This is a genomic window from Paenibacillus sp. FSL W8-0187, from assembly GCF_037969755.1.
In the GTDB taxonomy this organism is placed as follows: domain Bacteria; phylum Bacillota; class Bacilli; order Paenibacillales; family Paenibacillaceae; genus Paenibacillus_AQ.
Window position 1 is genome coordinate 3,220,034 of the sequence record NZ_CP150206.1, and the last position, 57,671, is coordinate 3,277,704.

Consider the following 57,671-nt stretch of genomic DNA (forward strand, 5'->3'; position numbering starts at 1 on the left):
ATCAAGTATCCACTTATGCACGGGAAGACCTGAAGCTTGTCGTAAACCTTGGTTTAATGCAGGGAAGGGGAGAAGCTTTCCTTCCCCAGGGACAGACTACCCGTGCAGAGGCGGCACAGGTAATGCTGAATATGATCAATTTCCTGGGTATGGATAACCCATTAATAGAGGGCCGTTAGGCCCTCTTCTGTGGTAAAGGGCAAGCCATGCAAGATAAATGAAGACTTTGGTTTTGAAATATAGCTTCCCTTTTTGTTCATTTAGGTTTTTAATGTTTATATAGGTTCGAATTAGGTTTCTTTTGGTTCTTTTTTTATTCTGCATTATGTTGGAAAGCGGCTTTACCATCGGATTGGGAAAGGAGAACACATGAACGATTATAAAGAGAGAATGAACCGGATTGTTCGGAACGTTGCGGAACAAGCATGGAGGCGGCCTTTGCTATCCAGCGGGCTGTGGTTTCACAGAGATGTTCGTGATAACTTCTATTACGCTTCTTATCTGTTTGCAGCTTCGGTAGACATCGAGAATGATCCGCAGTTCAACCGGCAGGAAGGTAAACGGTTGGCAGAGGAGGTTCTGGGTCGTGTGCTGCGGCTGCAGAACCGGGATGCGAAGAATCCCATGCACGGGCACTGGCCGCTGAACCTGGGGACGAAGCCGGAAGAGGCGAGTCCGCATGCGCTGCCGGTGGAATTGATGGGAAGCTTGATGGTTTTTTTCCATCGTAAGTTTGAAAGCGAGATGAGCGAGGGCTTGGCCGCGGAGTTTGAAGCTGCGCTGGAACACATCTACCAAGGAGGCTTTTTTCGCAAGCCCCTTACCGTGTGCAATCATCATGAGGCTAAATATACGGCAGCCAAGTTAATATTCGGCCAGCGCTTCCGCGATAAGGAACTCCTGGAGGACGGAAAACAAAGTCTTCGGGATACCCTGAGTCTGCTCCGCCGGGAAGGTATGGCTGAGTACGGGTGCCTGCCGTGGTTCTGGCATTGGACACAGGCGTTCACCTGTGCACTGGAATTGACGGAGGAACCGGAATTAAAGCAGGAGCTGTATGAACTGTTAGATGAGCTGTGGAGCCTGCGCACGTCCTATTATTTGAAAGGGGCGTGGGTAGGAGCCCACTCCAGGGGATGGCCGCATGATGCGCCGAGGGATGCCAATGTGCTTCACGATTATGTCCAGTTCGGTGATTTCAGTCTCCCTGAGGATATGCCGCGCACGGAGTATGCCGGATTTCTGTTCCACAAAGCTCCGGAAGCTAAACGGCGTCTTGCCCTAAACCGCAGAGAACCGACGGAAGTGCGCAAGCTTTTGTTGAAATCGGTTGACGGCGAAATGAGGCAGCTGCACTCCTATGCTTATGTGACAGAACATTATGCGGCGGGCGGATTGTGGGAGCGGGTTCGTGAGTTCGACAACGAGCAGCTGCGCTGGATGTTCAGCCTCCCAATTCGCGACGGCGGCAAGGCCAATCAGCTGTATTTTTTTCACCCGGGAGAGGGATATGATCCTTCTGGTGGCGATCCCCGCCACCAAAGCGAGTGGATGGAGGTGCTGTATCACAAAAATGTGGTGCTGGCACTGTATCCGCTGCCGGAACCAGCGGGTACCGGCGGTGCGGAAATTGTCGGCGTTCTACCGGAAGGGGAATGGTTGTATGAGTCAGAAGCTTTGTACGGTAAAGTAGATGAGGTCTATTTTGCCGTACATTTGAGCCCAGGGACTACTTATGACATTAGGGAACAGTCCGGATATCATCAGGTCGTTTGCCATGGCGCTGGAATAGCTCTCACCGTAGAAGCGGTGTCCGTCCCGGAAGCGGAGAACAGGGGGATCGAACAACTGGTGGCGTTCGCACGGCGAATGTCCGAGCACAGGCCGGAATTCAAGACAGACGGCGAGTTTGAGGTTGCATATACAGGATGGACGACGGAAGATCGACTCATTCTGAAGCATATGACTTCAGGGAACTTGGCGAGAACGATAAACGGAGCGGAGTGTACGTTTGAATGGTACTCTGTGTAGTTACCGAATAGAAAAGAGGAGTTTTAAGATGAAGAAACTGCAGCTGATTCAAAAAATCACGGAAGAAGGCGTCGTCGCGGTCCTGCGCGGCGAAACGCCGGAGCAGGTTGTGGAGATGGCCGAACAGGCGATTGCCGGCGGCATCAAAGTGATTGAGGTGACGATGACCGTACCGTTTGCGCTCCGGGCTATTGAAACGTTGTCGCGCAAATATTCATGGAACGCCGAAGATCCATCTTCCTATGCCATCATCGGGGTAGGTACAGTGCTTGATTCGGAAACCGCGCGTGCTGCGATATTGAGCGGTGCCGAGTTTGTTGTTGGGCCGTGCCTGAGCAGAGACACCATGATGCTGTGCAATCGTTATCGGATTCCGGTCATGCCGGGGGTCATGACGATCAAGGAAATCCAGGAAGCACTGGAACTTGGGGCGGACATTATTAAGCTGTTCCCTGGCAACCTGTATGATCCGTCGATGATCAAGGCGATCAAGGGCCCGCTGCCGCAGGCGAATATTATGCCGACCGGTGGTGTCTCTCTTGATAACCTTGGCGAATGGATCAAAGCGGGGGCGATAGCCGTCGGTATTGGCTCGGATCTGACAAACGAAGCTTTGAAGCGTCAGGACTACAGCTTGATTGCCCAAAAAGCGGCCGCATACAAGCGAGCCTATCTGCAAGCTAAAGGTCTGACGCATTAACAATACTTTAAAGTGGTAGGAAATTTTGAGCAGATAACGCCTGTTGGGACTCCCTGAGTCTTCAAGAGGCGTTATTTGTTTTTCGATCGTTCATTCTGAATATCGAATGAATTTCAGTAGTCCGTATAAAAAGTATATTATATCCAACTGCGGGAACAGTAGAGGAAAAGATAAATGAAGGTCATTGAATTCCTTGTAAGGCAAAGCTGGCCATGAGGGAAAAACGAGGAGTCGTTTACATGACGAATAAAACCACACGCCATCATGTTTCACAAGAAAAATTGCCGGTTTCCATAACGCAATTTATCGAAAATATGAAGAGTCGATTCGGGCAGAGCGGAGATATCATCTACCGAGAGTTGACTTTGGGCGCTATACCTACGGTGATGGTCTATATTGAAGGGATGGGAGATCCCCGATTGCTAATCGAAGCGATTCATGCAGATTTACCTCTATTTATTGAATTTCCAAACCAGTCACCGGAAGTATGCATGAAAATGCTCAAAGAACTCACGATCACGATGGGAAAAGTGGGAGAAGCCAGCACTTTTCAAGAAGTTGAAGGGAAATTGTTGTCCGGGAATACGATCATCTTTATGGATGGGACATCAACCTCACTGTACGTTGGTACTGAAGCACTGAAGCAGCGCGGAGTTGAGGAAGCCAGCTCACAATCCGTAGTAAGAGGGCCGAGGGAAGGCTTTACCGAATCCCTTCGCGAGAATACGGCTCTAGTCCGGCGAAGAATTCAAAGTCCTAGGCTGCGTATTGAAGAAAGAACTGTAGGCGAGCACACCAATACGCTAGTGGCCGTGATGTACGTGGATGGATTATATGATATCGAAGTACTTGATGAGCTGCGCAGAAGATTGGATGAAATCAAGCTGGACAGCGTTCTTGAGAGCAATTATATCGAGGAAATGATTCAGGATCATCGGTACAGCCCTTTTCCGACGGTATATAATTCAGAGCGGCCTGACGTCATTGCATCCGCTTTACTGGAAGGACGAATTGCTATTTTTGTGGAAGGAACGCCCTTTGTGCTGGTGGTTCCGGCGTTGTTCGTTCAGCTGTTTCAATCGAGCGAGGACTATTATCAGCGATGGGATTTTGCCAGCCTTGTTCGGCTTCTTCGATATCTATGCTTTGGAATAGCGCTCCTTACCCCCTCACTATATATTGCGATCACCACATTTCATCAGGAAATGCTGCCGACCAACTTGCTGACAAGCTTAATCGGCCAGCGGGAAGGGGTGCCCTTCCCCGCATTTATCGAAGCGCTAATCATGGAGATCACGTTCGAGATCCTGCGCGAGGCCGGCATTCGATTACCTAAATCGATCGGCCAATCCGTCTCCATCGTTGGTACTTTGGTCATCGGACAGGCCGCTGTCGAAGCGGGTCTCGTATCGGCCGCGATGGTTATCGTTGTATCCATAACGGCGATTGCCAATTTTGCGCTACCCTCTTTCAATATTGGAATATCGGTGCGAATTTTGCGATTTGGGCTAATGGGAATAGCAGCGTCGTTTGGATTGTACGGGATGATTATCGGCATGATTATAATTGGCCTTCACCTGTGCAGCCTGCAGTCCATGGGGGTTCCTTATATGTCTTCTTTTGCGCCTATACGCTGGCGAAGTCAAAAGGATGCTTTGCTGCGAATGTCGCGTCACAGCATGAAGAAATATGTAACCAAATCCAAACCATGAGCCTTCTGTAAGTCATGACAGGGGTTCTTTATTTTAAGCAGAGGGGACAGATTATGTATGTTCAAAAGAAAAATACGATCAGTCCTGCTTATATTAAGTCTGGTGGTTTTCATATCTGGATGCTGGAGCAGAAAAGAACTGAATGAGCTTGCCGTCGTCATGGCACTTGGAATTGATACGCATGAGAATGGGTACGTCATTTCTGCTCAAGTGCTCAATTCCGCTGAGGTGGGCTCCAAAAAAGGCGGATCGACGGGGAGCCTTCCGGTCGTAACCTACAAGTCAGTCGGCAAAACCATCCCCGACGCCCTTCAGCGCACGTTAAGCATGGCACCTCGGATGCCGTATCTGTCCCATGTCCGCGTGTTGGTATTTGGAGAAGACATGGCCCGGTCAGGGGTCAGCGATGTGCTCGATTATATCTCCCGGAATCATCAGCTGCGATCGGATTTCTTCATGCTCGTTGCCAAGAACGGAAAGGCCTCAGAGATCCTGGAGGTCGTTACGCCATTCGAGTACGTTCCGGCGAATTCGCTCTATTCCTCAATTCTAATATCGGAAAAAAAATGGGCAGCAACGGGGAAAGTCACGATACAGCAGTTTGTGACGGAACTCAAACGCAACGGCTCAGACCCTGTATTATCCGGGGTCCAATTAAGCGGCAGTTTAGTCGAAGGACAGTCTATGGAGAATGTCAAGAAAATCAATCCTTCAACGCTTCTTCAACATACGGGACTCGGCGTGTTTAAAGGGGACCGGCTAGTAGGATGGCTGGGGGAACCGCCCAGCAAGACCGTCAATTATGTCCTCAATAAAGTCGACACTACAGCGGGATATATTTCATGTCCGGATAGCGGCATTGTCGGGTTCGCGGTGAACCGGGCAGACACAACGCTTGATGTTGCGCTCAATGCGGAGGGGATTCCCGAATTTTCAGCCGAATTGGAGATCGAGGCCGACGTGAATGCCGTTCAATGTCAGATTGATATCAGTCAACCAGCCGTCATCGACGAATTAGAGAAGGACATCGAGGATAAATATAACGCCAATCTCCGGAAGCACATCGAGGGGGTACAGCAGCGCTATGGGTCCGATGTTTTTGGATTCGGCGAGGTCTTGCACCGAAAATATCCGGACGTATGGAAAAAATACCGGGATCATTGGGGAAAAAGTTTTAAAACGATGAGCATCCGCGTGGATGCCGATGTCGCGATCCGGCGGATCGGATCCATCATACAACCCTTAAAACGGGAGGTCGATGAGCCGTGAATTGGCATTGGTTATTCATATTCTTCCTATCCATCGTGTTCGTTACGGAAACCCGGCATCTTCTGAAGCTGCGCTCCCTCAGGGACATGATCGTGTTCTATACAGTGTGGGGAGTAACCTTGCTGGCCTTGATCGGGGATATGATGGAGGTGCCTTATCTAAGGCCGCTGGACTGGATCGGCGCCTTGATGCAGCCGCTGAACAGGTTGATCTCATAATGAAGAAGGGTATGGTAACACGTGATCAAATATAAGGATATCGCCGCACGACAATTCTTTATACTGGCCTTCGGCTTGACCATCGGAACTTCAATCCTGGTTACCCCCTCCGGGTTAGCACATACTGCACGGGAAGATGCGTGGATGGCCTCCCTCTTAAGTATCTTCATTAATCTCCTTATGGTTGTGCTGTACATAGCCATCGCGCGTGTCTTTCCAGGTCAAACGATCTTCGAGATCCATGAGAAGGTTTTGGGGAAGCTGCTGGGAAAGATTCTCTCGCTGGTCTACCTTTTTTATTTTTTGATTCTTACAGGCACTTTGCTTGGCAACTTGGGTTTTTTCCTGAGCAGCGAAATGATGCCGGAGACGCCGATCGAAGCTATTCAAATCTTGTTCTTGATCGCGGCCGTCATGTGCGCCAGGATGGGCATCATAATCTTGGCCCGGGTCGGTGAATTGATGTTTCCGTGGATCATATTTCTGTTTATGGTCCTTGTCCTCTCACTCATTCCCCAGATCGATTGGAACCATATCAAGCCAATGCTTGAGGAAGGCTGGATACCTGTTGCCAAGGCCGGATTCCATGCTTCCATGTTTCAGGAACTGATTGTGCTGATGGTATTCCTGCCTCTGGTCAAGGGGGAGAAAAAAGGGGAGAGGGCACTGATGGGGGGAGCTGTCGCAGGCGGGTTCGTGCTGAGCATCATCGTCCTGCTCAGTGTGCTGATTCTGGGAATCGAACAGACGGAGAATAGCACGTTTCCGGCATTTGCCCTCGCGAAGACGATTAACCTAGGGAACTTCTTTCAACGTGTGGAAGGCATATTGATTACGCTTTGGATCCTTACTTTTTTTATCAAGATCTCTCTATTGTATCTTTCCATTCTTCAAGGAATGAAGACCGTGTTCCGACTGAAGCAACAAAATCCGTTAATCTATCCGTTGTCCGTGCTGTTTATCATCGTGGCCTGGAATACATACATCAACACCGTCTATGTTGCTGATATCATTCAGAATGTATGGTCGAGTTACGCCCTTCTCCACTTGTTGGTGATTCCCACGGGTCTTTATCTGATCGGGTTAACCAGAACGAAAATCTTCAAATGAAAGTGAATTTCAGTAAGTGCTTGAACAAGCCCGATAACTCGGGCTTTTTTTGTCGCCTGCTGCATCGAATTCACAATTGTACTAATATTTTTCGTGAAAAAGCTTGAAAGTGACGTAACGTCATCTTATATACTGGAGATATCAGAGAGAATTAAGAAAGCAGGTGATGAAGTCGATTCCCATTCAAGAATTGTCTAAACAGACGGGTATTACGGTAAGAACGCTGCGCTATTATGACCAGATTGGCCTTCTGATTCCTGCCGCCAAAACACCGGGCAAACATCGTATATACAGTGATGATGAATTAAAGAAGCTGCAGCAAATACAGTTTCTCAAAAGGCTGGGCTTCAGTTTGCAAGAAATATCGGATATGATTTCAAACCCGGAATGGAACTGGTCCACCGGTTTGATGAATCAGTTGGACTTCGTTATGAACGAACAAAAAAAGCTGGACCAGATGGAATCGGCGCTGCGAGCTGTGCTTCATAGCATTGCGGTGGAAGGTGAGACAAGCTGGGATGTCATTCAGAAATTAATTCACCTTTCCGGAAGAGACCCTTCGTTAAAACACTCGTTCCGGCAGCAAATGTTTGAGAAGCGTGAAGTGGAGTTGCTAAGTCTACTCCCTAATATGAACAGCACGGATCCCGACTCTCTCGAGTGGATTGCTTTGTTGGGGCAGCTCAAAAGGCGGATGCAGGACGGACCCGACTCACCGGGTGTACAACGAATTGTACGGCGGATGGATGAGAAACGACTGGAGGTTTTTGAAGATGAAGACCCCTTCGTAGATAAGCTGTGGGAGATTCGTAAATCTCCGGTACAGTCCGAGCAGATGGGGTTATATCCCATCGAGGATGAACTTCTTCAATTCATGGAACAGGCGTTTGAAATTTATGTATTACACAAGAACAAAGAACAAATTGGAGAGGGGGAGACATCTTGACGCTGGAACTGCTGCTCTCCATTGGAGCCTTATCACTCTTGGACACGCTGAGTCCAGCTACGCTTGGCGTAACGGTGTATCTGCTCTTGACCGAACGGGACCGGCTAATCCCACGTTTATTCATTTATTTATTCACAGTGGCGGGTTTCTACTTCCTGGTAGGAGCTGCACTTATGCTGGGCTTGGATGCTGTTCTGCAATCCGTAACCGGCATCTTTCAGAATCGAGCGGTCAGTTGGGTCATGGCCGTGGTAGGCGGAATCCTGTTTGTCGCCAGCTTCTTTATCCCTACGAAAAAAACGTCCGAGCCGCGCCGTCCAAGATCCAAAAGCTTCGGGGCTATGATCGGACTTGGGTTCACGACTGCCCTGCTGGAGGTAGCAACAGCCCTTCCGTATTTTGCGGCAATCGGACTCATGACAAAGGCGCAGTTAACTACGGCTCAATGGATGCCCATCCTGGCTGCATACAATATCGTGATGGTGCTGCCTCCACTCCTATTGCTCGGATTACACCTCGTATTAGGCCGGATGATGCAGCGTCCGCTGGAAAAGCTGCGCCTGAGAATCGCCAAGAGCTCCGGATCGATTCTGTCATGGGTGTTGTGTATTGCCGGGCTGATCCTGGTGCTGAACAGCATTGACAACTTGTAAAGATATCCGATTTAGAATTGAAAACTCGCCAGGTGTGAGGGGGCCGATAATCGTTGGCAACCTCTCCCGAAATCGGGAGGATTAGCCCATTAAGAGTCAGCTTGGAGCGATTTATGAACAGCTTCAATGGCATGTATGAAGGTTGTATCAAACAGAGGAACTTGGGAATCATCGGGTTTTATTAATAATCCGATCTCCGTACAGCCTAGAATAATTCCTTCAGCTCCATCTTGAATTAGCCGTTCAATGACTTCTTTATAATAAGCTTTTGAATCCGATTGGATGTTGCCAAGACATAATTCCTCATATATCACTTTATTTACGATCTCTCGATCTTGTTTATTGGGGATGAGCACTTTGATATGATTAGATTCTAATCTTTGCTTGTAAAAATGCTGCTCCATGGTATATTTGGTTCCAAGCAAACCTACTGTACGAATCCCATGTTCACGGATTTGAATAGCCGTGGCATCGGCAATGTGCAGCACAGGGATGCTTATTTTTTCTTCTATATCCTCTAGTACCACGTGCATCGTATTGGAACATATCAATACAAAATCGGCACCGCCTTTTTCTAAAGAAAGTGCAGCCTCACCCAATGTTTCACCGGCTTTTTTCCAATTTCCCTCGGATTGATAGCGTTCAATCTCTGCAAAGTTCACGCTGTACATCAGGCATTTGGCCGAGTGGAGGCCACCCAGGCGGCTTCTCACCTGCTCATTTATCATTCTGTAGTATTCAATGGAGGATTCCCAGCTCATTCCTCCGATAAGTCCAATCGTCTTCATAGATAAGCTCCTTTACAATCCTAAGTAATCCCATTATAGAGTATTATGAAAAAAACGTGTTAATCTCGCGTTTTTTTGTATTAGCGTATAACAAGATTACATCTACACCTTTCTTGCTATAGCCATAGGCTATAACTAGATATAGCTTATATGAGTTACACTATACCGATTAATACATGGTATCTTTCTTGTAACAATTTGTATAGGAGTGTTATATAGATGGCAAAAAGCAGTGTACTGGGATATCCGCGTATTGGCGCTGATCGGGAATGGAAAAAAGCCCTGGAAGCATTCTGGGCAGGCAAGCTTGATGAATCGGAGTTTCACCGGCAGCTGCAGGAGATTCGGTTGAATCATTTACGGAAGCAGCAGGAGAGCGGGATCGATCTTATTGCGGTGAATGATTTTAGTTATTACGATCATGTTCTGGATACGGCAACGATGTTTGGTATCGTACCGAAGCGCTTCTCTTATGAGGGCGGTGTTGTGCCATTGTCTGTATATTATGGTATTGCACGCGGAACGAAGGATGCTACAGCAAGTGAAATGACCAAGTGGTTTAACACCAATTATCATTATATCGTGCCTGAATTGGATGGGGCTTCACCAGTTCTTACGGAGAACAGACCGCTGGCAGCCTATCGGGAGGCTAAGGAGAAGCTCGGCATTGAAGGCAAGCCGGTTATTGTTGGTCCGCTAACCTTCTTGAAATTGTCCAAAGGGTACCAGCCGACGGAGACGGATGCCTGGCTGGAAAAATTGCTGCCGCTCTACGTACAGATTCTCCAGGAGCTTGCCCAAGAAGGCGTTCAATGGGTCCAGATTGATGAGCCGATCCTCGTAACGAAATTAAGCGATGCCGATCTTAAGCGGTTAACCAGCATTTATGAAACGTTTGCGGGTTCGGCACCCGGCCTAAACATCATGCTGCAAACCTATTTCGAATCGGTGGAAAACTACCAGGATATCATCCAGCTTCCGGTTAGCGGCATCGGACTTGACCTGGTCCACGGATACCAAGGCAATGTGCAAGCCATTAAACAATCAGGGTTTCCTGCGAATAAAGTGCTTGGCGCCGGCATGATTGACGGACGCGGCATTTGGAAGGCATCGCTTCGCGAGAAGCTGTCGCAATTGGAAGAGCTGACGAAATATGTAGCCACTGAACGGTTGATCGTTCAATCTTCGTGCAGCTTGCTGCATGTTCCGGTGACAGTGAGCAGCGAAACGAAACTGCAGCCTGAACTAAAAGGGGCGCTCGCCTTTGCAGATGAGAAGCTGAATGAGCTGGTTCTTTTGACGAAAGCAATCTCCACAGGCACAGCCCGGATTGCCAAGGAACTGGAAGAATGCGATGCTGCCCTTCAGGCGCTTAAACAATCCGAAGAGCGCAATCGACATGACATTCAGCAGGCAGTTGCCGAGATTAGTGTGCAGAATCCAGTTCGCAGTCTGCCGTTCGCGGAGCGTCATACCGCTCAACAGAATAAGTGGCAGCTGCCGATTTTTCCGACTACGACGATCGGCAGCTTCCCTCAGTCAGCCGAGGTGCGCAAGGCACGCCAGGCGTGGCGCAAGGGAGAATGGAATCATGAGCAGTATGAGCGCTTCATTCAGGAGCAAATCGATATTTGGATCAAGCTGCAGGAAGAGATCGGCCTGGATGTGCTTGTGCATGGAGAGTTCGAAAGAACGGATATGGTTGAATTTTTCGGTGAGAAGCTTGGTGGCTTTGCCTTCACTCAATATGGATGGGTTCAGTCCTACGGCTCACGCTGCGTGAAACCGCCTGTAATATTCGGGGATGTCGCATTCGAGAAACCGATGACGGTGGAGGAAACGAAATATGCACAGTCGAAGACTAACCGCCCCGTGAAAGGGATGCTAACTGGCCCGATCACAATCATGAACTGGTCGTTCGTCCGCGAAGACATCTCTCGGGAACAGATTGCCTATCAATTGGCTTATGCCCTAAGACAAGAAGTAGAGGCGCTGGAGCAGGCGGGCATCGGGATGATTCAGGTGGATGAGCCTGCGGTGCGCGAAGGGCTGCCGCTCAAGGAGGAAGATCAAGCGGAGTATCTCGCTTGGGCTGTTAAAGCCTTCCGTATGACCACATGCACGGTACAGCCGACCACGCAAATTCATACGCATATGTGTTATTGCGAGTTCCATGACATGATCGATTCGATTGAGGCGATGGATGCCGATGTCATCTCGATTGAAACTTCGCGCAGTCATGGCGAGCTGATTCACAGCTTCGAAGTCAATACCTACAGATTAGGGATTGGCCTTGGCGTGTATGACATCCACAGTCCGCGGGTACCTCGAGTGGAAGAGATGACAAGCATGATCGAGCGTGCACTGCGGGTCCTGGATCCGAAGCTGTTCTGGATCAACCCGGACTGCGGTCTCAAAACACGCGGTAAGGAAGAAACAGTAGCATCCCTCCGTAACATGGTTCAAGCTACGGAGATCGCCCGCTCGTCCTATTCGCTGAACGTGTAACCGTGAATCTGACTTGTTGTCAGAGTGGGCAGAGTTATGAATAGTTAAGATAGGAGCAGGCTGCGTCGGCAGCCTGCTCCTTTTTTTGTTACCCATGCCAGATATAATGGTGCGTACAGATGTAGAACGGAACTATATGAAAGATTTGGCTGTAAGGAGGACCGTAAGCATGCGATTGACGTCTATATGTCTATGAAAGCCTCCTGTCATTTACATAGAGTAGAGTTGGACACAAGTTGTTGACATCTTGGTAAAATCGTTATCACATCCGGCGATTATATTCTTCTTATGGAATCGTATCTAGCACGATCACCTAAGAAGGAGGAGCCATGATCTATCACAAAAAACGCAAGAAGTTTACCAGAGTCTTCTTTATTCTATTCATTGCAATCCTATTTATTGTCGGCTTCAAATTGGCATGGCACGTCGGTTCATCAACGGTGGAGTTGGTGCCGGCATCATCTGCTAGACTTGCAGAGACCTATAGGACGCTTCCTGCTGTGCCTAATCCAAATAAAACGTATCGGATCGTAATCGATCCCGGTCATGGGGGAAAAGATCCGGGAGCTACCGGAGTAAGCGGTGCATATGAGAAAGCGTTCAATCTATCTCTTGCCGGGCGGGTTGTTGACCTCCTGGAGGAGGACCCTTTGTTTGAACCTCTCTTGACACGTTCGGATGATCAATTCGTTGAATTGGATGAACGGGCAGCCAAGGCGAATGATTGGAATGCGGATGTGATGATTTCCATTCATGGCAATACCTATACGGACCCCATGACATCGGGCACGGAAACCATGTACCGACACGAGGACAGCATCCCCTTGGCCCAAACCCTTCAGGAGCATTTGGTGAAGGGAATTGGCCTTCGTGATCGCGGGATCAAGGAAGAACAGTTAAAAGTGCTATCTACGCCCACGATGCCGGCAGTGCTTATCGAAGTTGGATATCTCACCAATGCGGAGGATGAGCGTTTCCTGCTGAGCAATGAAGGCCAAGATCTTGCCGCACAAGCTATTGTTGATGGGCTCAAGGACTATTTTGCGGAATCGCAGGAACTCTCGCTTGGACACCAAGCAAACGGTGAATCAGTTGAAAGATCACCCGGCACTCCGCAAAGCGGGAATCAGTCTATGGAGAAAAAGGTGTATTTTAATGGATCAGCCCAGGACGGTAAACAGGTCGCACTTACATTCGATGATGGACCGGATGCCATGGTTACGCCCAAAATCCTTGATATCCTGAAGGAAAACGATATTAAAGCCACCTTTTTCATTCTGGGAAACCGGGCTGAAGCCCATCCTGAGACTGTGCGGAGGATTAAAGAGGAAGGTCATGCCATAGGAAATCATTCCTGGTCACATCCCAACTTTACTGAATTATCGATGGAGGAAGCGCTGAATCAGGTGAAGAATACGCAGGATGAACTGAACGACATTATCGGCTATCGTCCATCCTTGTTTCGGCCGCCTTATGGCGCTTTGGATGAGGACAAAGAGGAGGCCATACAAAATATGGATTTAGCGATCGTGAACTGGTCCGTGGACACGATGGATTGGTCAGGTCTGCCCGCACAGGAGATCATGGGAATCATCCACAAGCAGTTGAAGCCTGGAGGCATCATTCTTCAGCATACCGCAAACGGCAAGAACCATCTTGCCAACACGCTGGAGGCACTGGAGCTGTTAATACCGGATTTGAAAGATCAAGGCTACTCATTCGTCACGGTCCCGGAACTGCTGCATTTGCCTGAATCGCAGTCTTAGCAAGCCTGTAACGGATCAGACTTATCATTTGTCAACGGTATATGCTAAAATCGATTCATCAAATAGGCCTATGGAATAAGAATGGAGACTTCATGAAAAAAACAAAAATTCTCATAATCGAAGATGAGGGGCCGATTGCCGACTTGCTTGCCTATGGTCTCAACATGGAGGGGTTCGAAACCTGTATTGCGGCCAGCGGAGCTGCGGGCTTAAGGGAGCTTGAGTCATTTCATCCCGATCTGCTCCTTCTGGATTGGATGCTGCCCGATAAGAGCGGACTCGATATATGCAAAAAAGTAACCGCGAACTATAACCTTCCCATATTCATGATAACCGCTAAATCCGACATCACGGATAAAGTGCTCGGACTTGAATTTGGTGCCGATGACTATATCACAAAGCCGTTTGATTTACGGGAGGTTGTTGCCCGAATTCGTACGATTCTCCGGCGGCTGGACCAAGCGAATCACGGGGATAGGGAAGTGGCTCAGGAGGCCGTGATCCGTGTTAAAGGCATCGAGATCGTAACGGAGGAGCGACTGGTCAAGAAAGACGGAAGGCTGGTTGATCTAACACCGAAGGAATTTGACCTGCTCATGACCTTGTACGGTCACCGGGGGAAGATTTACACGCGTTCGGAACTGCTGGATTTGGTTTGGGGTTATGATTTTATTGGGGATACACGGACCGTGGATACGCATATTCAAAGGCTCCGTAAAAAGCTGGATGCCAGCGATTTGATCACAACTGTATTCGGCATCGGTTATAAATTCGAGAAGCAGGCGGAATAAGAGATGATCCGGACCATCAGAGCCAAGTTTATTGTTGGTTTTTTTCTGATCTTCTGCCTCTCGTTCCTCGTACTCAATCAGACCGTGAAGGAGATCATTCGGACAAGCAATCAAAAGATCGTAACGTCGGATCTGGTCGGACTCAAAAACAACAGCAATATATACGTAAGGCAAGCATTTCTTATCAACCATTTCACGAACAATAAGCTTTATTTCGGACAGATGGCCGAGGAAATGGTGAATGATTTGAATCATGCGACATCAAGCCATGTTAGTGCTTACACCGTAGATGGCAAGTTATTGTTCTCATCAGACCAGAGAGAGTTCTCTGGACAGTCGGACGAGGATCTCCGGCAAGCGATCGAGGGTAAAACGGCTTATACCATCACTTATGGCCGGAATAGCGGAACAGTTCTATATTCATACCCGGTTATCATCGATGGAGTGAAGGTGGGCATCTTGAGATTTACCAAAGATTTCACCCTGCTCTATGAACAAAGTGGGCGCATCATGGACATCATTTTCTACATCGCGCTCGCCATATTTGGAGCGGCATTCCTATTCTCCTATATGCTATCCCGGCATATCACCATTCCATTAGTGAAGTTGACCCGGGCTTCCACGGAAGTGAAGAACGGGAATCTCGATGTTCGAATCCCGTTCCGGCGAAGAGATGAAATTGGCGAGTTGGCTCTGAATTTCAATGACATGATTGACCAGATCGGAAGCCAGATTTCCACGATTGAGGGTGATCGGGATCGCCTTCAGGAGCTTAACGATCAGGAAAAACGTTTTTTCGACAATGTCACCCATGAGCTTAAGACGCCACTGACGTCCATTCTTGGTTATGCCGAGATTATTCGGGAGAAAGGGGATGACGACCGGGAGTTCTTCGATAAGGGCATGAATCACATTGTTGAAGAGAGCCGGCGGCTGCATAACATGGTGCTAAGGCTGCTGGAAGTATCCCGCAGAGCTTCGGACGACCGTGAATTCGAAAAGGTGGATGCGGGTCAAATTTTGCACGACGTTAGCGATTCCATGTCCTTCCGTGCCAAGCGTTATAAGAAGCGCATCATCTGCCAGACGGATGAACATTTGTATGTAAACGGACAACCGGACAGGCTGCGCCAGCTGTTCATCAACCTGCTGGACAATGCGATCAAATACAGCTCTCCCCAATCGGAGATTTCTGCTAAGGCCGAACTGGACTCCGGACTCGTTCGCTTTATTTTTGACAATCCGGGTGAACCGATCCCACCTGACCAGCTTGAGCACCTGTTTCAGCCTTTCTATTCGGCGGGCCATAAGTTCATGGAAGAAGGCAGTGTCGGTCTGGGTCTCAGTATCGCCAAATCGATCGTCGACGACCATGGAGGGACCATCCGCCTAGTCAGCCGGGACGGACAGATCATGGTTTACGTGGAACTACCTTACTTCAGGGAGGAGAGATCATGATGAAACGGAAACGATTTGCAGGTTTGTCCGTGCTGCTTGCAATCATCCTCCTCTTGTCCGGATGTGAGGGAGGTCTGCGGTCGGAGACCATCGTTATTCCGAGCTCGGAAGATGAGCAAGTTACCGATTCGGGCAGTGCCCCATTCCAAGTAAAAACGATATATCGTCTTCCGATTTCGGACACGAAGGACGATCAATTGCTTGGTTGGGAGGATTCAGGATCCGTTCTCGGTCTTTTTCAGGCCCCCGACTCAAAGATGCGCTTGTCGCAATATCTGCTGCAGCGGCTTTCACCGCCGTATGAAAAATTCGAGACGCTGCAAGGCGTGGACGCTGATCATTGGAATCTCGAACTGTCGCCAAACGGCAAATATATCGCCGGTATTAAGAAGACAAAGGACGGCAATGTATTGAAGTTGATATCGCTTTCTGATGGACGGGAAACCATCATGGCCACCATAAAGCCCCGTGATGATCTGCTCTTGACAGAGCTCACTTGGTCGGATAACAGCAGATACATCTCTTATCTCGTCACAGACGTCGCTGCAGATGTCGCTTCAGGCCCCGTCAGTGGACAAACCGATGTAGGTGTCGCCACAAACCCCGTTGTCAAAATGGCCGTGTATGACACAACCGCCCGGCAAGTCAAGGTCTATCCGCTGAAGGGCCTCCGAAACACAGGCAGCTTCTCCGAGGTGAAAATGTCGGACGATGGACAAAGCGCACTGATTGTGGTGCAAAATGAACGGACCATTAGTATCAGCATGGGGACGATAAACGGAAGCAGCTTTCATATCGAATACGAGCATCAGGCGGGCGGTGATCAGATGGCATGGCTTAATAAAGATCAGTTTGTCTTCCTTGGAACGGAAGGCGAGATCTATGAGTACGATCGACGAAACATGGCTCTCTCTGTCCTGCTGGAGAGGGTTCTTAGCTTTCAATTATCGCAAGACAGGAAGTATATTGCTTATTCCCAGAAAGACGACAACGATACAATCTCAATTTTTGCAGGAAAGCTTCAAGGAAACAACGTCCTGTACAAAGAATCGGTCTATCAGGGCGTCTTCCCGTCGGTAATGTATTGGAGTCCGCATAATGACAGTCTTCTGGTAAATGGGCGAAAAATATATTCCACTTCAAGACAACAAACGAATCCGGAGCCAAGTGTCGTCTCGTATAATCAACCGTTTATTATTAAGTTTCAATAGCTAACCTAACCCTTCAAAGTGGATAGTAACCTTATTTGCGGCAGACTGAACGAAATATCGTTCAGTCTGCCGTCTTTTTTTAAGATATTAGCATTTATATGTTTGTGGGGTTATTTCAGAGACAATTTGTTTACAAGTAGGTGAAGTTTCGGAGACATCTTTACTTTATATTTGGAAAAGTCAGCCAAGATAGTTTCAATTAAAGAAAGGTGAGTCATTGATGAAGAAAATAGGCTGGATATGGATTTGTCTAATCCTCTGTCTCTCCGCCTGCAGTGGGGCTCAGGGGAACAAAGGCGAAATGGCAATGAAAGGAGCGACAGCGGCGCAAGACGGAAATACGAAAGAAAGTGTGGATTCAAAAGGACATGTGAAGCTCGTGTTCTCGACTTTTTATCTGAGCAATTACATGCAGACGGCTGTGAAGAAGTATGAGAAACTGCATCCCAACATCGAGATTGAGCTGCAGGCTACACCTTCTGAGGGGAAGGATCTCGACGAGGTATCTGCAAATATTGAAAAATTCGTTACCTCCTCGAACACATCCATCTTGGCCGGCAAAGGTCCCGATCTGATTGAGCTTGATATGCTCCCGGCAGATAAATATGTAAGCCGTCATCTGCTTGTCAATCTAAGCGACATGATGGAGATGGATTCATCGCTTCAGACGAAAGATTATTTCACCAACATCTTGGACAACTCGAAGATTGACGGGGGACTTTACGGGATGCCGCTTTATTTCTCCCTTGCCGGTTTGATTGGCGATGAGGATGCCCTCGGAAAGAGCGGAGTCAAGATCGATGACAGCAGTTGGACATGGAGCGATTTTACGGATATTGCCAAGCAATTGACACAGAAAGGCGAGTACAAGAATGCGCTCATTAGCGAACCGCATTATATGTTGAGCGAGATGGTCGCTGAAAACTACCGCCAGCTCGTCACAGAAGGAAACGGGAAAGCCAATTTCGATTCGGTGCGCTTTGCCGGGTTAATGCGGCAGATCAAAACGATGTTCGATGATGGCTTACTTTACGACATGGTTACAGATGGCGGTGGCAGAGGCAGCGAAACTGCCAGGAATGCCAAAGCTTATTTCAACGAAGAAACCATCAGTTCCCTCCGAGGGTATCTGTTGAACAATTTCGCCGAGCATACCAAGCTGTATGCCAAACCGCATCCGCAAGATGTGGGGGCTGGAGGTTATTTTAAAAACTTCGGAATGATCGGGATTAACGCAAGCTCGCCTCATAAGAAAGAAGCCTGGGACTTTATCAAATTTCTCATAGAGGATGAGGCACAGTCTTATAACGATGTGTATGATCAAAGCCCTGGTTTTCCAATTAACAGAATTGCCTACGAAAAACAGCTGAAGCAGCTAAAAGACGAAGGAACGATTCATGAGGCTGATCTTCCCGCGGTCAAGGTTGACAATGCATCGCTGGACCAACTGGACGCCTATATTACGGGAGCCGTTCATTCCACCGAGAAACAGTCCAAGATTGATGAGATCATTTCCAATGAATCAAAGTCTTTCTTCAGCGGACAGAAATCAGCGGACATTGTCGCGAAACAAGTTCAGAACAAGATCAATCTATATCTCAACGAATGAAACGATGAGGAGAATCGTCATATGAAGAAAATCGGGTTAGGATTATTGGTTAGCTGTTTTATAGCCTTCTCTTTAACCGCTTGCGGTAGTGGAAGCCCAACAGGGGCAGCATCATCAGCGGGAACCAGCGGCGGCAATGAAGCGTCCGCAGGTACAAACGACGGTGGTTCGGTGCAGAGCACAACTCAGAATGATGAATCAGCCTCCGGTGGCAAAAAGACCATCGTCTTTTCGATGTTTTTCCCAGATGAACTGTTTCAGGAAGCAAAGAAGAATTACGAACAGCTTCATCCGAATATCGAAATCAAGCTGCAGACGGGTTATACCGACGATTCGCACATGGAGGCGGATGAGGAGAAGTTCGTCAAGAATACGAATACGGCGATGCTGGCAGGCAAAGGCCCCGATCTGCTCCAATCGGGTGAATATGTGAATATTCTGCCCACTGATAACTACGTTAAACATCATCTGCTGGTTGATCTCGGTGAATGGATGGACAAGGATTCCACCTTCCGAAAGGAAGATTATTTCGGTAATATCCTGGACAATTCTCGAACCGGCAAAGGACTTTACAGCATGCCGCTCGCATTCTTTCTGGAAGGCTTTGCCGGAGATGCAGATGCCATCGCGCAAACCGGGATTCAGATTAACGACAAAACCTGGTCCTGGAACGATTTTATAAATACCGCAAATCAGCTGGCGGCGGCTTCCAAGGTATACCCATCAGCGCTGGTATCTGGTGGACCCGAAAACCTGTTGGCAGACATTGCACTTGACAATTATTCCTTATTTGTGGATACGGAGAGCCGCAAGGGCAATTTCGAATCGGCCACCTTTACCGCTCTGATGAACCAGGTGAAGTCCATGTACGACAATCATATCGTGACCACGGATCCTCGGAGCAAGGCTTATTTCAGAACCATCCATATCAACTCTCCTTGGGACTATCTCGTATCTCTAAGGGAATACGGCGAGAATATGAAGTATTACATGAAGCCTCATGCCCAGGAAACGACAGCCGGCGGTTATTTCCGGCCTTACAAGAGCATCTCCATGAATGCGAACTCCAAAGTGAAGGAGGAAGCGTGGGATTTCATAAAATTCATGATGTCCGGAGAAATCGAAACGCCTCCCACGAAGGCAGGATTTCCGATCAACAAGAAATCATTTGCCAATCAGATCAAGCAATTGAAGGAAGAAGGAACGGTTAAAGCCTATGAGGAAGGCCCGCTGCAAGGAATGGCGATCAAAGTCGATCAGGCCAAGCTGGACCAACTGGAGAGTTTGGTGGGTGGAGCCACTCATCAGGTCGAGATCAAGTCCGCCAAAGTGAATGACATCATCGTAAATGAGTCCAAAGCCTTCTTTGCCGGACAGAAATCCGCAGATGATGTCGCGAAGCTCATCCAGAATAAAGTAACGACCTATCTGAATGAATAGAAGAAGTTTAAGGAGATGGATACGCAAAGACGGGATGAAGGCTTTATGGTTCTTGGCTCCCAGCCTGATCGGCTTTGCTTGCTTTTATATCATCCCGTTCATAATGGGCATTTACGAATCGTTCACGGACGGTTCATTGGGGGGCATATTAGTTGGCTTCGATAATTACAATGAAGTGCTGAGCAGCGGCTCCTTCCACAAGGCATCGGTAAATATGCTGATTTTTACCGGCATTGGCGTTCCGCTGGTCATCGCGTTGTCGCTCATTCTGGCATTACTGCTGAATCGGCCCTTGTTTATGCGCAATTGGCTTCGAACCTCCTTTATTATGCCGCTTGTCGTACCCGTCGCATCCGTTGTAATGATCTGGCAGATCCTCTTCGATTGGAACGGAACCTTAAATGCATGGCTGCACCATTTCCATAAAGAGAGGATCGACTGGATGCAATCGGATTGGTCGATGAGCGTGGTCATCCTCATGTATTTGTGGAAAAACATCGGCTACAACATGATTTTATTTCTGGCCGGACTTCAATCCATTCCGAAGGATTATTACGAGACGGCACGTGTTGAGGGCGCGGGGCGGATCCGTCAGTTGTTTCACATTACGCTAATCTATTTGACGCCTACAACATTCTTTGTCGTGCTGATCTCCATCATCAATTCTTTCAAGGTCTTTCGGGAGACGTATCTGCTTGCAGGCGATTATCCGTATGACCGGATCTATATGATGCAGCACTATATGAACAACATGTTCTCCTCGCTTGATATTCAGAAGCTGACGGCTGCAGCCACGCTGATGGTCGGCTTCATCATCATTCTGGTGACGGGACTATTGAGCGTTGAGCGCCGATTTCGGGATAACTTGGAGTGACCAAAGGGAGGCTCATCATGAAAAATATACGGTGGATTCCAAAGCTGGTACTGACGCTGCTGCTCGGATTGTTAGCCGTTGTCATGCTGGTACCGATTCTGCTTACCTTTACGAACTCCCTGATGACGGAGCAAGAGATTGGGCGGAATTACAACCTTCTGGGGCAGATGATCGACGTTGCGAAGGGTGGCAAGGACGCGTTCGTCAATCTGAAGATTATTCCTGATTGGCTATCCTTTGGACAGTATGCCGAGGTACTGGTTCTAACCACAAAATTTCTAAGGATGTTCTGGAATTCCGTCGCCTTGGTCGTGCCGATTGTTGCCGGACAGGCGGTCGTCGCCTCGCTTGCGGCTTATGCCTTTGCCAAACTTCGCTTCATCGGAAGGGACAAGCTGTTCATGCTTTATTTAATGACCATGCTTATGCCGTTTCAGGTAACGCTTGTTCCGAATTATATCGTTATAGACAAGCTTGGACTTATGAACCATACCGCCGCCATTATTTTACCTGGCATCTTTGGAGCTTTTGGCGTCTTTATGATGCGACAATTCATGGCCCATATTCCCGGAGCGTATTCTGAAGCGGCCATGATGGACGGTGGAGGAGCATGGGTCATCTTCTGGCGTATTATCCTGCCGCTGGCGAAGCCTGGTCTGGCCGCGCTGACGGTTCTATTGTTCGTCGACTATTGGAACATGATCGAGCAGCCGCTCATATTTTTGCAAGATTCCTATAAACAGCCACTGTCTCTATATCTTGCACAGATTAACAAAGACGCACTGGGAATCGGTTTTGCCGCATCGGCATTGTATATGGCACCTATGATTCTGCTATTCCTGTATGCCGAGTCTTATTTTATTGAAGGCGTTCAATTGTCGGGCATAAAAGGTTAGTTTCAGTACTAGGAGTGATGGATATTGGAAGAGGTAATTTCCCGGTCAAGAAAACGCAAGGTTAGCATAACAGCCGGACTGTTCACAGGTCTTCTGCTTATACTGACTTTTGCAGGTAACACCCTACAAGCCTTGACGCTGCCTAAGGTAGTGATTACATCGGTAAACAAAGGCTCGCTGGTTCATTCCTATGTCGGACGATCGACGATAAATCCAAAGGAGGAGAGGGAACTTATCCAACCTTCGGGCTGGAAAGTCGATAAGGTGCTCGTTAAAAAAGGTGAGATGGTGCGTAAAGGACAAGTTCTTATACAATATGATGGCAGTGAGGTTAAGCAGCAGATTGCTGTGGAGCAGTCTGCTCTGAAGAAGCTGAATCTATCCATGGAACTTCTCGAATATAATGTCATTCAAGCGATGCAGGAGGAAGATGAGTCTCTTCTTATAAGTGCCACAAGCGCGTTCGAAACGGCAAAGCTTGATATTGCTGCACAACAGCAGCAGATCGAGAACCTGAAACATACGCTTTCAGTTAATCAGCAGATGGTAGCCCCTTTTGACGGTATCGTTATAGAGATTGGTGCGATGGAGGGATTAGGTTCTACCGGGAAACCGGATATTACGATGAGCCATTTGGCAAAAGGGTATGGGTTAGAAATGTATGTACCGTCAGGTATCGCTGCCACGCTGAGCGTAGGGGATGTTCTGGATAACATCATGCTTGAAGGCAAGGAAGAACCATCAATTACGGGTGAGATTGAAAGGATAGAAGAGGATATGAACTCACTCAGTCCCGATGTTGACGAAGACGCTGAGAAATCAAGCGGTTCCATGACACGTTTGTTCGTTAAACTAAAAGGGAGTGGGCTATCCGGTGGCGAACAAGTGAGGATCAGCATAGTCAAAACTAAGAGCAACGAAGGGATCCTCATACCGAATAAAGCCGTTCACAAGGACAGCGAGGGCGCTTATGTCTACACCATAAAAGAAACACAAGGCCCTCTCGGCAATGCATATTATGCTGTTCGCACGTCAATTCAAATTACCGATTCCAACAGCCATACCATTGCCGTTGGAGGTGGTCTATTCGATCAACAGGAAATCATTGTGGACAGCAGCGATCTAATTATGGATGGAGCACGTGTCAACGTTTATAACCAGAACTAACACCAGAATGTCGCCAGGGCTGAAAAATAGGATTGACAGGACAAACCAAAAGATGTTAAATTATCCGGCAACCAAAGCATGGTTTATGGGGTTTATATAGTGATAGGTGCTAAGCTTATCAATGAAGGGAATTTATTTATTATATATGTGCAATGGAGGGTGATATGAAAAATACGCTTATGAAAAAGCCCGAATTCCTTAGGTTTTCAAGACGGAATCGTGATGAGTGACAGGTCATGGCGAGTCTTTTTTGTTGTGGTTGCATTGATCGTACTGACTGGAGTCGTCTATTCATTGATTCAATCCAGTACTTCCTTTAAAGAGCTGATGAGCGATCAGGTTTATGATACAGAGAAGATTAGTTACATAAGAATTGAGAAAATGGGCAGTCCATACGATGATGAAAATAGTGTGGAAATTACCGACCCGGCCACTATAGATCGAATTATAAATAGCTTCTCTAATGCGAAATTGTGGAAAACTGAAAATTATGGAAGAGGTACGGAGTACATGATCTGGGTTAATGTCGAGTACACCCCCTTCGTCATATATTTTACAGAACCGAATATTATCAAGATATCTCCGAATAGAAGATTGCATAAAAAATATTCCTGGAGCTACAGGATGGTTAATGGCTATGACAAGTCGATCATTGAAGATCTCTTTAAGGAAGAGTAGAGGAAGATCACGATTCCCGGACATTATCGTAATTCTCATAACATTCTAATTTATTGAAAAGAAGAGGAACTAAACTATGAAGCTAAATGAACACAACTTGATCAAGATGCAAAATATCATCCAAGAGCACGAATTTGAACATGCAGCAGACTATTTGATCGAACATACTCGGCAAGGCATACGTTTATCCAAACAGGGAGAGGAGGACTATGCCAGCTCGTGCAATTCACGGATTGGCGGAGACCCCGATCTTCCTGAAGGAATGGAATGGCCGCTGACTTCGGATGGTACACCGATGACGTTTTTGGCACAGCTGCAGTTGAGGGATTTGGCAGCTCACGATGCCACGGCTTCACTTCCGCATAGCGGAGTTCTGTATTTCTTCGTTGGCGTTGATGAACCTGCTTATAACATTGAACACCGGGTGTTGTATCTGGCCGAGGATCAGACAGCGGCCGCTAGTCGATGCCGGGCGCCTGAGGGGACCGCGTTAGATGAAGAATTCGCAGGCTACCGTATTGAAGCAAGAGCCACACTTGAGCCCCCGAATTACGCTTATGTGGATGATGAGCTTGTCGAGGATGATGAGCATGATTTTGAATCTTACGAGGATCTGTGTCATCAATTGACGGGGCAGGATTCTGACGACATCGCGACGATCTTTGGCTACCCTTCTACCCAGCATGGAGATTGTGAGCACGAGGCTGCTTTAATGCTGTTAACGGGATCAGAGTACAATTACTCCATGGAGGCGGCTGTGCAGCAGATTGCCGATCATTGCGGCGGCAACGCGGAACAGGCTCAGCAGGAGATTCGGGATACACTGCTGCTGCTGGCCATCGATTCGGACGACGAAATAGGATTTTGCTGGTGGGATGCGGGTGAACTGCAATTTTTCATCCGAAAAGAGGACTTGCTGGCCAGAAATTTCGAACGCACGTATTGTTCGCTGTACTCAAGCTGAGCACAATATATGGGGGGATGATCCATGAAGGAGAAGGTCATTGAGGCATACGATAAGCTGGCTGGAGACTACGAAAGACATGTTGATTCGCAGAGCGGGCATAATGCTTATTACGAAAGGCCAGCCATGCTCAAAGTGTTACCGGCGGATATGGAGCAAATGACCGTCCTAGATGCTGGTTGTGCCGCAGGATGGTATACGGAGCAATTTATTATACGAGGGGCCAGGGTTACAGCGGTTGATCTGAGCCCGGCGATGGTAGAAGCCTGTAAGAGACGAGTCGGCAATGAAGCGACTGTATTTGCATGTGATATAACCGAAGACCTGCCCTTTGAAGATGAGGCGTTTGATCTTATCGTAAGTTCATTGACGCTTCACTACATCGAGGATTGGACGCCGACCTTTCGCGAATTTCAGCGAGTGCTGAAACCTGGTGGAAGTTTGATTTTCTCCGTTCATCATCCTTTTATGGATGTTAAACATTTTGACCGAACAGACTACTTTGCTCGTGAGTTATTGACGGAGGTTTGGAACAAACAGGAGTCTGGACCCGTAGAGGTTACTTTCTATAGAAGACCGATTCAAGAAATCATCAATGTAACTTCATCTCGGTTTAGAATCGAACAGATCGTTGAGCCGCAGCCCAGTTTAGCGCATTGGGACAATCCGGAAGCTGCGGAATGGGTGGCCAAATGGTTTGATCGCCTAATGACGAACCCTCATTTTCTGATTGTGAAAGCTAATAAATCGTAACTTGGAATCCATACGTATTCATAGGGGAACCGCGTCCATCGCGGTTCTTTTTGTGGTCATATGGCCTCCGTCATATATTTAATGGGCCGATTATTCCGAATAATGTCCGCTTTTCGTTTGCTGCATGGTTATATAGGTATCCAAGTTATTAGAGAGGAGGGGAAGAGTCATAAACGCTGAAACGATTGAAAAATATGTTCAACAGATTCAGGAAGGGCATGCCGAGGCGTTTATTCCTATCGTAAGTGAGTACCAGCGCCAAATCTATATTTACTGCTGCCGACTACTGGGTAGCGAACAGGAAGCAGAGGACGCAGTGCAGGAAATCTTCTTGAAGGCATACAAATCGATCACAAAGTATAAGCCTTCGGTCAGCTTTAATGCATGGTTATATAAGATCGCTTACCATCATTGTCTGAATGTAATTCACCGGCGGCAATTATCGCAGAAGCTGGGAAGATTGTGGAAAGGACAGATTTTCGCCGAAAGCGCAGAGCAGGAGTACTTAAGAGGGACATTCAGCGAACCGCTAAGGAGAGCACTGGTGGATCTTACGGTAGAGGACAGAAGCTTATTAATTCTGTATGCATTTCACGACAAGTCGTATGCAGAAATAAGTGAAATAACAGGAAAGACATCGGAAGCCGTCCGAAAAAAGATAACCCGAATCAGAATAAAACTGAAGGAAGCCATGAATAAATGGAAGGAGGAAGAACAATGGGAAACATCGTTGATCCAATCGAAGAGTTGAGGCAGCATTCTGTACCGGACAGTCATTTTCGTGATGTTGAATTTGTTTCAAGAGTCAGACAACATATTGAGGACGAGCAGCATAAAAGTCGTTCAGGATTCCGATCTTTCAAGCGAAAAACCGTAATGTCTATCATGATTTCGTCTGTATTACTAGTCTCGTTCACTGCATATGCAGCAACCGGGCATATTCAAATTTTTAATAGCAAAGGAGAAATTGTTCTAAAAACAGCCGATCCGTCGTCATCAGGGCTGCCAGCCAAACTGAGCAATCTACTGGAGGAATACAGAACGAGGGTAAGATCCATGCTGAAGCCCGGAGAGCTGGCCGCATATTACATCAAGGATGATTACATTAATAAGGACAACGGGTATGATACGGTAAATCCTATAAAATTTGAATATCATCCAAATGACTATCGTACCTATGAAGATTTTCAAAAGGAACTTGTTCGTACCTCGGCACCCAACCTAGAGATGCCTGGTTATCTTCCCAAAGGCGTGAAATTCGCTTATGGTCAAGTTTTTCCTTTTGGACCTGCACCTTCAGGAGAAAAGGATCGTGTAAAATACGTAGAATTAGAACAAAGATTGATGAATGAGGCCAATCCATCCAAGAGTGGAGATAAGCTGTTTGTAGAGAAGCTGGATTGGTCGAAGGCCTTCAACTCCATTGTATACCTATCCGATGGCAAGAGCGACACGGCTGTATCGATCATGGCAGCGTATGGTCAAGGTGCAAGCTTAACGAAGTCTCTTGATGCCTCTTCCGAGAAAATACAGCTGAAACATGTTGAAGCTATTTATCTCCAGAATGAGGCAGATGGAGATAGGATCAGTTGGTATGATAGTAAACAAAACATCGTATATACCATTATAGTAAATGTAAAAAGTCTAATGACTAAGAAAGATCTGAAGGCAATGGCAGAGAGTATGATTATTGACTAATGAGATGGATTTGAAATAGGATTCGATCGGTTGAAGATGAACTCTAAACATGAAAACTAGTCGAGTTTACGTGTATAATAGCTATTAGTTATATAATAGAAGCAATGAGTTATATCACATCAAAGGGGAGAAAATCACATGCAATGGAATGAAATTACGACAATAGAAGAATGGGAAACGATTCTGAAAAAATCTTCCGAGCGCGGCCAAGTTATTTTGAAGCATAGTACGACTTGTCCGGTTAGCTCAAATGCTCTTTCGGAGTTTGAATCTTACTTGAAAAAGGCGCCAAACGGCGATGTGGATTACACACTGGTTAAAGTCATTGAATCCCGCCCGGTTTCCAATAAAATTGCCGAGGATTTGAACGTAAAGCATGAATCGCCGCAAATTATCTACGTGAAGGATCAAATGAAATATTGGACGGCTTCACACTGGGCGGTTACGTCTGCGCACATATCAGCGGTATTAGACTGAATATCGGCATAGAGCTATTCATGAAAGTAAGGTGCAACAGATGAAAGAAATGGAAGAACTGACGTCGATAGACGCCATAGAACGGTTTATTGACAACCACACGTTCAGTTTTTTATACGTATCGAGACAAGATTGCAGTGTGTGCCATGCCATATTACCCAAGCTAAGAGTGCTGTTAGACCGGTTTCCGCGCATTTCATTGGGACATATCCAGGGCGAAGCAGTAGGGGAGATAGCCTCAAGATATTTGATTTTCACGGCACCGGCCCTTCTCTTGTTCGTTGAAGGAAAAGAGCTTCTGAGAGAAGATCGATTTGTACAGTTTGGCGCGTTAGAACGGAAATTGGAAAACTTGATGGATCTCCTTAGCTAGCTGCCTTTGTATCGAGTCATGATGGTATGAAGCTGAACTTATGAGTACAACAATTATTTAGGAACGTATCTTCTTGATTGAAAGCGAGTGTGGGGTATTTGAAGATAAGAGAGGCTAAGCTTGAGGATTACCCTGAGCTTAGGGAAATATTCTTGGCATCACGACGTGAAAATTTTCATTGGGCGGATGCAAACGAGATGGCGTTGGGCGATTTTGATAAGCAAACGGAAAAAGAATTTATACTATTGGCAGAGGAAAATACGATTATCCTTGGATTTACTGCGCTATATTTGCCAGACAACTTTATCCATCATTTATTCGTTCACCCGGATCATGCTGGCAAGGGAGTGGGTAGACAATTGCTTGATGCTGCGATTGAGAGCATGAGAAAGCCGATCCGATTGAAGTGTGTATCCGCAAATCACAAGGCGCTGAAATTCTACGAAAACAACGGCTGGGAAAGAGTGGTTGAGGAAGAGAAGCACGGCGAAAAGTATTGGGTTATGGAATTCAGATAACGCGTAGAAGAAAACTGGGAAACCAGTATTCAATGCAATTTATACTGAAGAGGACCGCGTAAATCGCGGTCTTTTTGCGTGCTCAAAATGATAGGAAACTACGTGCTGATTTCAAAAACTGAAGGAACATAAAAATTCGATTAATTGTCGAAAACAGGGGTTTTTTTGCAAGTTGTTGTTACTAAAGTATTAAAAATATTCGGATAAATGCCGATCTATAAATAGTACAAAAGATGCAATGGTTATGGAATCATAACGTGAATATGGATCTATTGAACTGGAATTTCACTTAACAAAACCATTTTGTGAAGTGAGCCTATGTCAGAATATTGATGGAGGGGGAACGCGGTTCATTCAAGATGAACATTTTTGAAAAATGTAATGTATTCATGAAAGATTGCGGAAATATTCAATGTTTCCAGGAAAGTAGGTGATGCGAACAGGTTCGCTAATGAAATCCCTATTTTATATGGAAAATACATAAGAGATATCAAAGGAGAGACACCAAGTGAGTGAGCCAAAAACGTTCTCAAAAGGACTGCGTTTTAAGAATCTGAGTATTGTTACAAGAAACATGTTATGGACGAGCCTGTATATCATTATTACAGGTGTTATCGTGATTGGTTCTAGCTATTATATCCAGGATTTCGTGCTAACGAAGCAGCTGCAATCCGATTCGGGAAAAATTATGGATACCTTGGTTAAGTCCGTATCGACGGAAGATGCTCAAGCAGTGAAAGGTCAAACCGACCGCAATGCGGATATCCAAAAAAAACTTACCAAAACGTTTGATGAACTATCTCTAAGTCATCCCAACATCGCACAAGGCTATATATTTGGACCGGAGCTCGAGGGTGGTAACAAGACCTCGATTATTGCCATGCCGACGGCAGTGCTTGATATGTTTGCCGAGGAAGATTTGAATCTGGGCGACTTATACGAACAACCGGAGATCCATGCCGACGCCGTGAGAGAGATGCTGAAAACGAAAAAAACCGTCTACACCAAAGGTTATACAGACAATTATGGTACCTGGATCACCGTGCTGCATCCTTTCCAGGATGCCAGCGGCGAAATTTTTGCTTACTTGGGAATCGACGTGGATGCAAGCTTAATCGATACCGGGAAGCAGACGTTGATCATCAATACGGTTTTTGCGCTGCTGATTACCTTGCTGATCGTATTAGTACTGCAGTACTTCACCATTAGACGTACCTTCGCACCGATCCAAGCATTAATGGGGGCGCTGGACAAGCTGAGCAAAGGTGACTTCACCGTCCAATTAAAAGCTGGCGATGATGAGCTGGGGCAGGTCAATGCCAAGTTCAATATGACCGTTAATCAAATTAATGAACTTGTCACAACGATCAAAACGGTATCGGAGCACTCTGCAGAGCAGTCTAAATTCCTCTTCTCGGCTGTGGAAGTCAATAATAACAAGTCTTCCGCCATTACTAAAAATATGGAGGAAATGTCGGAACGAGTTGCGCTGCAGAGCACTTCCATTACCGAAAGCGTGGTTTCACTTGAGGAAATCTCATCTGGCGTATCAACGATTGCCGGCAATACATCGGATCTTTCCGAGATATCCGTGCATATGAAGGAGCAATCGGAACGCGGTAATCACAATGTGGAGCAGGTGATCGAGCAGATGAATTCGATTGATCATTCGGTTAAAAACTCGGTGAATATCATCGAAAAGCTTCAGAACCGTTCAAATGAGATCGGTCAGATCGTGCAGGTTATTACCGAAATTTCCTCTCAGACAAATCTGTTATCACTCAATGCCGGAATCGAAGCGGCAAGAGCGGGCGAAGAGGGCCGCGGTTTTGCTGTGGTCGCCAGCGAAGTTAAGAAACTTTCGGAGGAATCAAGAAAATCCGCAGACCAAATCATTGAATTGGTTCGATACATTCAGGATGAAACGGCATCTGCGGTAGAAGCCATCAGCGAAGGGGAACAAAACGTCGCCAAGGGAATTGAGGTTGTCAAAGAAACCGGTGAGCTGTTTAAAGGCATGCTGGTGGCAACCGATACAGTGACCAGTCAAATTCAAGAGGTGTCTGCAGCTACCCAGCAAATGGTTGCCGAGACCGAACAGATTACGGCAGCGATTAAACAACTGGCTGAGCTCGCAGAGAGAAACTCGTCTGTGTCGGGTGAGATCCGGATTAGTAGCCAGGAACAGCAGGCATCCTTTGCCAAAATCTTCGAGTCTGCGGAGCAGATTAACCAGGTTTCCGCTGAGCTGGAGGCCCTTGTAAACAAATTGCATGTGTAGTGTGTAGTACTACGAGGACAGAAACAGTAGAGAAAAAAGATGGAGCTGAAACCTTTGAATACAACATTGATGATCGAACAAGGCAAAGAATATTGGTTGAATGAACTGCAGCTACCTTTACCGGGATTCTATCTGTACACCGATGGTCCAGCGCATCTTCAGCAGCAAGAGCTTGATCATATGGTGATTAACCTTCATATCGAAACCGGTAAGATCAAGCAGTTCCACGATTCATATGACATGAAGGCATGGATGCTCACAAGCTATGTCGTATTTCTGTACCGAATGACTCACGATACCGATTTGCTGATCGGCGTGAACAATGAGAAGGGCAATCTCCTTCCGCTGAGAGTTAACTTAAGCGGTAGCGATTCATTCGCACAGATTTATGAGCAAGTTTCCGCCAAAATGGAGCAGATTGAAGGAAGCAGCTTTTCGCTTGAGGATATAGAAGGCTTCACCGGTCAATCGCTCACTCTCCAAACGGTCTATGGCAGTAACGGGAAGGGTTATGCCTATAGTTCCAGCGGGCTGAACTGGATGGTTCAGGAAGAGAAGAAGGACGAGTGGACACTCTATGTATCCTATGCACGGCCTTTGTATAAAGAAGAAACGATCGGAAAATTCAGTAGGCATTTTGAGCTGCTTGCTTGCGCGGCTCTTGAGCATGCGGACATGCCGGTTAGCCGTTTGCCTATGCTGACAGAAGAGGACCGGAACGCGTACACAATTCTCAATGACACGAAGCAGGATCTGCCGGAAGATCCTACCATTGTGTCAATGCTCGCTTCCATTGTGAAGAAATTTCCAGAGAGAATTGCACTATCGTCGGATCATGAGCAAGTCACGTATGAACAGCTTGACCGGTTGTCAAACCAAATCTCACATATGCTTCTAGACAAGGGGCTGCGTAAAGGCCAATTCGTCTCGATATTTATGAAGAGGGGCCTGGATACGGTTGTTAGTATGCTCGGTGTGCTCAAGGCCGGTGGAGCCTATATCCCGCTGGATCCATCACATCCAGATGAAAGAAATGCCTATATTATCGAGGATACCGAATCGGCGATCATTCTTACACATCAGGATTTCACAGCAAAGCTGGATGGGCTCCTGGCAGGTTTTCAACCGAAGCCAGAATACTTCTGTCTTGATGATAAATTCCTTTCATACTCGGATGAAGCCTGTGGTGTCCGCGTTGAAGGTGATGATTTGGCTTATATCATCTATACCTCTGGTTCGACGGGCAAACCGAAAGGCGCTTTAATCGCCCATCAAGGTGTCGTGAACTTGGCACTGGCCAATCAAGAGAAATTACAGATGAGTGAACAAGATATCATTCTTCAATATTCCACCTTCAGCTTTGATGCTTCCGTTTACGATATATTCGGATCGCTGGCTTGCGGTTCACGACTGCATCTTCTCTCCGATGAGCAGCGTTTCTCCATAGACGCCTTTACGGAGGCTGTGGCAGATACCAAAGCAACTCGAGTTGCGATATTGCCTACGGTGTTTTTTAACCAATTGGCAGCGTATTTGCCTATGGAAGATACTCACAAATACCGCAACGTTAAAACAATCGTGGTTGGTGGAGAAGCTTTGGCCGGAGAAACCGTTCGTATGTTCCAGAAGAAGCTGCAGATTCCAATCGTGAATCTGTACGGCCCAACGGAAACGACGGTTGTAGCAACAGGGCATGTCGTGGATTATGCGGTTCCGGACGATCTGGCCACCGTGTATATCGGGACGCCATTTGCCAACTATGAATTGTATATTGTGAATGAACATAATGAGTTATGTCCAACCTGCGTAACCGGAGAGCTGCTGATCTGCTCGGTCGGCGTAGCCAAAGGGTATCTGAATCAGCCTGAGAAAACCAAAGAAGCCTTTATTCTGGACCCGTTAACACCGGAATCCGGGAAACAATACTACCGATCCGGAGATTTGGTTCGCCTGCTGCCGAACGGACAAGTAGAATACCGGGGACGAAAAGATTCACAGGTGAAGATCAGAGGCTTCCGGATCGAGATTGGAGAGATCGAGGATAATCTGGCGAAGCATGAAAGCGTAAAGGATATCGCGGTCATTCCGAGAATGGACGAGGACGGAACCAAAATGTTAGCGGCATTCTATACAACCCATGATGGACAGGCAGCTTCTGCTAAGGATTTGGTGCAATTTTTAAGTCAGAAAGTACCTAGTTACATGGTTCCTAAATACATGTGTTTTGTAGAAGAGATGCCACTATCCCCGACCGGTAAGATTGATCGTAAGAAGCTGGCATTGTACGAATTGTCGATGGAGATGGAAGAGGATGACTCCCACTACGAGGCACCGGTTAATGATATTCAGCGGGATATTGCTGCAGCCTGGGAAAGAGCACTCGGACAAACCAAAATCGGCATCCATGACGATTTCTTCGATATTGGCGGTTATTCTCTGAAAATCCTGGAGATTCTAGTGCTTCTTAAGCCGCAATATCCACAGTTGAAGATCAATGATTTCTTTGTTTATCCGACGATTGCAAAATTGGCGGAGAGAGTAGAGGAACTGGGTCAGCAGACGATTCCATCCGATCAAACAGAGAATAGGGATCTTCCTATTCAGGATTTGGCTGAGTATCCGACCTCATTCCCTATCAACCAGGGTTCGGGACAACCTATCTATACCCAGCAGCATATTTTGCTGACAGGCGCGACGGGATATTTGGGATCACATCTGCTGAATGAACTGCTGAAACAATCGACCGCTACCGTGTACTGCCTAGTTCGACCGTCGAAGCTGATGGAGCCCTATGCTCGCCTTGAGCAGATCATGACCGGATATTTTGGCGAAGAGGTCAAGACTCGTATGGATAAAAGGGTGATCGCGATTCAGGGCGACTTGGAGCAGGAGTTTCTCGGGCTCGGAGCACAAGACCGTGCATTGATTGAAGCGCGCATCGATTCCATCATTCATTGCGGAGCTGAAGTGAAGCATTTTGGCGATTCCGACTATTTTGCGCGAGTGAATGTGGAGAGTACGGACCGCTTGTTGGCTTTGGCTCAGAGAAGACCTCATATCCGATTCCACTTTATATCTACGCTTGGGATCCCTGAAGATTTGGCACTGGGTGGTCAATGGGATGCCATCGTTGCTGGAACGGGATATGAAGAGTCGATCATCGAGAATGTCTATACGAACAGCAAGCTGGAGGCAGAGAAGCTGGTCATTAAAGCCGGTGCAGATAGAGGAATCCCGGCAGCGGTTTATCGCGTGGGGAATCTGTCTTGTAACTCGGAGAACGGAATATTCCAGAAAAACATCGATAACAACGCTTTTTACCGCATGCTGAAAGCGATGCTGCTGTTGAAGAAAGCACCTGGCGTGAGATGGGAAGTGGATATTACGCCGATTAACTATGCCGGGGAAGCCATTACCGCTCTGCTGCTTCAGCAAGAAACGGTCGGGCGAGTGTTTCATATCTGCAACCCGGTTGCCATTCCTTATGAGGACATGGTGGGGCATTTTAAAGCCTATGGATATGACATTTCAGTGATGGACTGGAAGGCATACGAGGCATGGTTATTGGATCCGCAGCAGCCGAAGGATAAGGAAGGCCTTGAGCTGGCGATGGCACAGTTCGAAGGCGACGGAGCGAAGAATTCCATCTACCGGTATACTTGTCCGCAAACATCGGAATTCCTTAAGCACACGGGGGTAAAATGTGCTGTACCGGACAAGCTGTTATTTGAAAAAATGATAGAGTATGCCGCTGGTATTGGATATTTCGTGAAACCGGAGTAACGATATGTAGGCAAGAAGCATGAAACCGCGAGAAGCTCTCGCGGTTTTTTTGTGGTCAGGATCAGGCATCGCTGGCAAATATTTTTTTTTGAAACGTGAGTGTGGTACGATCATACTGATTTAAGTCCAGTAACACCAAATGAGGTGGCCTATGAATCACGAACATTGGAAGCAGGCAGAAACTGCACTGGCTTGTATGGAAGTTACCAAGAACGGTGATAACGACCCTGTCACGATTGAAGGCGAATCGGATGACCTGCGCTGCATCGGAATCGGTACGGATGCTGCAGTATTCGTATACGAACCTTTGCCGGCCTACGCGTTCAAACTGTATGCTGCGGAGGCGCTACCTAAGAAAGAAGCGGAGATTAAGGTCTATCAAGAGCTGGTGGGCAGCCCCTATTTCCCTGCATTTTATGGGGCAGGTGAGCGTTATGTGGCGATTAGCCATGAATCTGGATTAACCCTGTATGACTGTTTGCTCTATGGTGTGTCCGTTCCAAGGCAGGTCATCGATGATGTCGAGGCAGCACGATCCTTTGTGCGGAGCAAGGGCTTAAACCCGCGGGATATTCATTTGAAGAATGTACTGCTGCAGGAAGGCAGAGGGAAGGTGCTCGATGTATCGGAGTATATTCAGGAAGGAAACGACAAGCGATGGGAGCATCTTATGTGGGCCTACGACAACGTATATCCGCTGCTTGAGGGCAAGAAGCTGCCGCTTTGGGTATTGGAGGCCGTGAAGAACGGATATTACCGTCTTGATCCATCCAGTGTGAATATGCAGGAATTTGCAGACCGGATTGGGCGACTGTTCTTCAGAAAATAGGAGAATGGGACCCATTCGAAACAGGTAAGAGCGCATTCCCCTCTTAACAAACGAAACGAAGCAAAGTGCTATCTTCAGAACATATTTGACGGATTCAATCCTCTTGAAGCTGTAACTGCTCCAGGGGGATTTTTGTATTTAGAAGATACTCCAGTCCATCTCGCGGGATATGGACTGGAGTAAATGTACGCCGGCATAGCTGTTGCCTTTATTATTCAATGCAGGGCCTACTACGCCGATGCCATAACGTCCCGGCACAAAAGTTAAAATGCCCCCTGAAACGCCGCTCTTGGCGGGTAAGCCTACCTGAATGGCGAATTCTCCTGATGCGTTGTACATGCCACATGTCGTCATGAACGTCTTGGCGATTTGAACATATCTTCTCGGTATGAGCGCTTTGCCGGTTAGCGGATCCGAACCGTTGCAGGCTAGCACCAATGCCATTCTGGCTAAATCGGCGCAATCCACAGCGATGGAGCAGTGCCGAAAATACACCTCTAACACCTTTTCAACATCTCCGCTGAGAACCCCGTTTTCCTTTAGAAAGAATGCTATAGAGCGATTCAGATTCCCGGTATCCGATTCGGAGCGGTAAACGCCCAAGTCATATTCCAAATCAGTGTTGCCCGCTAGCTCTTTAAGGAACTGAAGAATTCGGTCGGATTTCTCGTTCGGGCTGTCTCCGCGAATTAAGGAAGAAACGGTAATCGCGCCTGCGTTAATCATCGGATTGAAGGGAATGCCGGGTCTGACTAACTCCAGCTTCAGCATGGAATTGAAGTTGTCTCCGGTCGGCTCCATGCCGACCTTGCTAAAGACGGCATCCTCTCCATTGTCCATCAGCGCCAATATCAGCGTAAACACTTTGGAGATGCTCTGCATCGTAAAACGCAGCCCGCAGTCCCCGGCGGTGACGGATTCACCCTGGGGGTTCATTAAGGTGATACCCAAAGCATCATGGGGAGCTTTGGACAGCTCGGGGATGTAGGAGGCGACTTTACCTCTGCCGACACATGGTAAGCTGGCTTCCAGCCAGCCGGGGAGCTGCTGCCGGATGGTTTCGATTTCGGGTGACATCATGTAGTAAACCCCTTTCTTGGATTCTAGTTAGCCAGCAGTTGAATGACATTAGTGACGATGAACCAAGCGGATTTTGAGACGTTGGATGACGAAAGATTGGGATGGGCTTGTGTGGAATCAACGCTTCTAGGTATCCGCGGAAAAAAGCTTCCGTCAAATCACAGGCGATTTCAAGTTTGAACAGAAGCCAACAGGCTTTGTGCATGTTCTGGGTGTTTTATGACCACGCCAAGGATTCAGAAAGCGTGTAGTACGCATGAGATTTAATGAGATCGCTCCCGATAGCTTGAAACGAATCAGGTTGTTCATTCGTTCGAACCCGCAGGATTTTGTGGTGTTAAAGGAAGAATAGTCCGAAGACTTAAATAATAGAACGTTATAGCCCGCCATGACCGTCCATGCAGCGGGTTTTTGTTTTGTTCTGAGCCAGCATGTTTGTGTAAGTGCACTCAACAAGTTTGTTAAGCTTTATGTAAGGTTCGTATAAAAATCGTGTAAGGTTCGCCTTCTATAATTACATCTGTGCTTAACTAACGATGACTTGAAGGAGAACGCGATATGACAACCATATTACAAGCAAAACATGTAGAAAAAACATTTGGTATTCAAGGAAATCAATATACGGCATTGCAAGACATCAATCTTGAAATTCAGGAAGGTGAGTTTGTCGGTATTATGGGACCTTCCGGGGCAGGCAAATCCACGCTGCTGAATATTTTCTCGACGATCGATACACCGTCGGCAGGGGATATTACCATTGCCGGACAACATATCGTATCGATGAACGAGGAGCAGCTATCGGATTTTCGCCGGAATCAGCTAGGATTTATCTTTCAGGACTACAACCTGCTGGACACGCTCACCGTCAAAGAAAATATTTTGCTTCCCCTGGCATTGTCGAAGGTGCCTGCAGCCGAGATTGAAAAACGGGTGAACGAGATCGCCGATACGTTCGGGATTCGCGATATCTTAAACAAATATCCTTATCACATCTCGGGTGGTCAGAAGCAGCGTACCGCGGCCTCGCGCGCCATTGTTGCCAATCCGAGCCTCATATTGGCGGATGAACCGACAGGGGCTCTGGATTCCAAGTCGGCAACCAACCTGCTGCAAAGCTTAAAGAAACTGAATGAGATAGAGCGTGCCACCATCATGATGGTCACTCACGATGCTTATGCAGCAAGCTACTGCAAACGCGTCATTTTTATAAAAGACGGGCAGCTGTACCAGGAGCTTCATCGAGAAGACCAACTGCGCAAGGTGTTTTTTGATCAGATCCTGGAGGTACTGGCTGCACTTGGGGGTGAGCATGATGACACTGTTTAGCATAGCCAGAAAAAACATCCGCAAAAATTTCACCAATTACTTTTTATATTTTGCTTCGATGATTTTTAGTATCGTCATTTACTTCACTTTTGTTTCACTTAAATATGATACTGCGATTCAGTCCGCAACGGAGGGGTCGACAAAAATCAGCTCGGCCTTTAGCGGTGCCGCCGTTGTGCTGATCATCTTTGTGGCTATATTCATCTGGTACTCCAATTCCTTCTTTACTCGCAAGCGCAAGAAAGAAGTCGGATTGTATTCATTGCTCGGTGTTCGGAAGAAACAGATCGGCCGAATGTTATTTTATGAAAACTTTCTGATGGGTGTGCTGGCTCTACTGGCGGGGATTGCCCTGGGCTCCGTGCTGACGAGATTTTTTGTATCCCTGTTAATGAAGGTCATGGGATATGATGCGGTGTCGAATTTTTCTATATCGCCTGCGGCCATCATCAACACCGCCATTGTGTTTATGATCATTACGCTTATCACGTCACTGCAGGGTTACCGATTGATCTACCGGTTCAAATTGATTGAGTTGTTTCATGCGGATCAGGAGGGAGAACGGGAACCGAAGGCTTCATGGATCACCGCTGTATTGTCTCTGGTATTCATAGGCACCGGATATTGGCTTGCTCTGCAGAACCTGCTGGAATCCAAGGCTTGGGCGGCGATGGGATTCATGCTAACGCCACTCGTCATCCTGACGACGGTGATTATCGGAACATATCTGCTGTTCAGTACCCTGACCGTGACATTGTTGAAAATATCCAGAAATAACAAGAACCGATTCTGGAACGGGATGAACATGATTGGTGTCTCCCAGCTTCTATATCGCATCAAAGGCAATGCGCGCACGCTCACGATCATTGCCGTCCTTAGCGCGACAACACTTACTGCTGTTGGGACGGCTTACAGCTTTTATTACAGTAATGCAAGCAATGCCCAGCAAGCGAACCCCAACAGCATGATGTGGATCTCCCATGATAGCAGCGTGACCAAGCGAGCCGACGAGTTGATAGACTCAACTCCGCAGCACGAGCTGTTATATCATGCGTCCGTCCCTATCTTGGAAGTGGATGCTGATGTCAGTGGGCTGAACGATGTTTTTTCGCATGACATCCAATCATACAGCGTCATCTCCCAGCATGATTTTAACGAGCTGGCGAAGATGCAGGACCGCAAAGACACCATCACATTAAGCGGAGACGAGGCCGTTGCCTTGGACCCGGCCTATTACGAAGGAATTTCACCGACGTATGTGGGTTCTACGGTCTCGCTCAAAACAGACAAGCAGGAGCAGCCAATTACCTTTAAGGAATTGAAGAAATACAGCGTGCTGAACTTGGGTACAGTCTATTCTACTATCGTTATAAGCGATGAACGGTTTGCGCAATTGGAGAAACAAGCAAACACGATCATGCTGGAGGCCTATGGCATATCGAATCAAGACAAAGCGAAGCAACTGACGGAGGATCTCGAAGGCATCTTGCCGGAAAGCGCGTCATTTGCCAGCTATTATCAGGATTATGCGAGAGGAATGGAAGCGTCAGGCCTGTTGATTTTTATGGGAGGATTTCTGGGGCTTGTGTTCCTTACGGCGACTGGCAGCATCATATATTTCAAGCAATTAACCGAGGCAAATTCGGATAAGGCAAGATATCAGATATTAAACAAGATCGGCGTAAATCGGCGTGAGGTTAAAAAGAGCATAGCCCAGCAAGTGCTGTTCATCTTTGCTTTACCGCTCGTTGCCGGCATTGCCCACTGCGCTGTCGCACTTTCTGCGTTGTCCAAACTTCTGCATATGAATCTTGTGATTCCGGTCGTGATCTGTATGGCCGTCTATACCTGTGTTTATTTGATCTATTACGTCGTTACCGTTAGGTCCTACTATAAAATTGTAACCAAAACTAAATAACCTATCATAAAGGAGTATAGTCATGAAAAAAACGATGATCTTCGGCGGCATTCTTGTCGCCATCCTCATTGGATTTGTTGTATTTATTCAAAATGTGAACATTAACCGCATCGGGACGGATCAATATTATGTGCAAATTCAAGATGGAACCAAAGTGGAAGACAAAACGGATAACGGGGAGAAGTACATCTACTATGAGTACACCTTGGAAGGCTTCAACAAAGAAGGGAACGCGAAGACGTTAACCTTTAGGGCGAACAAAGAACTGCGAAAAGAAGCGTACTTGCGTTTATACGTCAAGGAAAAGGGTGTCAGTTCCTATCAAGAGGTACAGGCAAACGAGCTTCCGGAACCAGCCAAGGTGAAGCTGGAAACGTTAGGAAAATAAGGACGATATCAGAGGGAGAGAATAACATGACTCACGTAAAAGAAAAAACGACGATCCTATCGAAAAAGGCTATTATTGGCTCACTTGCATTGACATTGACTGCATGCCCGCTCATCAACGCGGGTCATGCAGCGGCAAAAGCAGGTACCCCGACTACAATTTCACAAGTCTCTGCGAGCGTTGAAGCGCATGCGCCGATTCAATATCATATTCAGGCGAGACTGAACGAGAAGAACATGACCATGCAGGCAAGCAGCATGGTTACCTATCGAAACACCAGTCAGGATACGTTGAATCAGCTGGTATTCCATACCTATGCCGATGCCAACCGTTCGAAATCGACTCAGACGTCCATGTTTAAACGATCGAACGAAGCAATCAGCAAGAACAATCCGGATAAGAAACCGGAAGATTTTCTCGGCGGCATTGATATTCAAGGAGTCAACGCTAACAGCCAAGCTCTCGAGTTCCATAATAAAGATCAGGCTTTGACAATTCAATTAAAGGAGCCCCTTCAACCGGGCGCAACGATATCGGTACATATGGACTTCTCTTTGAACATTCCGTATGGCTCGCAGCGCTTATCTTATTACCAGGATATTGTGAATGGCGCTCACTGGTTTCCGGTTTTGTCGGTCTATGACGAGGAGAAGCATCAATGGAATACAACCCCTTACAGTCCATCATTCGAAAGCGATTATTATACTTCTGCAGATTATGAAGTAGAGTTCAACGTTCCCGACGCTTATCAGGTGGCGATGCCAGGCACGATAACGACACGGAATAACGTGGAACCTGGCCGCAAGGTTGTTTCCACTGTTGCCAACAATACAAGGGAATTCGTATTTTTTGCCAGTCCCAATTTCAAAGTGGATAGTGTGACCCGCGACGGCTTGACGATCGAATATTTTTATTTTGATAACGAACCGGGAAAGAAACAGGTCATTGATCGGTATATCGATCAGGCATTTAAAGCAATAGCATTTTTTAGCGATAAATATGGTGCTTATCCTTATCCGGAATTCCGAATCGTCGAGTCTTACGTGGAGGGTGTGGCTATTGAATATTCACGGGTCATCCAGATGGGACAGGTTCACACCCAGGCCGATCCCGCGCAGGACACTGTATTCGTTCATGAAATCGCTCATCAGTGGTTCCACGCTCTAATCGGAAACGATTCGGAGAAGGAATCTTTCCTGGACGAAGGTTTTGCCGATTTTTCCAAGGTGTATTTTGCCGAGAAGCAGGGGGATAAGCTGAATGGTTTTAAATCCATTCAATTTGACGATTCCAAGATGGAGCTTGCCATTGCATCGACCAATGACGAGGTGGGGGATTTGGCTAGCCCGGTGTATTACGAGAAAGGTCGCCAAGCGATCTACCAATTGTACCGTTCCGTTGGCGAAGAGAAGTTTGACCGCTTTATGAAGGAATATTTCAAACGCTATGTATATAAAAATGCTACCATTGAGGGACTTCTCCAAACGATTGAAGACGTGCTCGGAAAAGAGGCGCGAAACGAAATGGCAACGGCTCTACATCAGCCGGGATTTGTTCTTAAGCCTGAATACCAACTGTCCGAAGAGGAGAAAACCGCATATATGCATGATCAGTTTCAATTGCTGTACCAATCAGCCCTTTCCCAAATTCCAGATTTGCCCTACGAAACGATGAGTCGCATCATGGAGAAGGCCCTTCAGGGAGAGCCATTATCGATCGTTCTGAGCGATCAAGTAAGCAATCATACACGCAAACAGCAAGAAGCCATGGTGAACCAGCTCACGATGCTTCTTGATATCAGCGGAGTGAAATATGACGTTATTCGGGATCGCCAGGTGTTGAAAACGAAATTGAAGAAGGAACTGGGGACAAGCAATCTGATCGTGATCGGCAACGGTAAAACGAACGGGGTGATCCAGGCCCTGAAGTCCGGTATCATCGAGCGGGTGAACAAAATGGGCTTTGCCTGGAAGGATACCATGAATCAACCGAGTGCTTCCGGGGCGTATGTGATCAAGCATCCATTCAATCAAAATCGCCTAATGCTGCACTATTTCTGGAATGGAGATCATGTAAGTGATGAGGTCTTCGAGACCTACATGGCGAAAATGCAGGAATCCCTTGGATTCACGAGCGCTTTCTATCAGTACTATGTGATGGACAAGAAGGGCAAGGTGGTGTTAGATAAACAAGAGGAGAACCCGCTATCGAAGTTTTTTGCGGAGGAGTAAGCTGGATGTATGTTTTCTTCCTGATGCTCCATACGCTGTTGAATAGCAGCCTGGCAGGAGGGAAAAATGTTGGTTATAGCAGGGGGTGAACGAATTGGCGTTTGATCAAAAGGTACTTGTCGTTGATGACGAGGCGGATATTGTCAGGCTTCTTCAAACCGTGCTGATCAAGGAAGGCATCGATCAGGTATATACCGCAGCAACAGCGGAAGCAGCATGGCTTGAATTCCAGAAGTGGCAGCCCGATCTTGTCATTCTGGATATCATGCTTCCGGACGGAGAAGGATACGAGGTATGCAAGAAAATACGCAGCGTCTCCAATGTTCCGATATTCTTCTTATCGGCCAAGACCGAAGAGATTGATAAAATCCTGGGTTTCGCCATCGGCGGCGACGACTATATTACCAAGCCCTTTAGTCCGAAGGAAGTGGCTTACCGGATCAAAGCCCGGTTTCGGAGACCGGAAGTTTCTGAGCATGAGGATAAACCGAATCGCGTGATTAAGAAAGGCCCCTTTGAATTAGATGAAGAGAAGGTGGAGCTGAAGAAGAACGGCAAGGTCATTCCACTAAAACCGAAAGAGCTGGGATTGCTTACGCTGCTGCTTAAACATCCGGGCCAGATCATCAGCAAGGAAAGTTTATATGATCAGGTATGGGGTGAGGAATTCTTCGGATTTGATAATACCGTGATGGTTCACATCAGGAGGCTGCGGGAGAAAATAGAAGAGGACCCTTCCAATCCCCGGTATCTCCTTACGGTAAAAGGCCTTGGGTATAAGTTTGTCGTAGAGGATGAATAAGGGATGAAGTGGAAGCTGACCGGCAGGTATCTGGTCTCCGTGGTTCTTATCGTCGTCATCGTTATTATTATGAACATCGTGGTGATTATCGGCTTATTCGTTCTACAATCGGTGAATGAGGATTTCCCGCTTTTAAATCGGCAAACCTCAGCAGAATCGATATCCAGATCCTTCCAGGAACATATCGTAATATCGGAATCGGGGGCTTCGATAAGCGAGAAGGGCAAGGAGATTTTGGAGAAGAATCAGGCATGGGTACAAATTCTGGATGAGGATGGTGGGGAAATCTACCGCTATCTTGCTCCGGAAGAAGCCAAAACAAAGTACGCCCCCATCGATATTGTGCAGATTTATAAGTATGTCGAGAAGGAAGTGCTTTCGACCGTCTTTATTGGCGAAAAGACAGGCTTCGAACATCGTTACAGTTACTTGATTGGATTTACGACTCCATACTTGGAGCGGCAAGTGTTAACCATCGATTCACGGAACTTCGCACAGATGTTTAAGGTATTTAGTGTGTCCATCATCATCGTTGACGGATTCATCGCCTTATGTATCGCTTATATCTTCAGCAAGCGGCTGACCAAACCCATGTTTATCTTAATTGACAGCATTAAGCGTTTGGCTAGCCGTAATTATAACGTCTATCATCAACCTAAAGGGATATATAAGGACGTGTTTGCCAATATCAATTTTTTGGCTCAAGAGCTGAAATCAAGCGAGAAGGAAAGAAAGAAATTGGATGCGATGAAGGAAGAATGGATCGGCAATATCTCGCATGATATCAAAACGCCTCTTGCTTCGATTCAAGGCTATGCGGAGATGATAAAGGACACGGAATATCAGTTCTCGATGGATGAAATACGGGATTATGCCGGGATCATCGAAGGAAAGTCCAAATATTTGCGAGACGTAATCGAGGACTTGAATCTGTCGACCCGCTTGAGGAATAAAAAGCTGACGTTGAATAAGAAAAATGTAAACCTCGTAAGCCTGGTACGCAATGTCGTGATCGATACCCTGAATGACCCGAGATACGCCAACCGGGACATTGATTTTAGCAGCAGTCATGAAGTCATTAAAATCGAGGTTGACGATATTCTGATACGTAGAGCAATCACCAATCTGATCTATAATGCGATAGTTCATAACCGTGAGGATATTTCGATCAAGGTCCAGGTCGAGAAGAATGAAGAGCATATCCTGATTCGTGTGGAGGATAATGGAAAAGGCATTAAGCAGGAGGAGCTCGGAAGAATCTTCGATCGATATTACCGTGGGACCAATACGGGGGAACTCCATAAAGGGTCAGGTCTTGGCATGGCTATTACACATGACATTGTGATCGCGCATGGAGGACATATTCAGGTTCATAGCACGCTTGGCCACGGCACGGTTATGGAAATCAAACTGGTTCGGAACAGCGCCGATATGAATGAGGGTTTTCCCACGGTTAGGGACCAGGGTCAGGAGTAAAAACACGCAAAAGGGATACACTACCGCAAAAGGAGTGTATCGCTTATGAAACTGCTTGTTAAGTTATTGGTGCATGGAGTTTTGATTACGGCACTGCTGGTTGCACTTACCGATGCTTCGTTCACAGGGGCTATATTGACGGCATTAGGAATTGGCATCGTTGCTTATTTGGTGGGAGATTTATTTATTCTGCCACGTACCAGCAATATGATGGCAACGATTGCCGATGCCGGATTGGTATTTATAGTGCTGTGGATTATTGGCGGTGTTGCGAACTGGACCCTTGATTTCTCGGAGGTCCTGCTGATTGCAGTACTTGCGGGAAGCTTCGAGTATTTATATCATATGTGGGTCAGGGGCGAGCATTTGTTTGAAAAGAGACGGCGGGCTTCGTAACCACGGTGAAACCTTATATCGATAAATATGCGTATATGATGAAGCCTGAGAAATCAGGCTTTTTTGCCATGATATTGCTAGATGGGTGGCCACTAGCAGCAGAAAAATTATACAATACATGAAAGAGCCTATGCGGGCATATGATCTCGGAGGTAAATCATGAGTAACATTCAATATCTGTCGCAATTCAACTTGCTTCATTCCTTATCGAAAGATGATTTGGTCGTGATGGATGAGCTAACCTCCATTACAATCTATCCTAAACATACATTCATACAAACACCGCAAACCTTCACGGAACGATTATACTTTGTGAAAAAGGGTAGAGTTCGCTTGTACAGGTTAAACACAGAAGGAAAGCAATTTACGCTGGACATATTGGGCGAAGGGAATGTGTTTGGTGAATTAAACGGTTTATCGCTCGGTACACGGGAGGTATTCATTGAAACGCTGGTAGAATGCGATATCTGTATGATCGATCAGCGGCGATTTGAGAACTTTCTGATCGAACACCCTCAATTCATGCTCAATATGATGAAGGTCTTGAGTGACCGTTTGGTACATATGAGCAGTCTTGCGCAAAACCTGGCGTTGGGTAAACTACATGAAAAAATCCTGCACGTGATCGTAAACCTGTCCAATCAATTTGATCTGGAGGGTAGCGGCGAGTACTATAGAATCGATCTGCCACTGACGCATCAAGAAGTTGCGAATTTGGTCGGAGCAACTCGGGAGGCTGTCACATTGGTATTAAAAGAGCTATCGGAAGCGAAAGTGATCAAGACCGGATTTCGAACGATTTACATTCATCGGGATTACGCCATGACGAGATTGAGCTGAACAACGTAAGTTGTAAGCTGCATTACATCCATTGATCTGGATCCCGTTTATTCTGTAACTTATATAATAGATTAAGGAGACTGGATCGGGATGGAAATCAACGATGAAGAGATATCGATAGACCGTGCATTATTGCACAGGAAAGGTGCTCGTAAGGTGAGTGAGGTTCCTGAAGAAGTTAAGGTGCTACTACAGCAAGGGCGATTGGAAACGGTGAATTTGACAGAATGGCTTGCCGTAGATCACTTGAACTTGCTGAAAAATGTATTGGACGAGTTTGGATTACAAAAACAGCGAGATGAAATGTTATCGAGGTTGGTTCAGATTGAAGACAAGGTGACAAAAATCATCCCGGCGATTGCCGATTCCTGGATGAATCTGCAGGAGCAAATGCCGAAGACTGAACAATTTGATATCGTAAACAGTCTGTCTAAACACCGTTCAGACAGCGTTCGCTGCTGGGCAGCCTATATGGTTGGGTTAGATCAGCTGGACCTTGAACAGAAGCTGGACCGAATAAAGGCGTTTGCAGCAGATGAACATTTTGGCGTGCGTGAAATATCATGGATGGCTGTTAGGGATTCTGTCGCGAGCGAATTAAGGCAATCTATACGTTTGTTATCGTCTTGGGTTCATGACAAGAATATGTACATTAGGAGATTTGCAATTGAAGTGATTCGCCCGCAAGGCGTCTGGGCCAAACATATTGCCGAACTAAAAGAGAACCCGGACATTGCTCGGCCGCTATTGGATGCGGTGAAATCCGATTCGGTCAAATATGTGCAGGATTCTGTAGCGAATTGGCTTAATGATGCCAGTAAAACGAATCCGGATTGGGTGATTCAGCTATGCCGGGAGTGGCAGTCATCTTCCGGAACCAAGGAAACCGAGCGCATCGTAAAGCGAGCCCAGAGAACGCTTGCGAAGAAGAGTACATGAGACTATGACGTTTTATGCCCCCCCTGTTGATAAGAGCGAGTTACGCCTCCTAACGCGTCAATAAAATAACCCCATTGCTCGTTCAAGAGCGATGGGGTTATTCAGTTTCTTACCTCTTAAGGCTTAGCATTCTTCCAATAAGTATACGCATGCACCACGCTACCGGTAAAGGAAGGTGAATCCTTCAATAAATCAGGCAGCTTGGCAAGCTCTTCCTCCATGTAAGCTGCTCCTTCTTCATAGAAGGAAATATGATCGCCTTCATGGCTGGCTTTGATCTCGACGGAAATCTTGATCGGTTTGCCCAATTCATCGGCAAATGCAATCTCTTCCTTAGAGACTGCGACAATCCCGTTCGATCCTTCCGCTACATCCCGGAAGGCCATGAGTGAAACATGGTCCATTCGGTTGATCATCCACTTGCTGAGCGACATATCTTGACCGGTAACTTTGTATTTATCCAGCCACACAGCCATATCCATACTTGCTTCCAGATTGGAGTCCTTTTTCAATTCCGTAACAAAGGCATCCAGATTCGCGGTCCATTCGGAAATAACCTGCTGCGAATTTTCCCTCCACGCAGGCAGCACATAAGGCTCAATGTCCAAATGAATGCCATGAAAACGTTCATTGCCTTCCACTGCGCGGTTGTAGTTCTTTACGTAATTAACCAATCGCAGCATTCTGGGTCGGTTCTCCTCAAGTGCCCATATCGGATGACCACCCAGGGCATGAACTTCGATTCCGGCAGCAGCCGCTTGTTTAACAAACGAAGAGTACGAACTGTACGGTTGCTCCAGGTCCAGTCTTACATACAGCCAGTTCAAGTTTTTCTCTTTCGCAAAATCAAGAATTTCCTGACTGTTCTGAATCACTTCATGAGCTTCCCATATATACGTGCCTCTTACGATAGGGTCCCGTGTAACCGGATCCGCATCTGGCACGCGACCGCCTTCTCCCGGTTCAGGATTCGGATCGGGGTCCGGTGATGGGGAAGTAGGTTCGTTATCGTCTGGCGGTACGCTCCCATCATCGGACATGTTTTGCCAGTTGCGGATATCGTGGATAGCGATCCCGGCAAAGGATGCATATGAACCGAGCACACCCGACAGATGCTCCAGTTTCTCGTTCATTCTGTCCTTACCATGTCCATAAAAGCTGGTGTGAGACTCGCCCGGCATTTCCTTCGTGTTAACCCCAATAAGAATCTGCTTACCAAGCCTGTTGGCAAGCTCAAGCTCATCTCGCGTCAGTTCCAGTATTCCATGCTCGGATTCTACTTCGTTCCGGTAGGCCATCACGGTAACATGGTCAAATGTACGGATCAGCCACTCATTCAGATTGGTGCCATTCTCCAAGGAGTATTGATCAAACCAGAAGGGGATGTCGATTCCGAGTTCCAGCTCGTTTCCGGACACTTGATTCAGGAACACCTCCAGATTTTGTTCCCAAGTGCTGATGATCTTGTCCTTCTCGTCCTCCCACTGGGCAAGTACATACGGCTCTATATCAAGATGGATTCCGTCAAATCGGGCACCGGCCGAAACCTTGCCGTTATAGTTCACCACCCAATCCGCGAGTCCGAGCATATCTTCCCGATGTTCGGTGAGGGCCCATCTTGGATCTCCACCTAAAGCATGCACTGCGATTTGATTCTCATGCGCACGTTGTATAAATGCCTCGTAAATTTCAGACGGCAGTTGACGATCAATCTGTAAGAAGATTAGATTAATTCCCTCTTCTCTGGAAAAACGAAGAAGTTCTTCGCCGCCATCCTGAATCAGATCCGTCTGCCAGATCCAAGTTGCTTTTTTTGTAGCATTTTCCCCATAAGCCGGGGTATGAAGCCCCACCAGAAGCATGACAGCCAAGAGACTGGCAAGCAGCGGGTAACCTTTCACTTTCATGTTTTCCCTCCGTTTCTCTACGAGAACTCCGCGTATTCTCTATTTAGTAAACGGGGTTATTATAGCATTGATACCTCAAAAAAAGATGAGCCCTTGTTCTTACAGGACAGGCAGCGAGGAGCACAGCGAACGAATGATCGGTATAAAAGGAACTACGACATATTTGGTAAAGTATAACTAAATGATATAAATTATATGAATTCGAACAAAATTAAGGCTAACTACTCAGGAAGAAAGTTGTGTTTATGACTTCGATATGGCCTAGTGTCACTGTTTTAATGACGAACGTCATTCAATTTATGGGTTTTGAAGGAGATTCGAAAGCATACATCATAACAACTAGTAATTTAAGGGAGAGGAGTCACTAGTAGAGGTAGAAAGTGAGACTCAGCACATATGTAGATGATTCGTCATGTTGAATTCGTATACGTTGTTCGTATACGATTTGGAATTCAAGTCCATCCTAGGACTAAAAACATAAGGTGGGCGCACATGATAAATTTGGAATCGAGATTGGAGAATATTGAAGATCGTTTTGTGAATATAGATACCTATCTATGTAAACATGATTTTACGTTAGCCGGCAATTGGGATTACAAGCATGGTTATCTGGACCGGCGCTTGGATCAGGAGCGGATGGTGTGGCTTCGGATCCCTTTTCTGGTAACCAAAGGCAGCTTAGATGGCGAATGCGGCGGCTGCCATGCTACGATAAAGCTCGGCCGTCCATTCGTGTTTAGACATATATACAATACAGGAACCGACAAGCATGCGGCACCTCGTTTATTGGGAGCTCTCTTTGATCAATTCCAGGCTCCGATCGACCCTGACGCATCGGTGGACGATATGTGGATTGAACAAGCAAGACAAGTTTTGGACGAAGTGGAGGCAGGGTACTTGCACTAACACTCGGCGCTCATCGAGGAGATCAAGTTGTCTTGATCTCTTTTTCATATTTACATTATAACAAGCAAGGAGCTCTGACGTTTGCTGCAGTCAAAGGGCTCCTTTTTGTATGGGTGAACAGAATAGGGTGATTAAAGAATATCCTTTGAAAACTTTAGAACCTTTGTAAGAGCGGGCCCAAATGATAAAGCATCCTGATATAGTAGGATAGACTGGCTTCAATATGCTGCTTACATTGGATTTATTAAATAAATGAAGAAGGTGGATACCACTCATGAACAAAAAAACATTGTTTAATGATGGATGGACATTTGCAAAAAGCAGTCTTGACCATACGGATTCGGCAAATCTTATATTCCAACCCGTGGATATTCCCCATGATTGGCTTATTTATAACACGGAGAGTTTATATGAAAACAGCATGGGCTGGTACCGGAAGCAATGGTCGTGGAATTACGAAGGCGCTCAGGTTCTGCTGTGTTTTGACGGTGTTTATATGGATTCTTCGGTTTATGTCAATGGTCATTACGTGGGTGAATGGAAATATGGATATTCCTCCTTTGAACACGAAATAACGGATTTCCTGATCGAAGGGGAGAATGTCATCGTTGTGAAGGTTGTACACCAAAGTCCGAACAGCCGATGGTATTCGGGCGCGGGCATCTATCGTAATGTATGGTTAAAGATAAGGGAAGCGAACCATATCACAACAGACGGCATTTATATATCAACAGTATGTCAGGAAAATGGATGGTTGGTCGAAGTCGACACGGAAGTGAACATCGTTGATGATGTGGTTATCAACCACATCATCATGAAGGATGGTCAGAGGATCGCAGAGGTGTCAGATCGAGTCAATGCTAGCAGCGCAGGCAATATAACGAATACGCAAACTTTAGCTGTAGAGCGTCCAAGGCTATGGAGCCCGGATGAACCTCATTTGTATCAGTTGGTTACCGAGATGAGGGTGACTGGAACAGATCTCCCAGCAGGCTGGCACGATGAAATTGTAGAATCGGTATCGCACAACGTGGGATTTCGCCATATTCAGCTTGATCCAAATCAGGGTTTTCTCCTGAACGGCAGCAAACTGAAATTGAATGGCGTATGCGAGCATCATGATCTCGGAGCTCTGGGAGCAGCGTTTAACAAAACGGCCTTAGCCAGAAGGTTTGCTATTCTGAAAGACATGGGAGCTAATGCGATCCGCACCGCACACAATATGCCTGCTAAGGAATGGATGGATCTTGCGGATGAAATGGGGCTGCTGATCGTATCGGAAGCCTTTGATATGTGGGAACGTCCGAAAACCCCATATGATTATGCAAGGTTTTTCCCGGATTGGGTTCAGCATGACGTGAAGAGCTGGGTCAAACGGGATCGGAACCATCCGTCCCTTATAATGTGGAGTATCGGGAATGAAATATATGATACCCATGCGGATGAGAGGGGGCAGGACATAACAAGGATGCTGATGACAGAGGTCCAGCGATACGATCCCAAGCAAAATGCAAGCGTTACCATCGGATCGAATTATATGCCTTGGGAGAACGCTCAGCATTGTGCAGACATCGTAAAGGTGGCAGGTTATAACTATGCCGAGAAATATTACGAGAAGCATCATCAGGAACATCCGGATTGGATCATCTATGGCAGCGAGACTGCGTCGGTCGTACAAAGCAGAGGCATTTATCATTTCCCGTATGAGAAGTCCATTCTGGCCGATGATGACGAGCAGTGTTCCTCCCTCGGAAACAGCTCGACCAGTTGGGGAGCGAAATCGGCGGAGGCGTGCATTCTGGCTGAGCGGGATACGCCTTTCTCGCTGGGACAGTTTATATGGACCGGATTCGATTATATTGGAGAACCTACGCCGTATCATACCAAAAACTCTTATTTTGGTCAGATGGATACGGCAACCTTCAAGAAGGATTCCTATTATATCTATCAAGCGGCCTGGACGGATTATAAAACAAAGCCCATGGTGCATCTGCTGCCATACTGGGATTTCAACGACGGTCAAATGATCGATGTTCGCATCTGTTCCAATGCGCCAAGGGTCGAGTTGCAGCTTAATGGGGAAACCATCGGTAAACAAGATATTGACCATGCACACGGAAGACAGCTTGTGGGCTGGTGGAAGATTCCTTATGTGAAAGGCGAATTGAAAGCGATCGCTTATGACGAAGCAGGACGTATCGTGGCTACGGATATACGAACCTCTTTTGGCGATGCCAAGGGCATTGTTTTGCGCCCGGATAAAGAAGAATTAACAGCCGATGGAGCAGACCTCATCTTCGTCGAAATCGCGATGGAAGATGAGAACGGCCATGCTGTCGAGAATGCGAATAACCGGGTGGAAGTCCAGGTCACGAGTGTCGGACGATTGCTTGGACTCGATAATGGGGACAGCACGGATTATGATCCGTACAAAGGCCGAAGCAGAAGGCTGTTCAGCGGCAAGCTAATGGCGATCATCGGATCCACATTGGAGGCTGGCCAAATTCAGATCGAAGTGTCTTCGATTGGTTTAGAGAGCCGATGCCTGCATTTGACATCCATTCCCGCACAGGAAGAAGTGACAACGGGCATATCAGCAAGCATGAGTAACGAAGATGGGCCGTGCCTGACGGGGAGTTTGCTTGAGCTTCCGCTTCGCAAGATTGAACTGATCAGCGAAGGAGGTCAAACATTTCATCCGTCCAATCGGCAAGTGGTGGTGCGTGCCATGTTACATCCGCCGGAAACCTCTTATCAAGAGGTTGAATGGGCTGTCGTGAATGATGCCGGTATTGACTCCAATATCGCCAGTGTGGAAGCCGCTGGTCATGAAGCCATCGTGACTGCCCTTGGCGACGGTGAGTTTCGTTTGAGGTGTACGAGTCGGAACGGAACGGATAAGACCAAGCTCATATCCCAGCTTGAATTTCAAGTCGATGGTTTGGGGGCGGCCTACAAAGACCCATACTCCTTCATTTCGGCAGGACTGTATGACTACAGTCAAGGTGATGTGGGAAACGGGAACGAAAGAGGCGTAGCTACGAGTAGAGACGGTGAGACGCAAGTCGGATTTCGGGACATCGATTTCGGTCCCCATGGCTCCGATACAATTACCATTCCGATATTTGCGCTCTCAAGCGAAGCGTACTCGCTGCAAATCTGGGAAGGGATGCCCGGTGAGGAGGGCAGCTTCTTGCTGGCCGATTGTATTTATCAGAAAGAGTCCAAGTGGAACGTGTATCAGGAAGAAACCTACCAGTTGTCCAAGAAGCTGCGCGGGATCACGGCGATATGCTTTGTCCTTCGTCAGAAGGTGCACATCAAAGGGTTTTATTTTCACGTGGGGGATAGAGCCTTCGAGCAGAATTTTGCCGCAGATTGCGATCGGATCTATGGAGATACCTTTACGATTATGGACAACAAGTTTGTTGAAGGTATCGGAAATAATGTTTCCCTCGAGTTTGACCCGATCGATTTCTCAGAAACAGGTGCATCGAAACTGATTGTATACGGCCGTTCGGTCGTAGATAAGAACACGATTCATATCCGTTTTGCCAATTCGGAAGGAGAAAGCAACCAGCTCGTTGAATTTACGCGGTCTGTTGGATACGAAGAGCAATTGTTTGATCTGGAGCATGTAACCGGCAAACAGAAGGTGACGTTCATCTTCCTGCCGGGAAGCCAATTCGATTTTGGCTGGTTCCGGTTTGTAAGATCAGGTTCCTAATTCAGTAGTAATCGAGGCTGCAGATCCAATCGGCAGCCTTCTTCTGTTTGGAATGGATCGATAGGATTTGAATTAACCCTGCGGTATAATTAAATAATCGACATACCGAGATGGAAGGGACCGTGATGGGAATGAAGCAAACCCATAAATCGAGGAGCAAAAGAGGGCTCAAGATCGTCATATGGACCCTGTCTATAATAGCCATGGTAATCATAGCAGCCAGTGTCATACTGGATTCTCTTACTTACAAGCCGCTTGATGAAGCTAAAGCGGTGTTTCGAAGTGATCCGGAAGTTGTCGTCGAACACCTTAAGGACGGCTATCGTTTCGAGCCGGTGGGCGGGGAGGTGATCCAGCCTGACATTATTTTTTATCCGGGTGGATTGGTGGAGCCCGAAAGTTATGCGCCTTTTGCCAAGAGAATGGCGGAGAAGGGGCATCGCGTGTACATTGCATCCATGCCTTTGAATCTCGCCGTGTTCGGACAGAATAAGGCGGATTCCTTCATATCGGAGCATCAAGGGAGCCGTTATGTCATTGGCGGGCATTCTCTAGGCGGCGTTTTTGCTGCGAGATATGCTTCTGAACATCCGGATGTCATTGACGGGGTTTACTTCATGGCTTCCTACGCGGATGATGGAGGCAAGCTAAACGGATTAAATATGTCCGCACTTCAGATCACCGGTACGAAGGATGGCATTCTCGATCGAACAGAATGGGAAGCTGCAAGAAAGAATCTGCCGGATGAGACAACATACGTGGATATTGCAGGCGGCAATCACGGACAATTCGGTTCTTACGGTTTCCAAAAGGGTGACAACGAAGCTTCCTTAACCCCAGCAGAGCAGTTGATCGAAGTAACGGAAGCTATGGACCTCTGGATCCAGGGCATCGATTTGTTTCAACGCTGAAACTGAAATGTAACCCGAATGAAACTTCTACGTATATAGGTTATAAACATGGGAACATGTTAAACACTTAAAGAAGTTGAGGGATTCCATCTTATGAATGTGGCGTATACAGATTATGCCGATACGGGATATCGGCGGGCTGAACAGAAGGCAGCACAGTATTTTGCATCACTTTATGTTCAGGTTAAGGAAAAGAGTTATGTGCCGATCCTGACAGAAGACATTCTATTGTGGAAAAGGAAGCATATTCGTCGTCCTTCATGGCTGTCTTTTTTATCGCCGGGAAAGAAGAAACCGGATACCCGGGATTATTATAGATATATCGGATGGCTCCATTATACAGGTGAATTGGATAGTTATTTGGATCGAAGCATTTCCTATATTTACATGAGAGATCTGGGTATGGCTCTGGACTCGCCTGACACGAAGGCCAGAATAGGGCGCGTTGCTCACGATACCAAAAAACTTTTGCTTCGCTCCACCGGCTCGAATGGAGGAGACACGCCGGATTATATGAGTTTGGCCGGGCTGTACCGATGGGCCCAGAAGGAAGGTATCGAAGATGCCGTCATTTGGGTCATCAACAAACTGAAGCATGTGGCGACCCATATTCCGGAGGAGATGGATGCGGACCAAGCCCAACGCAAATTGATCAAAATTATCGTCGGTGTAGTTATGCACGTCATCGAAGATATGAGTGTCGGGACATCGCCTGCGGAGCGCTCGGCCCGTCTTGATGATGCCATCCGATTGGGTTATTCCTACGGGTTGACCTATCCTTTTATAGACGATCTGCTCGATTCAGGGGTCTTGAACGATCAGGAGAAGGAACAATACTCCCAAATGATACGACAGGCGCTTCTCACTGGAACGGTTCCGGAGATGGGTCAATGGAGCGGGAAAAACATGGATCTCGTTCATTTCGTTCATAAGGAGCTTCGAGATGCATTTGAGTATATTCAGGGACACCAATGCCCGGAAACGCAGCAGACTTTTTTTGAGCAGTCTAACGTGTTTTTTCATTCTCAGCATATTGACCGTATTAAGGATCTCGCCAATCCCAATTACAGCAACGAGGAAATCTATCTGCCGATCATTCTGAAATCATCGTCCTCCCGATTGATTGTCCGTTCCGTCATCAGCGCGTCGGCGGATGAAGGTTTTGAGGACCGGACATTCTTTTACGGTATCTACAACCAACTGGCCGATGATTTTGCCGATATGTTTCAGGATATGGAAGACGGAGCGGTAACACCGTACACTTATTATTTAAAATATCGCGGTCAGCGTACGGATCTTATCAATCCTTTTGAAATGTATTGGGCGGTTATCTCTCACCTGATTCATAACGTGTATCACTCGGACGCCAAGACGCGAGAGGTAATGCTGGACCGGGCCATCAATGGCCTGAAGCGTTGTAAAGAACGGGTCGGAGCAGAGAAATACAGCGAAATCATGGATATTTTTGCATCCGGGAACCCGGAATTTAATCGGCTCATCCAGCAAATGGTTCTAAAAGCCGATCAGGTGGATTTCTTCGATAAATTGCTGCGGGACCAGATGGTTACGGTGCTCAGAAACGAGCGGAAGGAAAAGGATCTTTTTATCGATACCTTTAAAACCGTTCGGAATGAGATCAACAACAGCTTGCAAATTGCGAAACTTCCTGGCATTCCTCCAATGAAAGAGTCGTTGATTGATGCCGCCAATTATACGCTCGAAGGGGATGGCAAACGTCTAAGACCTACCTTGACTTGGGTCATGGCCGTTAAAGAATACGGACTGCGAGCTTCCGCCATCGTGCCGCTGCTGAGGTCGCTTGAATACATGCACACCGCTTCCTTGATATTCGATGATTTGCCGTCCCAGGATAACGCCTCTACCCGTAGAGGGCGACCGACCTTGCATCGGGTTCATGATAGCGCCACGGCGGAAATTACCGGTTTGTTCCTGATTCAGAAGGCCATCGAAGAACAATCGTCTCTTGAAGGGTTTGATCCGAAAACGGTACTGAAGCTGATTCAATATTCGTCCCAACGGGCTGGAGATATGTGTTCGGGCCAGGCGATGGATTTGAATTCAAAAGGGAAGGTATTGTCCTTGGAGGAGCTGAATACGGTCTGTTATTACAAGACGGGCATTGCGTTTGAGGCATCTCTCGTTATGCCTGCCATCCTTGCTCAGGTGAAGGAGAGCGAAATTGCGACACTGAAAAAATTCGCTTACCATGCGGGCATTGCCTTTCAAATCCAGGATGATTTGCTTGATGTGCAGGGGGATTTGGAGCAGCTCGGGAAACCCGGAGGACAGGATGTGGAGAACAACACATCGACCTTTGTGAGCATTTTGGGTCAGGAAGGCGCCAGTCGGGAAATGTGGGAGCATTATTGCCAGGCCATGGAGGCGCTGCAGGAGATGCCGCGCAATACGGCGTTTCTCAAGCATTTATTAAATTACATGGTAAATCGAGATCGTTAAAGTTCTTCTATTATACTGTTCAATGTTGAGAAAATATCCCGTGAGGAAGTGTTGGCGTGAATGCCAGCACTTTTTTTGGTTCCGACCTTCGTGTAGGCCCATGCGTGTACATATTATAGCAGTATCGGCGGGTGGACCAACCGGTATTTGCTTTGCGGCTATGTTTCCTGACCGTGTTGCAAGTTTGACACTTCAGAGTGCCGTCACTAAACCCTGGCTCAAACCCCAAGACAAAGAATATAAACTCGGACGTCATATTTTTAAACCCAGCGTTGAGAAAAAAACGTGGAACATGATTGCATTAATAAACAATATACTGCCACGAACTACATTCAAATTAATGCTGCCATCCTTTTCCAAGCTCCGTTTTAGTGAAATCCGCGAAAGACTTGATGAGAAATCATTGGAGGAATTTCGAAAAATGAATAACAGACAACGTTCCTATTCAGGATTCCTCATTGATTTGGAACAGTCACAAACCGATTATACGAACGAATTAAGGAGTATTCGTGCACCGACGCTGGTCCAGCGTAGTAAAAATGATAGTGTTGTCCCCTTAACTCATGTTGAGCAAGCTCAATCTTGTATTCCACATGCAGAAGCTAACGTGCTCGACTCGTAGGGACATTTGATCTGGATTGGACAACATGCTCGTCATTTTGATGAAAGACTGTTACATTTCTTATCCAGTAACCAAATTTACGAATAAGATAGCATTTTTGTTTTAAACAAATCATTCATCTCATTTTTTTGATAAAAAAGTACAGTTTTTGCTCCAAGGAATTTGGTATGATGACCTCATAGCCAATCCATACAGATAGGGGGCAAAAGAACTTGAAATGCAG

The 57,671-nt window shown here is 46.9% G+C and carries 48 protein-coding genes (2 of these 48 running past the window's edge); 45 read left to right on the plus strand and 3 right to left on the minus strand.

Going from position 1 to position 57,671, the window contains the following annotated elements:
• From MKY48_RS14575 to MKY48_RS14615, 9 genes are all read left to right on the plus strand, one after another.
• Positions 1-179: the 3' portion of a polysaccharide lyase family 8 super-sandwich domain-containing protein gene (locus tag MKY48_RS14575; protein ID WP_339293296.1), read on the plus strand. It extends 4,801 nt beyond the left edge of the window; only the last 179 of its 4,980 coding nucleotides appear in the window; its start codon lies off the left edge, out of view; the stop codon is at positions 177-179.
• Between the two features lie 190 nt (positions 180-369).
• Positions 370-2,031 (plus strand): hypothetical protein, encoded by a 1,662-nt coding sequence (locus MKY48_RS14580; RefSeq protein WP_339272838.1) that lies wholly within the window; start codon positions 370-372, stop codon positions 2,029-2,031.
• Between the two features lie 28 nt (positions 2,032-2,059).
• On the plus strand, positions 2,060-2,731 hold the full coding sequence (locus MKY48_RS14585) for a bifunctional 2-keto-4-hydroxyglutarate aldolase/2-keto-3-deoxy-6-phosphogluconate aldolase (RefSeq protein ID WP_339272839.1): 672 nt from the start codon (positions 2,060-2,062) through the stop codon (positions 2,729-2,731).
• Between the two features lie 239 nt (positions 2,732-2,970).
• A complete protein-coding gene (locus MKY48_RS14590; protein WP_339293297.1) occupies positions 2,971-4,443 on the plus strand; it encodes a spore germination protein in 1,473 nt (490 codons plus the stop codon).
• 57 nt (positions 4,444-4,500) lie between these two features.
• A complete protein-coding gene (locus MKY48_RS14595; protein WP_339272841.1) occupies positions 4,501-5,712 on the plus strand; it encodes a Ger(x)C family spore germination protein in 1,212 nt (403 codons plus the stop codon).
• The gene (locus tag MKY48_RS14600; RefSeq protein WP_339272843.1) at positions 5,709-5,930 is read left to right on the plus strand and encodes a hypothetical protein; all 222 of its coding nucleotides are present in this window, start codon (positions 5,709-5,711) and stop codon (positions 5,928-5,930) included. Before MKY48_RS14595 ends, MKY48_RS14600 begins: the two co-directional genes overlap by 4 nt.
• Positions 5,931-5,951: 21 nt before the next feature.
• On the plus strand, positions 5,952-7,040 hold the full coding sequence (locus MKY48_RS14605; protein ID WP_339272844.1) for an endospore germination permease: 1,089 nt from the start codon (positions 5,952-5,954) through the stop codon (positions 7,038-7,040).
• A 166-nt stretch (positions 7,041-7,206) separates the two neighbouring features.
• Entirely contained in the window at positions 7,207-7,986 is a 780-nt protein-coding gene (locus MKY48_RS14610; RefSeq protein ID WP_339272845.1) for a MerR family transcriptional regulator, read from the plus strand.
• The gene (locus MKY48_RS14615; protein WP_339272847.1) at positions 7,983-8,639 is read left to right on the plus strand and encodes a GAP family protein; all 657 of its coding nucleotides are present in this window, start codon (positions 7,983-7,985) and stop codon (positions 8,637-8,639) included. The genes MKY48_RS14610 and MKY48_RS14615 overlap by 4 nt, the downstream gene beginning before the upstream one ends.
• An 89-nt stretch (positions 8,640-8,728) precedes the next feature.
• On the opposite strand, the gene MKY48_RS14620 is transcribed toward MKY48_RS14615, so the two are convergent.
• Positions 8,729-9,427, minus strand: coding sequence for an aspartate/glutamate racemase family protein (locus tag MKY48_RS14620; protein ID WP_339272848.1), 699 nt, complete (start codon positions 9,425-9,427; stop codon positions 8,729-8,731).
• A 219-nt stretch (positions 9,428-9,646) separates the two neighbouring features.
• On the opposite strand from MKY48_RS14620, the gene metE reads away from it, so the two are divergent.
• From metE to MKY48_RS14725, 21 genes are all read left to right on the plus strand, one after another.
• Positions 9,647-11,935, plus strand: a complete 2,289-nt coding sequence (gene metE, locus MKY48_RS14625; protein ID WP_339293298.1) for a 5-methyltetrahydropteroyltriglutamate--homocysteine S-methyltransferase — start codon at positions 9,647-9,649, stop codon at positions 11,933-11,935.
• Positions 11,936-12,264: 329 nt separating this feature from the next.
• Entirely contained in the window at positions 12,265-13,701 is a 1,437-nt protein-coding gene (locus tag MKY48_RS14630) for an N-acetylmuramoyl-L-alanine amidase (RefSeq protein WP_339293299.1), read from the plus strand.
• Between the two features lie 92 nt (positions 13,702-13,793).
• Positions 13,794-14,492 carry a response regulator transcription factor gene (locus tag MKY48_RS14635; RefSeq protein ID WP_339293300.1) on the plus strand — a complete coding sequence of 233 codons (699 nt, stop codon included), beginning with the start codon at positions 13,794-13,796 and terminating at the stop codon, positions 14,490-14,492.
• Between the two features lie 3 nt (positions 14,493-14,495).
• On the plus strand, positions 14,496-15,950 hold the full coding sequence (locus MKY48_RS14640) for a HAMP domain-containing sensor histidine kinase (RefSeq protein ID WP_339293301.1): 1,455 nt from the start codon (positions 14,496-14,498) through the stop codon (positions 15,948-15,950).
• A complete protein-coding gene (locus MKY48_RS14645; protein WP_339293302.1) occupies positions 15,947-17,161 on the plus strand; it encodes a hypothetical protein in 1,215 nt (404 codons plus the stop codon). The genes MKY48_RS14640 and MKY48_RS14645 overlap by 4 nt, the downstream gene beginning before the upstream one ends.
• Before the next feature lie 301 nt (positions 17,162-17,462).
• Positions 17,463-18,770, plus strand: coding sequence for an extracellular solute-binding protein (locus tag MKY48_RS14650; protein ID WP_339293303.1), 1,308 nt, complete (start codon positions 17,463-17,465; stop codon positions 18,768-18,770).
• 21 nt (positions 18,771-18,791) lie between these two features.
• A complete protein-coding gene (locus MKY48_RS14655; protein WP_339293304.1) occupies positions 18,792-20,210 on the plus strand; it encodes an ABC transporter substrate-binding protein in 1,419 nt (472 codons plus the stop codon).
• Complete coding sequence (locus MKY48_RS14660; RefSeq protein WP_339293305.1) at positions 20,203-21,084, plus strand: sugar ABC transporter permease; 882 nt, start codon at positions 20,203-20,205, stop codon at positions 21,082-21,084. The genes MKY48_RS14655 and MKY48_RS14660 overlap by 8 nt, the downstream gene beginning before the upstream one ends.
• Positions 21,085-21,101: 17 nt before the next feature.
• Positions 21,102-21,980 carry a carbohydrate ABC transporter permease gene (locus MKY48_RS14665; RefSeq protein ID WP_339293306.1) on the plus strand — a complete coding sequence of 293 codons (879 nt, stop codon included), beginning with the start codon at positions 21,102-21,104 and terminating at the stop codon, positions 21,978-21,980.
• Between the two features lie 24 nt (positions 21,981-22,004).
• Positions 22,005-23,147 carry a biotin/lipoyl-binding protein gene (locus tag MKY48_RS14670; RefSeq protein WP_339293307.1) on the plus strand — a complete coding sequence of 381 codons (1,143 nt, stop codon included), beginning with the start codon at positions 22,005-22,007 and terminating at the stop codon, positions 23,145-23,147.
• A 294-nt stretch (positions 23,148-23,441) separates the two neighbouring features.
• Positions 23,442-23,825, plus strand: a complete 384-nt coding sequence (locus MKY48_RS14675) for a hypothetical protein (protein ID WP_339293308.1) — start codon at positions 23,442-23,444, stop codon at positions 23,823-23,825.
• Positions 23,826-23,901: 76 nt separating this feature from the next.
• Positions 23,902-24,789, plus strand: coding sequence for a YwqG family protein (locus MKY48_RS14680; protein WP_339272867.1), 888 nt, complete (start codon positions 23,902-23,904; stop codon positions 24,787-24,789).
• Positions 24,790-24,813: 24 nt separating this feature from the next.
• Complete coding sequence (locus tag MKY48_RS14685) at positions 24,814-25,542, plus strand: class I SAM-dependent methyltransferase (protein ID WP_339293309.1); 729 nt, start codon at positions 24,814-24,816, stop codon at positions 25,540-25,542.
• Between the two features lie 286 nt (positions 25,543-25,828).
• Positions 25,829-26,293, plus strand: a complete 465-nt coding sequence (locus MKY48_RS14690; RefSeq protein ID WP_339293511.1) for an RNA polymerase sigma factor — start codon at positions 25,829-25,831, stop codon at positions 26,291-26,293.
• Positions 26,260-27,240 carry a hypothetical protein gene (locus tag MKY48_RS14695; RefSeq protein ID WP_339293310.1) on the plus strand — a complete coding sequence of 327 codons (981 nt, stop codon included), beginning with the start codon at positions 26,260-26,262 and terminating at the stop codon, positions 27,238-27,240. The genes MKY48_RS14690 and MKY48_RS14695 overlap by 34 nt, the downstream gene beginning before the upstream one ends.
• A gap of 138 nt (positions 27,241-27,378) precedes the next feature.
• Positions 27,379-27,717, plus strand: coding sequence for a bacillithiol system redox-active protein YtxJ (gene ytxJ / locus MKY48_RS14700; protein WP_339293311.1), 339 nt, complete (start codon positions 27,379-27,381; stop codon positions 27,715-27,717).
• Positions 27,718-27,757: 40 nt separating this feature from the next.
• Positions 27,758-28,090, plus strand: a complete 333-nt coding sequence (locus MKY48_RS14705) for a thioredoxin family protein (RefSeq protein ID WP_339272871.1) — start codon at positions 27,758-27,760, stop codon at positions 28,088-28,090.
• A gap of 98 nt (positions 28,091-28,188) precedes the next feature.
• The gene (locus MKY48_RS14710; RefSeq protein ID WP_339272873.1) at positions 28,189-28,608 is read left to right on the plus strand and encodes a GNAT family N-acetyltransferase; all 420 of its coding nucleotides are present in this window, start codon (positions 28,189-28,191) and stop codon (positions 28,606-28,608) included.
• Between the two features lie 508 nt (positions 28,609-29,116).
• Positions 29,117-30,889: a HAMP domain-containing methyl-accepting chemotaxis protein gene (locus MKY48_RS14715; RefSeq protein WP_339293312.1), complete on the plus strand. Its 1,773-nt coding sequence runs from the start codon at positions 29,117-29,119 to the stop codon at positions 30,887-30,889.
• Between the two features lie 54 nt (positions 30,890-30,943).
• Positions 30,944-34,672, plus strand: coding sequence for an amino acid adenylation domain-containing protein (locus MKY48_RS14720; protein WP_339272876.1), 3,729 nt, complete (start codon positions 30,944-30,946; stop codon positions 34,670-34,672).
• Positions 34,673-34,823: 151 nt separating this feature from the next.
• Positions 34,824-35,501, plus strand: a complete 678-nt coding sequence (locus MKY48_RS14725; RefSeq protein ID WP_339272878.1) for a serine/threonine protein kinase — start codon at positions 34,824-34,826, stop codon at positions 35,499-35,501.
• A gap of 138 nt (positions 35,502-35,639) precedes the next feature.
• Here MKY48_RS14725 and glsA read toward each other — a convergent pair whose 3' ends face one another.
• Positions 35,640-36,578, minus strand: a complete 939-nt coding sequence (gene glsA / locus MKY48_RS14730) for a glutaminase A (RefSeq protein WP_339273502.1) — start codon at positions 36,576-36,578, stop codon at positions 35,640-35,642.
• Positions 36,579-37,139: 561 nt separating this feature from the next.
• On the opposite strand from glsA, the gene MKY48_RS14735 reads away from it, so the two are divergent.
• The 9 genes from MKY48_RS14735 to MKY48_RS14775 all read left to right on the plus strand — a co-directional run bounded on the left by MKY48_RS14735 (position 37,140) and on the right by MKY48_RS14775 (position 46,897).
• Positions 37,140-37,907, plus strand: coding sequence for an ABC transporter ATP-binding protein (locus MKY48_RS14735; protein ID WP_339272879.1), 768 nt, complete (start codon positions 37,140-37,142; stop codon positions 37,905-37,907).
• Positions 37,894-39,825, plus strand: coding sequence for an ABC transporter permease (locus MKY48_RS14740; protein ID WP_339273503.1), 1,932 nt, complete (start codon positions 37,894-37,896; stop codon positions 39,823-39,825). Before MKY48_RS14735 ends, MKY48_RS14740 begins: the two co-directional genes overlap by 14 nt.
• Positions 39,826-39,847: 22 nt before the next feature.
• Positions 39,848-40,213, plus strand: coding sequence for a YxeA family protein (locus MKY48_RS14745; protein WP_339272880.1), 366 nt, complete (start codon positions 39,848-39,850; stop codon positions 40,211-40,213).
• 26 nt (positions 40,214-40,239) lie between these two features.
• Positions 40,240-42,444, plus strand: coding sequence for a M1 family metallopeptidase (locus tag MKY48_RS14750; protein ID WP_339272881.1), 2,205 nt, complete (start codon positions 40,240-40,242; stop codon positions 42,442-42,444).
• A gap of 94 nt (positions 42,445-42,538) precedes the next feature.
• Positions 42,539-43,246, plus strand: a complete 708-nt coding sequence (locus MKY48_RS14755) for a response regulator transcription factor (RefSeq protein ID WP_339272883.1) — start codon at positions 42,539-42,541, stop codon at positions 43,244-43,246.
• A gap of 3 nt (positions 43,247-43,249) precedes the next feature.
• Entirely contained in the window at positions 43,250-44,722 is a 1,473-nt protein-coding gene (locus MKY48_RS14760; RefSeq protein ID WP_339272884.1) for a HAMP domain-containing sensor histidine kinase, read from the plus strand.
• A gap of 45 nt (positions 44,723-44,767) precedes the next feature.
• Complete coding sequence (locus MKY48_RS14765) at positions 44,768-45,118, plus strand: DUF2512 family protein (protein ID WP_339272885.1); 351 nt, start codon at positions 44,768-44,770, stop codon at positions 45,116-45,118.
• Positions 45,119-45,277: 159 nt separating this feature from the next.
• Positions 45,278-45,958: a Crp/Fnr family transcriptional regulator gene (locus tag MKY48_RS14770; RefSeq protein ID WP_339272887.1), complete on the plus strand. Its 681-nt coding sequence runs from the start codon at positions 45,278-45,280 to the stop codon at positions 45,956-45,958.
• Between the two features lie 90 nt (positions 45,959-46,048).
• Entirely contained in the window at positions 46,049-46,897 is an 849-nt protein-coding gene (locus MKY48_RS14775) for a DNA alkylation repair protein (RefSeq protein ID WP_339272888.1), read from the plus strand.
• Between the two features lie 116 nt (positions 46,898-47,013).
• Here MKY48_RS14775 and MKY48_RS14780 read toward each other — a convergent pair whose 3' ends face one another.
• Entirely contained in the window at positions 47,014-48,804 is a 1,791-nt protein-coding gene (locus MKY48_RS14780) for a hypothetical protein (RefSeq protein ID WP_339272889.1), read from the minus strand.
• A gap of 492 nt (positions 48,805-49,296) precedes the next feature.
• On the opposite strand from MKY48_RS14780, the gene MKY48_RS14785 reads away from it, so the two are divergent.
• The 6 genes from MKY48_RS14785 to MKY48_RS14810 all read left to right on the plus strand — a co-directional run.
• On the plus strand, positions 49,297-49,710 hold the full coding sequence (locus MKY48_RS14785) for a YugN-like family protein (protein ID WP_076323225.1): 414 nt from the start codon (positions 49,297-49,299) through the stop codon (positions 49,708-49,710).
• Between the two features lie 274 nt (positions 49,711-49,984).
• Positions 49,985-53,437 carry a glycoside hydrolase family 2 TIM barrel-domain containing protein gene (locus MKY48_RS14790; RefSeq protein WP_339272891.1) on the plus strand — a complete coding sequence of 1,151 codons (3,453 nt, stop codon included), beginning with the start codon at positions 49,985-49,987 and terminating at the stop codon, positions 53,435-53,437.
• A gap of 125 nt (positions 53,438-53,562) precedes the next feature.
• Positions 53,563-54,348 (plus strand): alpha/beta fold hydrolase, encoded by a 786-nt coding sequence (locus MKY48_RS14795; RefSeq protein ID WP_339272893.1) that lies wholly within the window; start codon positions 53,563-53,565, stop codon positions 54,346-54,348.
• A 93-nt stretch (positions 54,349-54,441) separates the two neighbouring features.
• On the plus strand, positions 54,442-56,826 hold the full coding sequence (locus tag MKY48_RS14800; protein ID WP_339272895.1) for a polyprenyl synthetase family protein: 2,385 nt from the start codon (positions 54,442-54,444) through the stop codon (positions 56,824-56,826).
• A 100-nt stretch (positions 56,827-56,926) separates the two neighbouring features.
• A complete protein-coding gene (locus tag MKY48_RS14805) occupies positions 56,927-57,448 on the plus strand; it encodes an alpha/beta hydrolase (RefSeq protein WP_339293313.1) in 522 nt (173 codons plus the stop codon).
• 217 nt (positions 57,449-57,665) lie between these two features.
• A protein-coding gene (locus MKY48_RS14810) for an AraC family transcriptional regulator (protein ID WP_339272899.1) crosses the window boundary here: on the plus strand, positions 57,666-57,671 show its start. 1,332 nt of this gene lie beyond the right edge of the window; only the first 6 of its 1,338 coding nucleotides appear in the window; its start codon is at positions 57,666-57,668; its stop codon lies off the right edge, out of view.

Bases quoted from the DNA above. Each gene is read 5' to 3' on its own strand.
- MKY48_RS14745 (WP_339272880.1), top strand. From the start codon at position 39,848: ATGAAAAAAACGATGATCTTCGGCGGCATTCTTGTCGCCATCCTCATT.
- MKY48_RS14785 (WP_076323225.1), top strand. From the start codon at position 49,297: ATGATAAATTTGGAATCGAGATTGGAGAATATTGAAGATCGTTTTGTG.
- MKY48_RS14640 (WP_339293301.1), top strand. From the start codon at position 14,496: ATGATCCGGACCATCAGAGCCAAGTTTATTGTTGGTTTTTTTCTGATC.
- MKY48_RS14650 (WP_339293303.1), top strand. From the start codon at position 17,463: ATGGCAATGAAAGGAGCGACAGCGGCGCAAGACGGAAATACGAAAGAA.
- MKY48_RS14635 (WP_339293300.1), top strand. From the start codon at position 13,794: ATGAAAAAAACAAAAATTCTCATAATCGAAGATGAGGGGCCGATTGCC.
- MKY48_RS14580 (WP_339272838.1), top strand. From the start codon at position 370: ATGAACGATTATAAAGAGAGAATGAACCGGATTGTTCGGAACGTTGCG.
- MKY48_RS14795 (WP_339272893.1), top strand. From the start codon at position 53,563: ATGGGAATGAAGCAAACCCATAAATCGAGGAGCAAAAGAGGGCTCAAG.
- MKY48_RS14630 (WP_339293299.1), top strand. From the start codon at position 12,265: ATGATCTATCACAAAAAACGCAAGAAGTTTACCAGAGTCTTCTTTATT.
- MKY48_RS14735 (WP_339272879.1), top strand. From the start codon at position 37,140: ATGACAACCATATTACAAGCAAAACATGTAGAAAAAACATTTGGTATT.
- MKY48_RS14725 (WP_339272878.1), top strand. From the start codon at position 34,824: ATGAATCACGAACATTGGAAGCAGGCAGAAACTGCACTGGCTTGTATG.
- MKY48_RS14585 (WP_339272839.1), top strand. From the start codon at position 2,060: ATGAAGAAACTGCAGCTGATTCAAAAAATCACGGAAGAAGGCGTCGTC.
- MKY48_RS14790 (WP_339272891.1), top strand. From the start codon at position 49,985: ATGAACAAAAAAACATTGTTTAATGATGGATGGACATTTGCAAAAAGC.
- MKY48_RS14680 (WP_339272867.1), top strand. From the start codon at position 23,902: ATGAAGCTAAATGAACACAACTTGATCAAGATGCAAAATATCATCCAA.
- MKY48_RS14660 (WP_339293305.1), top strand. From the start codon at position 20,203: ATGAATAGAAGAAGTTTAAGGAGATGGATACGCAAAGACGGGATGAAG.
- MKY48_RS14705 (WP_339272871.1), top strand. From the start codon at position 27,758: ATGAAAGAAATGGAAGAACTGACGTCGATAGACGCCATAGAACGGTTT.
- ytxJ (WP_339293311.1), top strand. From the start codon at position 27,379: ATGCAATGGAATGAAATTACGACAATAGAAGAATGGGAAACGATTCTG.
- MKY48_RS14800 (WP_339272895.1), top strand. From the start codon at position 54,442: ATGAATGTGGCGTATACAGATTATGCCGATACGGGATATCGGCGGGCT.
- MKY48_RS14760 (WP_339272884.1), top strand. From the start codon at position 43,250: ATGAAGTGGAAGCTGACCGGCAGGTATCTGGTCTCCGTGGTTCTTATC.
- MKY48_RS14685 (WP_339293309.1), top strand. From the start codon at position 24,814: ATGAAGGAGAAGGTCATTGAGGCATACGATAAGCTGGCTGGAGACTAC.
- MKY48_RS14770 (WP_339272887.1), top strand. From the start codon at position 45,278: ATGAGTAACATTCAATATCTGTCGCAATTCAACTTGCTTCATTCCTTA.
- MKY48_RS14775 (WP_339272888.1), top strand. From the start codon at position 46,049: ATGGAAATCAACGATGAAGAGATATCGATAGACCGTGCATTATTGCAC.
- MKY48_RS14740 (WP_339273503.1), top strand. From the start codon at position 37,894: ATGACACTGTTTAGCATAGCCAGAAAAAACATCCGCAAAAATTTCACC.
- MKY48_RS14590 (WP_339293297.1), top strand. From the start codon at position 2,971: ATGACGAATAAAACCACACGCCATCATGTTTCACAAGAAAAATTGCCG.
- MKY48_RS14610 (WP_339272845.1), top strand. From the start codon at position 7,207: ATGAAGTCGATTCCCATTCAAGAATTGTCTAAACAGACGGGTATTACG.
- MKY48_RS14695 (WP_339293310.1), top strand. From the start codon at position 26,260: ATGGGAAACATCGTTGATCCAATCGAAGAGTTGAGGCAGCATTCTGTA.
- MKY48_RS14780 (WP_339272889.1), bottom strand. From the start codon at position 48,804: ATGAAAGTGAAAGGTTACCCGCTGCTTGCCAGTCTCTTGGCTGTCATG.
- MKY48_RS14765 (WP_339272885.1), top strand. From the start codon at position 44,768: ATGAAACTGCTTGTTAAGTTATTGGTGCATGGAGTTTTGATTACGGCA.
- metE (WP_339293298.1), top strand. From the start codon at position 9,647: ATGGCAAAAAGCAGTGTACTGGGATATCCGCGTATTGGCGCTGATCGG.
- glsA (WP_339273502.1), bottom strand. From the start codon at position 36,578: ATGTCACCCGAAATCGAAACCATCCGGCAGCAGCTCCCCGGCTGGCTG.
- MKY48_RS14620 (WP_339272848.1), bottom strand. From the start codon at position 9,427: ATGAAGACGATTGGACTTATCGGAGGAATGAGCTGGGAATCCTCCATT.
- MKY48_RS14655 (WP_339293304.1), top strand. From the start codon at position 18,792: ATGAAGAAAATCGGGTTAGGATTATTGGTTAGCTGTTTTATAGCCTTC.
- MKY48_RS14665 (WP_339293306.1), top strand. From the start codon at position 21,102: ATGAAAAATATACGGTGGATTCCAAAGCTGGTACTGACGCTGCTGCTC.
- MKY48_RS14750 (WP_339272881.1), top strand. From the start codon at position 40,240: ATGACTCACGTAAAAGAAAAAACGACGATCCTATCGAAAAAGGCTATT.
- MKY48_RS14645 (WP_339293302.1), top strand. From the start codon at position 15,947: ATGATGAAACGGAAACGATTTGCAGGTTTGTCCGTGCTGCTTGCAATC.
- MKY48_RS14595 (WP_339272841.1), top strand. From the start codon at position 4,501: ATGTTCAAAAGAAAAATACGATCAGTCCTGCTTATATTAAGTCTGGTG.
- MKY48_RS14805 (WP_339293313.1), top strand. From the start codon at position 56,927: ATGCGTGTACATATTATAGCAGTATCGGCGGGTGGACCAACCGGTATT.